Raw genomic sequence first — 48,526 nt, forward strand, 5'->3', positions numbered from 1 at the left:
CGAGACCCAGCAGGAATCGGCCAACGCGGCTTAAGAACAGAACACGCGTTCTTCTCCAGAGAACCGCGTCCCGGAGCCCGTCGATCCCACCGGATCGGCGGGCTCTTTCTTTTGGCGCAAGCCCTCTTGCGTTCCCCCGGGGCATCCGCGCCTAGCTTGCCTCCAGGCGCGAAAAGACGCCCGGAGGATGTGATGGCCTACGAGAAGATCCGGCTGGAAACCGAAGGCGGCGTGGCCGTCGTCACCCTTTCCGATCCCGCCACGCTCAACGCCGCCAGCCCCGAGGTCGCCCGCGAACTGGCCCACGCCTTCGGCGCGATCGCCGCCGGCCAACTCGAGGCGCGCGCGGTCGTCCTCACAGGCGAAGGCCGCGGCTTCTGCTCGGGCGCCAACCTTTCGGCGGGCGCCACCGCCGGCCGGCCGATGGACGCCGACGGCAAGCCCGACGCCGGCGCGGCGCTGGAAAGCGTCTACAATCCGCTGGTGACGCTGCTGCGCGACTTCCCGCTGCCGATCGTCACCGCCGTCAACGGCCCGGCCGCCGGCATCGGCTGCTCCCTGGCCCTGCTCGGCGACATCGTGGTGGCCGCCGAAAGCGCCTATTTCCTGCAAGCCTTCCGCCGCATCGGCCTGGTGCCCGACGGCGGCTCGACCTGGCTGCTGCCGCGCCTGGTGGGCAAGGCCCGGGCGATGGAGATGATGCTGCTGGGCGACAAGATCCCCGCCGCCAAGGCCCTGGACTGGGGCCTGGTCAACCGCTGCGTCCCCGACGCCGAGCTGATGCCGACCGCCCTGGAGCTGGCCCGCGCCCTGGCCGAAGGCCCGGCCTCGCTGGGCGCGATCCGGCGGCTGGTCTGGGACAGCCTGGAGAGCGACTGGATCGGCCAGCTGCACGCCGAACGCCAGGCCCAGCGCGCCGCCGGCAAGACCGAGGACTTCATCGAAGGCGTCTCGGCCTTCCTGCAAAAGCGCCCGGCGACCTTCAAGGGGCGGTGAGGCCGAAATGGAGGGCGCGGATGGTCGAAACCGCCCGCGCCCCAGTCGCCTAGCAATCAGTACTTCAGCCTGAACCCCACCGACATGCTGCGCCCGGTCGAGCCGTAGTTGGTGACCAGGTGGTTGGCGTCGTAGGCCCAGCGCTCGGTCTTCTGGTTGGTCAGGTTCAGCGCCTCGATGTTCAGGGTGATGAACTTGTTGACCGTGTAGGTGGCCGAGCCGTCGAGGTTGAAGGTGGCGTTGGAGCCGCCGAAGTCGTTGACGTAGGGCGAGGAGCAATCGCCCGGCGCGCAGGTGCCCGAGGCCAGCGGATAGGTCGTGTAGTAGGCCGCGCGATAGGCGCTCGACAGGCGGGCCGACCACTTGTCGGCGTCGTAATAGACCGTGAAGTTCACCGCGTCGGGCGAGGCGCCTAGCCAGGGTCCTTCGACGATGCCGTCGGCCTTGTCGGGGTTGAGGATGTAGCCCAGCTTGGATTCCAGGTGGGTGTAGTTGGCCTGGACGCCCAGCTTGTCGAACGGCGCGGGCAGGAAGGTCAGGTTCTGCTGGTAGCTGAACTCGACGCCCGAGATCCGCCCGCCGGGCGCATCGACGTACTGGCGGATGGTCCAGTCGCCGTCGGCGGCGATATAGGCCAGCAGCGCCGTATTGGTCAGGGCGTCCTTCACCGAGGCCAGACTGTCGCTGTCGAGCAGTTGGCTCAGCGGCCCCGAACGCGTCACGTTCTGCGGGAAGCTGCTGATCTCCTTGGTGAAGATCGCCGCCGAGAACAGCGCCCCCGGCGCGAAGTACCATTCGAACGACAGGTCGTAGTTGGTGGCCCGGAACGGCTTGAGTTCAGGATTGCCCAGGGTGATCGACGGCAGCGAGCTCGACGGCAGCGAGGTGCTGAGCGACGAGATGCCCGGCGACAGGTTGGCCAGTTGCGGCCGCGCCATCACCTTGGCCGCCCCGAAGCGCAGCAGCATGTTGTCCTTCAGCTCGTAGGCCAGGTTCAGCGACGGCAAGAGGTCGTGGTACTTGTTGGTCGCCGTCAGAGCTCTGGCCGAGGTCGAGTAGCCGTTCGATTCCAGCTCGGTCAGGGCGTAGCGCACCCCGACATTGCCGCGCAGGGTGCGGTCGAAGAGGCCGCTGCGGAAGTCGAACTGGTTGTAGAAGCTGGTGTCGGTCTCGGTCACCGAATAGGCGTTGCCGGGGTTGGACTTCGACGACAGTCGCCAGTCGCCCCACTTGTTCACGCAGTTGCAGTCGAAGCCGAACAGGCTGCGGAACTTGTCGATGTCGGGCACGATGAAGCTGGTCGGCGTGCCGGAAGAGACGTCCAGGCCCGCGCCCCAGTTCACCAGCTTGCTCATCGCCGCCGTCGTCGTGCCGGCTTCCAGCAGCGTCGGGTTCAGGGTCTCGGTCGACAGGCGTTGGTACTGAGCCGTCGTGAACTGATAGACGCGCCGGGCGACGCCGCCGCTCCAGGTCAGGTCGTCGTCGATGTCGTACTTGAGATCGACCTTGGCGGTCTCGTAGCGGTTGTCGACATAGCGCTCGTAGTGGCGCAGGGCCGAGAAGCCCTTGACCGTGTCCCACTGGGTCGGGTCGGCCACGTTGAAGCCGAAGTTGAGGATCGGCATCGAGCCGCCGCCCCGCTCGTCATAGACCACCCCGTCGGCGTCCATGTGGTTGAACTCGACCAGCAGGCCGGTGTTCTGGGTGCGCGAGCGCGACAGGCCGTATGTGGCGTTCAGGGTGAAGCGGTCGCTGAACTCGTGGGCGACGTTGAACGAGGCCTGCTGGAAGGTGGTGGTGTAGTAGCTCTCGTCGGCGGCCGAGCGGACGTCGACATTGTCCATCACCAGATAGTCGGCCTGGTTGGCGTCGTTGACGTGGGCTTCCAGCACCTGGGTGGCCGGCCGGCCGACCAGGGCCTGGATCGCGCCCAGCACGCCCGCCGTCCCCGTCTGCCCGTTGTAGCCGTACTTGTAATAGTAGTCGTAGGGCTCGAGGTTGTTGGGATTGTAGCTGTAGCTCGTGCCCGACACGAGCGAGGAGCCGTAGAGGTCCGTGCCGCAGTCGATGGCGTCGCGATAGGCCGTGCCCGTCTGGCTGGTGCAGTACGGCAGGATCTGGCGCTGCACGCTCGCCGGCGCGGTCGAGGCGTTGTAGGTCGAATAGGTCTTGCCGCCCGAGGTCACCGTCTTGGTGTTGTTGCGGTTCAGGCCCACGGTCTGCAACTGGTAGTTCGTCTGGTCCTGCCACAGGCGCGAATAGACCAGATCGGTGGTCACCGTGGTCTTCGGCGTCGGCCGCCACTGGAAGGCCGCCGTCGCCCCGATCCGCTCCTGTTGCAGTTCGGCGTGGTTCAGGGTCGCAAGCGCCGGGATCACCGTCAGGTCGTTCATCTGCGCCAGGGCGTTGGCGCTGGAGCCTTCGGCCACCGTCGCGAAGCCCGTGGCCGTCGTCGTCGCGCCAGTGTGGGTGGCGTTGCGGTACAGCAGGTCGCTCTGGCCGGCCTGGCGCTGGTAGCTGTCGATGGTCTGCTTGCGCGAATTGTAGGCCAGCGAGAACAGCGCCCCGAGGTCGCCGATCTTGGTGTCGTTCCAGCGGTCGGAGACGAGGCCCGCGATGCGCGGCACGTGATTGCCGCCGTTCTCGTAGTAGGAATCCTGGATCGACAGGGCCAGGCGCCGGCCCTTGAAGTCGAACGGCCGGCCGGTCTGCAGGTCGACCGTCGCCCCCAGCGAGCCCTCGTCGGTCTCGGCCGAGGCGGTCTTCTGAACCTTCAGCGAGTTGAACAGCTCCGAGGCGAAGGTGTTGAAGTCGAAGCCGCGCGAGCGGTTGGGGCTGGTGCCGGAATCGGTGGCCGCCGCCGTCGACAGGGCCTCCAGGCCGTTCAAGCGCACCCGGGTAAAGTCGCTGCCCAGGCCGCGGACGGTGATGGTGCGCCCTTCCCCGTTCTCGCGATCGATCGACACGCCCGGCAGGCGCTGGAGGGATTCCGCCAGGTTGGCGTCCGGGAAATCGGCGATGTCCTCGGCGTTGATGGCGTCGACCATCACGTTGGCGTTGCGCTTGACGCTGATCGCGCTCTGCAGGGCCGCGCGGTAGCCGGTGACCACCACCTCCTCGACGGCGGTGTTCTCGACGGACTGGCCCGAGGCCTGAGCCGCCTCTTGAGCGTGAGCCGCCCCGGCGCTCAGAGCCAGCACGGACGCGGCCGCGCACAGACGCGCCGCGGCGCGACGTTGGAATGTCGTTTGAAGCATGATGCCTCCCCCTCCCTGTCGTTTCCTTCGGAGGAGGCCCGTGTGATCCGCGCCGCCCTCCGGTCGCCGCCCAGAAGCGGTAACCGGTGTCATTATCGGCGAGGCCTCTTTGGCCGCGGATTTCGTCAAATTGCCAAAGAGCGTCGTTAGGTGTCGACGACGCATCGAGACGCTAGGCGGCGGAACAACGAAGGGCGGCCCGCTCGCGCGGACCGCCCTCGAAAGACGCCCGAAAATTCAGGCGCAAGAATTTGATTTCAAAGCGCTATCAATACTGCTTGTAGCTCTTTTCCTCGAAGATCTCCGAACCGCTGAGGCTGTTGATCTGGCGCTTCACGGCGGCGCGCTTGTCGTTGTCGAGATAGACCCGACGGGCCAGCTGGATGAACTCGGGACCGAAATCCTGGGTCCGTTCGCAGGCCCGCTTGCCCTCTTCGATGTCCCAAAGCGCCGCGTTGATTTCGGTCAGTTCCGCCGTCAGGCGGTCGAGCTCGGCGCTGGGCGTCAGCTTTTCGGCGGCGATTCCCTCCAGCAGGGCCAGTTCCTTGCGGACATTGGCCTCCTTGGCCGGATCACCGATGCGCACGGCCTTCACGCGCAGGATGGTGATCTTGTCGACGAGCTCGCCGGCGGAAATGGGGGCGAGGATGGACATCAGGAAACTCCGGCGATCAGGGTGTCGAGGGCGGCCTTCACGACATCGGTCGGAAGTGCGGCCATGCCCTCTCCGTAGTCCTCGGCGCATAGCACCTCAAGACGGCGCGCGGCAGGCCGGAACTTGACCGCCTTGCGGCGATTCAGTTGCAGCGACAGCAAGGAAGCCCCGCCGGCCGCCAGCATATGTCCGGGGCCGGCGTCATTGGCGACCGCCGCCGCCAGCCGCCCAGCCAGGGCGATGGCCAGCAGCGGCCCCTTCACCGAGGTGAAGCCGTCGCCGCGATCGGCCTCGGGAAACAGGGCCCCGGGAACCTCGGCGCGGGCGATCGCCGCGTCGGCCGCCTCGTCGGGCCCGAAGAAGAACACCGGCGTGCGCCCAGCCGCCTGCTGGTCGCGTGCGAGATCGAGATAGCGTTCCAGCGGCCAGCGCTTTTCCTGGCCGCCGGCGCCGGGCGCGAGACCCACATAGACGGGGCCTTCCGGCAGCAGGGCCTTGGCGGCCGAAAGGGCGTCGGTCTCGGTCAGGGTAAGCGGCCGCAAGGCGCCCTGCCCGTCGCTCGCCAGGGCCAACAGCCGCGCCAGCCGGTCGACCACGGCCGCCGGCCAGTCGCTCTTGCGGGCTTCCATCGCGGCGGAAACGAACCGCCCCTTGGCTGCCCGACGCGCGACGAGGCTGCGCCGCAGGTTCTCCTGGGTGTCGATGACCAGGTCGAAGGTCCGGCCGCCGAACGGCCTGACCCACGGCAGCACGTCCAGCGCGCCCGCGCCGGTGACGCCGTCCTTGAGGATCTCGTCGACATAGCCGGCAACGACGCGCTTCAGCGGGCCGTCATAGACCGTCTCGCCCTTGGCCGCGCACCAGGTGACGCGCGCATCGGGAAAGGCCGCGCGCAGGCCGGCCACGAAGGGCAGCTTGATCAGGCCGTCGCCGATCACCTCGCCCATGGAATAGATCAGAACCGTCTGGACCATGGCCGTGCATGACCGCGCCCGCCCCGATCGTCAATCTTCAGGGCGTATGTGAGCGTTTACTTGCAATCCGCTCGATCTGATGTAACGTCGGTCTCATGAGCGCCAAGCCCCGCATCGAACGCGCCGCCCTCGAGGTCTTCGCCGCCCAGGGCGTCGACGCGGCCACCACCAAGCTGATCGCCGCCCGCGCCGAGGTGTCGGAGGGCGCGATCTACCGTCACTGGAAGAGCAAGGACGAGCTGGCCATCGGCCTGTTCATGGCCGCCCACCGGCGGCTGTCCGAACTGATCGAGGCCGAGGCGAGCGCCGTCCACGGCGTCGAGGCCAAGGCCGGCGCCATCGTCCGCGCCTACTGCACGGCGGCCGACGAGGACTGGACCCTGTTCTCGTTCCACCTGCTGCAGCTGCACCACTTCCTGCCCTACTATCAGGAAGACGGCCGCGACCCGGTCACCCTGGTCGAGACGATCATCAAGCACGCCATGCTGAAGATGGAGCTGCCGCCGGGCGACCCGCGCGTCATCGCCGCCATGGCCATCGGCGTCATCACCCAGACCGCCCAGAACCGCGCCTACGGCCGCCTGGGCGAAGACCTGCTCTCGGCCCACGCTCCTTTGATGACCGCGGCGGTCCTCGCCGTGCTGAAAGCCCGATAACCCTTAGGACACCCGAACCATGCGCAGCGCGCTGTTCAACGCCTACTACTGGGTGCTGTCGATCTTCTACGGCCTGTCGGCGGCGCTCTCAGCGCTGCTGCCGGGCCGCCGGCCGGTGACCTTCGCCCTGCGGCTCTACAGCAAGCGCATGCTTTGGGCCCTGCGGGTCTTCGCCGGGGTCGAGGTCGAGCTGAAGGGCCAGGAAAACCTGCCGAAGGGCGCCTTCATCATCGCCGCCAAACACCACAGCTGGGGCGACGGCTTCGTGATGTTCGCCAATCTCGACAATCTCAGCTTCGTCACCGGCGACCACCTGGAGAAGTTCCCGCTGCTGGGCGGGATCCTCAAGAAGTTCGGGGCCATCGTCGTCGACAGCTGCGGCGGACCGGAAGCCCGCGCCGCCCTCTCCAAGAGCGCCGCCCAGGTGGCCGCCGAGGGCCGCCGCATCCTGATCTATCCTGAGGGCCACCTGGCCGCGCCGGGCGAGCGCTTCCGCTATCGCACCGGCGTCTATCACATGAGCCAGGACTTCGGCCTGCCGGTGGTGCCCGTCGCCACCAATCTCGGCTGCTTCTGGAAGCAGCAGGAAAAGAAGAAGACCCCCGGCCGCGCCACGGTGGAGTTCCTGCCCGCCCTGCCCCAGGACCTGCAGAAGGTCGAGTTCATGAAGCTGCTGGAAAACACCGTCGAAGGCCGCACCAACGAACTGATCGCTGAGGCCACCGGCCAGCCCGTGAGGGCCTCGGTGCTGGTCGATCCGCCGCGCAAGAAGCCGGCGGCCGACGCCGAACCGCTGTCGGCCTGACGCCATGCTGGGGCTGGCGACCATCCTGCTGCTCCAGGGCGTGGCGACCTTCGCGGCCATCGCCATCGCACGGGCGACGGGGGCGGAGAAGCGGCGATCCCTGCTCCTGCTGATCCTTCCCGCTCCGATGCTGCTCGGCCTGGCCTGGGGCCTCCTGTTCAAGGCGACACCGGACTCGACCTTTCCGCGCCCGACCTGGCTCATCGACATCGCCTGCGCGATCCCGCTGTCGATCCTGCCGGCGACGGTGGTCGTGGTTGTCTACGCCCGCAAGTTCCGCCTGCTGGCGGCCACGTTCGGCCTGCTGCAGACGCCCTTCACCCTCGTCGTCGGCTTCTTCTCGGCCATCCTGGTCAGCGGAGTCGCTCCATGACCCTCAATCCAGCCAGGACCCCTATGGCCGCCAGCTTCCGCGCCGCCCGCTTCGCCGCCTTGCTGCCTCTGCTCGCCCCGATTCCCGCCGCCGCCCAGATCACCAAGGCCGTGATCCCCACGGAAACGGGCTTCGAGCCGCATTGGTGGCCCGAGATCACCGCCCCGGCGGGGTGGAGCGCGCTTGACGACCTCAGGCACGAGAACAACTGCAAGGCTCTCACGCCGGCGGGCCAGACCTTCAGGGACGCTCCGGCGGTCATCTATGCCTGCGCCACTCGGCGGAACGGCGACGCCGACGACCTGGCGGGGTTCCTCGAGCAGGACCAGGCCAAGTTCCTGGCCGACGATCCGGGCCTGAAACTCGAGCGCCTGCCGGACATGGCGACCGCCGTCGGCGACCCGCTGACGCTCTACCGCCAGACGCCTGGCAAGGGCGCCAACTGGGAACTCGTCGCCTATGGCCAGGAGACCGACGCCGACGGCCAGACCTTTTTCCTGACCTTCGTGCTCAGCGCCCGCTCGCCGGAAGCGCTGGCCAAGAGCCAAGCCGCCTACCGGACGATGGTCGCCGCCTATCGCTAGAAGGAGGCCGACATGCTGGCCAACCTGCTGACCGCGCTTCGCCTGCTCGCCCTGCCCTTCCTGGCCTGGGCCGTTCTCGCCGACGCCGGCTGGATCGCCGTGGCCCTGTTCCTCGGGGCGGGCCTGACCGACGTGCTCGACGGCTGGGTCGCCCGGCGCTTCGGCCAGACCTCGACGTTCGGAGCGATGTTCGACCTGCTGGCCGACCGGCTGCTGACCCTGGTCAGCCTCGCCGCCCTGATGGCGGCCGGCGCCTTTCCGGGCGCCTGGATCTCGGTTCCGCTGCTGCTGATCGCCCGCAACTTCTTCGTCGCGGGCCTGCAGCAGGCCCAGCCTGGACGCGACTTCAACTTCCCGCCGCTGGAGCACCCGAAGATCGCGCTGAACTTCCTGGGCGTCGGCCTGCTGCTGGCCCCGCTCGGCGCCCAGACGGCCGGCCTCTGGACCCTGGCCGCCAGCGCGGCGCTGTCAGTCGTGACGTTGGCGATCTATGCGCGCCGAGCCGCGCCCGGCTTCGTCGGCGCCGAAAACCCGGCCAGCGCGACCAGCAGCCCGTCCCAATGACGATCAGCGAAGGGCGAAGGTTGCGATCAAGAGCATGATGGGGACCAGAGGCGCGCAATATCCCCCCGTCGCCAGTTTTCGACGGCTCCGCGCAACGCCGAGAAAACAACAGATGGCGCCGCCCATCGCCACGGTTGGCGTCAAGATCAGAGCCAAGGCGAAGGCCGGGCCCCGGCTCGCACTCAGATCGACGCCCGGAACCAGCAGCATGGCGATGATCAGCGCTGGCAAGCTGAACAGAAGCCAGATAACGCCGAAAACGGCCGCCATCCCGCGCCAGAACTGACTGCTTGCCGCTATGGTCTTGGCCAACGGCCTGTTCGCTTTCTCGCTATGGCCGTCGGCCTCGCTTGATCCAGCGATCAAGCCCTTCGATCGTCTACAGCGTCACGCCTCGGAGGGCTCAGGCGCCGGCTGAATGGTCACGCTCTCGCCGCAGCCGCAGGCGTCGGTCTCGTTCGGGTTATGGAACACGAACTTCGACGACAGCTTGGTGACCTCGTAGTCGATTTCAGTGCCGATCAGGAACAGCACCGCCTTCGGTTCGATCAGGATGGTGACGCCCTTGTCCTCGACGACCTCGTCGATCGGCCCCTTCTCCTTGGCGTATTCGAAGACGTATTCCTGGCCCGCGCAGCCGCCGTTCTTCACGCCAACGCGCAAACCCGCATAGGGCTGGTCGGCCCTGTCCATGATCTCCTTCACGCGCGCGGCCGCGGCCTCGGTCAGGGTGACGACCTTGGGGCGCGGGCGGCGCGGACGGGTGGTGACGGCGGCTTCCATGGCGGGTCCTGCCTCTAGAACATGTTCAGCTGCAACTTGGCCTCGTCGCTCATCCGCGACGGGTCCCACGGCGGGTCGAAGGTCAGGTCGACATTGCACGAGCGGATGCCGTCGATCTCCATGACCGCATCCTTGACCCAGCCCGGCATGTCGCCGGCCACCGGGCAGCCCGGCGCGGTCAGGGTCATGTCGATGGCCACGTCCTTGTCGTCGCTGACGTCGACCTTGTAGATCAGGCCCAGCTCATAGATGTCGACCGGGATTTCCGGGTCGAACACCGTCTTCAGCTTCTCGATCAGCTGGTCGGTCAGGCGGTTCAGCTCTTCCGAGGAAAGAGCCGTCGCGGCTTGCGGGACTTCGGCTTGGTCGGTCATAGGCTCAACTGAAGAAGCTGCGGGCCTTGTCCAGCGCGTCCACGAACGCGTCGGCTTCGGCAGGCGTATTATATAGGGCGAAGGAAGCCCGGGCGCTCGACGTCAGCCCGAACCTTTTCATCAGCGGCTCGGCGCAGTGCGTTCCGGCCCGCACGGCCACGCCGTAGCGGTCCAGCACCTGGGCCACGTCATGGGCGTGGGCGCCCTCGACGACGAAGCTCATCACCGCGCCCTTGCCGGGCGCCGTGCCGAGGATCCGCACGCCGTTGACGCCTTCGAGGCGCTGGGCGACCCTCTCATAGAGCGCGTGCTCATGGGCCAGGGCCGCGTCGCGGTCGACGCCGTTCAGCCACTCGATGGCCGCGCCCAGGCCGACGGCCTCGAGGATCGCCGGCGTGCCGGCCTCGAAGCGGTGCGGCGGGTCGGCATAGGTGATCTTGTCGAGGCTGACCGAACCGATCATCTCGCCGCCGCCCTGGTAAGGCGGCAGGGCGGCCAGGCGCTCGGCCTTGCCGTAGAGCACGCCGATGCCAGTGGGGCCGTAGAGCTTGTGGCCGCTGAAGACGTAGAAATCGACGTCGAGCGCCTTCACATCCACCTTGGTGTGGACGATCCCCTGGCAACCGTCGAGCAGCACCGGCGCGCCGGCCGCATGGGCCAGGCGGACGATCTCGGCCACGTCGTTGACCGTGCCCAGCACGTTCGACATGTGGGTGACGGCGACCATCCTGGTCTTTTCCGACAGCAGGCCCTTGTAGGCCTCCATGTCGAGCCGGCCGTCGTCGAGCACCGGAATGAACTTCAGGACGACGCCGTAGCGCTCGCGCAGGAAGTGCCAGGGCACGATGTTGGCGTGGTGCTCCATCTCCGAGGCGATGATCTCGTCGCCGGCCTTCAGGCTGCGCCCGAAGGTGTCGGCCACCAGGTTCACCGCTTCGGTGGCGCTCTTGGTGTAGACGATCTCGCCCACGTCGGCGTTGATGAAGCGCGCGATGGTTTCCCGCGCCTTTTCATAGAGTTCCGTCGTTTCATTGGCCAGCGTGTGCAGGCCGCGATGGACGTTGGCGTAGGAGGTGCGGGCCAGGCCCATCATGGCGTCCAGCACCGCGTCGGGCTTCTGGGCGCTGGCGGCGCTGTCCAGGTAAACGAGCGGCTTGCCGTGCACCGTGCGCGACAGGATCGGGAACTGGGCGCGGATCGCCTCGACGTCGAAGGCGGCGGTCATTCTTCACGCCCCAGCTGCTTGGCCACCCAGGCGGCGGCGATCTCGCGCGCGCCGGCGTGCTCGATGCGCTCGACCACCTCGCCGACGAAGGCCTGGGTCAGCATCGCCCGGGCTTCCAGCTCGGGAATGCCGCGCTGGCGAGCGTAGAACACCGCTTCCTCGTCCAGGGCGCCGATGGTGTTGCCGTGGGCGCAGGCGACGTCGTCGGCGAAGATCAGCAGTTCGGGCTTGGCGTCGATCTCGGCCTTGTCCGACAGGATCAGGGCGTGGTGGCCCATCCGCGCGTCGGTCTGGTCGGCGCCGGGCTGGACGATGATCCGGCCCTGGAACACGCCGCGCGCCTGGTCGGCGACCATGCCCTTGGTCAGCTGGCTGGTCACGCCGTCGACGCCGTCGTGGGTGACCACGGTGGTCTGGTCGGCATGGCGCTGGCCGCTGAGCAGATAGATCCCATCCAGGCGAGCCTGGGCATGGGAGCCGGGATGAGCAACGTGGGTCTCGATCCGCTGACGGCGCGCGCCGCTGGTCAGGACGGTCTGGGCGAAGCTCGCGCCGGCGCCGAGCTCGACCTTCGCCGTGATCACATGGACGGCTTCGGCGTCGTCATCGACCAGCAGTACGCGCTCGAGCGAAGCGCCCTCTTCCAGCACGATCTCCAGGCCGAAATCGGCGATATAGCCGCCCTCGCCCACGTGGCTTTCGAGAAGCACGCCCGTAAGGCCGGCTGGCACGACCACCTTCAAGGCGGTGACAAGGCCGATCTTCTCGCCGCTAGCGCGCACGTTCAGCGCCACGACAGGATCTTGGCCGTCGAACTTCAGCACGAACGGCGCGGGGCCCAAGCCGTCGACATAGCCGTTGGTCACCGACACGGTCCGGCTGGCCGAAAACTCCACAGCCTCGCGGAACGGGCCTTCGGCGCCTGTTCCTGCGTGCTGGTAGATCGGCGGCAGCACGCGGATCAGGCCGCGCAGGTCGGTCCAGCGCCAGTCCTCGTCGCGGCGCGACGGCAACGCGGTGACGTCGCCGGTCTTGAGAGCGGTCGAAAGGCTCACGCGGCGGCCCCGACGTACTTGTCGTAGCCCTCGGCTTCCAGCTGCAGGGCCAGCTCCGGGCCGCCCGAGGCGACGATGCGGCCGGCGGCCAGCACGTGCACGCGGTCGGGTTTGATGTAGTCGAGCAGGCGCTGGTAGTGGGTGATCACCAGCATGCCGCGCTCAGGAGAGCGCAGGGCGTTGACGCCTTCGGAGACGATCTTCAGGGCGTCGATGTCGAGGCCCGAGTCCGTCTCGTCGAGGATCAGGAACTTCGGCGACAGCATCGCCATCTGGAAGATTTCCATCCGCTTCTTCTCGCCGCCCGAGAAGCCGACGTTCAGGCCGCGCTTGAGCATCTCGAAGTCGATCTTCAGCGAGGCGGCCTTTTCCTTGGCCAGCTTCAGGAAGGCCGGGGCGGCGATCTCGTCCTCGCCGCGCGCGCGGCGCTGGGCGTTGACGGCGGTGCGGATGAAGGTCAGGGCCGGCACGCCGGGGATCTCCAGCGGATACTGGAACGACAGGAACACGCCCTTGGCCGCCCGCTCGTTGGGCTCCAGGCTCAGCAGGTCCTCGCCGTTGAGCGTGGCCGTTCCTTCGGTGACCTCATAGCCGCCGCGGCCGCTCAGCACGTAGGACAGCGTCGACTTGCCGGCGCCGTTCGGACCCATGATGGCGTGCACCTCGCCGGCCGGCACCTCGAGCGTGACGCCCTTCAGGATCGGCTTGTCTTCGACGCGGGCGTGGAGGTTCTGGATAGAGAGCATCAGCGCGGGTACTTTTCTTCGTTCGTCATGTGCAGGCGGAGGTAGCGTTGGTCCTCGTAGCCGAGAACGACCGCTTCCGGCCTCCAGTAGAGTTCGAGTTGCGCGACGCCGTCGGGACGTTCGCTGAAAAAGAGAACCGTTCCGGTCGTGCCGACCGGAACATCGTAGGCGGCCTGGGGATCGTTCTCCGGCGCAATGGCGCGCAGCAGCACGACGTCGTCGTAGGCGCGCACGGCCTTGCCGTCAGCGTCCTGGAACGCGCCATCCTGCGTCCAGCTGGCCGCCTCGACGTCGAGATCGAAGACGCCTTGCTTGATCACCCCACGCTCCCTTCGAGCGAGATCGCCACCAGCTTCTGAGCCTCCACCGCGAATTCCATCGGCAGCTGCTGCAGCACGTCGCGGACGAAGCCGTTGACCAGCAGGGCCACGGCTTCTTCCTGCGAAAGGCCGCGCTGCTGGCAGTAGAACAGCTGGTCGTCCGACAGGCGGGTGGTCGTGGCCTCGTGCTCGAACACCGACTGGCCGTTGCGGGCCTCGATATAGGGCACGGTGTGGGCCGCGCAGGTCTTGCCGATCAGCAAGCTGTCGCACTGGGTGAAGTTGCGCGCGCCCTTGGCCTTGGGGTGGGCCGAGACCAGGCCGCGATAGGTGCTGGTCGACTTGCCCGCGCTGATGCCCTTGGCGACGATCCGCGACTTCGTATTGGCGCCCAGGTGGATCATCTTGGTGCCGGTGTCGGCCTGCTGATGGCCGTTGGTGACGGCGATCGAGTAGAACTCGCCCGACGAACCCTCGCCGCGCAGCACGCAGGACGGATACTTCCAGGTGATGGCCGAGCCGGTCTCGACCTGGGTCCACGACACCTTGGAGCGGTCGCCGCGGCAGTCGGCGCGCTTGGTCACGAAGTTGTAGATGCCGCCCTTGCCGGTCTCCGGATCGCCCGGATACCAGTTCTGGACGGTGGAATACTTGATCTCGGCGTCGTCCAGCAGGACGAGCTCGACCACGGCTGCGTGCAGCTGGTTCTCGTCGCGCATCGGGGCCGTGCAGCCCTCCAGGTACGAGACGTAGGCGCCCTTGTCGGCGATGATCAGGGTGCGCTCGAACTGGCCGGAATCCTTGGCGTTGATCCGGAAATAGGTCGACAGCTCCATCGGGCAGCGCACGCCCGGCGGCACGTAGACGAACGAGCCGTCCGAGAACACCGCGCTGTTGAGGCAGGCGAAATAGTTGTCCGAGGTCGGCACGACGCTGCCCAGATACTGCTTGACCAGTTCCGGGTGCTCGCGGATCGCCTCGCTCATCGAGCAGAAGATGACGCCGGCCTGGGCCAGCTCCTTCTTGAAGGTCGTGACGACCGACACGCTATCGAACACCGCGTCCACGGCGTAGCGCGGCGCGCCTTCGACGCCGGCCAGCACGGCCTGCTCCTTCAGCGGGATGCCCAGCTTTTCGTAGACGGCCAGCAGCTCGGGATCGACCTCGTCCAGGCTTTTCGGCCCTTCCTTGGTCTTCGGCGCGGCGTAGTAGTAGGTGTCCTGGTAGTCGATCTTCGGATAGTTGACGTTGGCCCAGTCCGGCTCCTCGAGCTCGAGCCAGCGGCGATAGGCCTCCAGACGCCATTCCAGCATCCACGCCGGCTCGTCCTTCTTGGCCGAGATGAAGCGCACGATGTCCTCGGAGAGCCCCTTGGGGGCGAACTCCTGGTCGATATCGGTCGTAAAGCCGTGCTCGTATTTCTCGAGCGCGGCGACGGTGTCGATCGTTTCCTTGACCGCGGCCATCAAGCCACCTCCCGGCGCCGGGCGCCGATACGCTTCCAGGCGGCGAGCCAGGCGTCGCCGCACACAATCCAATCCGCTTCCGTGCTCGCCCAACCGCCGCTGACACGCAGCGCATAGGGGGCGAGATCGGAGCGGCCCATGGCCTCGACCACGCGACTGGCCTTGACCTTGCCCGACGAGCAGGCGCTGCCGGCGCTGACCATCACCCCGGCGAGATCCAGGTTCATGACCTGGACCTGCGAGGCGAAGCCCTCGGCGGCCAAACAAAGAGTCTGGGGCAGGCGAGCAGCGCCCTCCCCGAGCACCACGCCGCCGGCGTCCTTGACCCGCTGGGCCAAGGCGTCGCGCCAAATGCCCTGATCGGCCGCCCGGGGCAAGTCCCGCAGGGCCGCCGAAGCCGCCGCGCCGAAGCCCGAAATCCCGGCGACGTTCTCGGTGCCCGCCCGGCGGCCACGCTCCTGGCCGCCGCCGTGCTGGCGACGCACCACATTGGCCCGCGTGCCGGCCACCAGCGCGCCGACGCCTTGCGGGCCGCCGATCTTGTGGGCCGACAGCGCCAGGGTGTCGGCGCCCAGGGCGGAGAAATCGATGGCGATCTTGCCGGCCGCCTGCACGGCGTCGACATGCAGCAGGCCGTCGGCCGCGCGCACGATCACCGAGGCCCCGGCGACGGGCTGGATCACGCCCGTCTCGTTGTTGGCCAGCATCAGGCAGACCAGGGTGCGGCCCTCGCCGGCCAGCAGGTCCGAAAGCTTGGAAAGGTCGGCCACGCCGTCGGCGTCGACCGGCAGCACCGCGACCGAAACGCCGCTGGCCGCGGCCGTCTCGACCACGGCGTCGTGCTCGATGGCGCTGACCACGATGCGTTTGACGCCCGAGGCGACCGCGCTGTCGATGGCCAGGGCGTTGGCTTCGGTGCCGCCGCTGACGAAGGTGACCGAGCCGGCGACCACGCCGACCAGTTCGCCAACCTGCTTGCGGGCGGTCTCCACGACGTCGCGAGCGGCGCGGCCGGCCGCGTGCACCGAGCTGGGATTGCCGGCCAGCTCAAAGGCGCGCAGCACCGCGTCCCGCGCCTCGGGGCGGATCGGGGCGGTGGCGTTGTAGTCCAGATAGATGGCGGGCTTGCTGGTCACGCCGCGGCCTTCGCCTCCGGCCGCAGGCGGCCTTCCAGAACGTCGGCGATGGTCACCGAGGCCAGGTAGGAATGGATCTGGCGGCCCATCTCCTCCCACAGGTCGTGAGTCAGGCACTTGGCGCCGCCGGCCATGCAGCCCTTGTGGCCGGTCTTGCCGACGCCGCAGCGGGTGGCGCGCAGGGGCTCGTCCACGGCCATGACGATGTCGGAGATTCGGGTCGAACGGGCGTCGGTCGCCAGGCGATAGCCGCCGCCGGGACCTCGGGCGCTGACCACCAGCCCCTTGCGGCGCAGGCGGGCGAAAAGCTGTTCGAGATAGGAAAGAGAAATCTGCTGGCGGGCGGCGATCTCGGCCAGGGCCACCGCGCGGCCCTCCGCCTCGTCCTGCTTGCGGGCGAGGTCGGTCATGGCCATCACGGCGTAACGTCCCTTCGTGCTCAGGCGCATCAGGCGCTCTCCCTTGCAGATTCCCCGCGCAACCGCATTTGCGTATGCTACAAGCCGCGACTTCGCGCCGCGCCCTGCTGGGCGGTGCGCGCGATGCGGATTTAGGAAGACCAAGCGCGGCGGTCAAGTATTCCATGCGCCTTTCACGGCGAATGGTACAGGCCCCGACGCCCCAACTCGTGACGGGGACCTGTATGCCTGACGTGATTTTGACCGGCGCCGCGGGCCGTATCGAAGGCCGCTATTCGCCGGGCAAGACGGACAATGCGCCCATCGCGCTGATCCTGCACCCGCACCCCAAGGCCGGCGGTCACATGAACCACCCGGTGTCGGTGCAGCTGTACCACCTGTTCATGAAGCGCGGTTTCGCGACCCTGCGCTTCAACTTCCGCGGCGTCGGCCGCAGCCAGGGCGAATTCGACAGCGGCATCGGCGAGCTGGCCGACGCGGCCACGGCGCTCGACTGGCTGCAAGCCAACAACCCCGCCGCCGCCCAGACCTGGGTCGCCGGCTACAGCTTCGGCGCCTATATCGGCATGCAGCTGCTGATGCGCCGCCCGGAGACGGACGGCTTCATCTCGGTGTCGCCGCCGACCAACATGTACGACTTCAGCTTCCTGGCCCCCTGCCCGGCCTCGGGCCTGATCCTGACCGGCGGCGCCGACACCGTCGTGCCGCCTGTCGAGGTCGAGCGCGTGGTCTCCAAGCTGCGCACCCAGAAGGGCATCGTCATCGACTATGAAGTCGTCGACAAGGCCACCCACTTCTGGGCCGAACACCTGCCCAGCGTCGAGCAGGCCGTCGGCGGCTATCTCGACAAGCGCCTGGAAGCCAACCCGATCCCGTAGGGGTTGGAGGCTTCAAGGTTCTGGAATTCGAAGCCCGCCCTCGGTCGCCGAGGGCGGGTTTTTCGTTTGCCCCGTTTTTTCCTCCGAGCATCCCCGCGAAGGCGGGGATCCAAGCCGAGTCGGCAGATAGGTCAGGGTCGTGCCGTAACCTGGAAGTCAGTTTGGATCCCCGCCTTCGCGGGGATGCTCGGAGATGTGGAGCAAGAGTAAGCGGCAAGGTCGGAGGAAATCCGGCGCTCGACCACGCCATCTCTCGCAACCGCGAGACAGACTCGCCGCCGCCCTCTAAAACCGTCGTTATCGCTCCCATCGCAGAACGGTCGGCCCATGCATTATGACATCGTGATCGTCGGCGGCGGGGCGGGCGGGCTGGAACTGGCCGCGCAGCTGGGCCGTAAGTTGGGCCGCCGGGCCGGCAAGGAGCGGATCCTGCTGATCGACCGCTCCAGCTTCCACATCTGGAAGCCGACCCTGCACGAAGTGGCGGCCGGCACGCTCGATGTGCACCAGGAAGGGCTCTCCTATTCGATCCTGGGCCGCGCCAACCATTTCAGCTTCCTGCTGGGCGACCTGGCCGCGCTCGACCCGACCGCCAAGCGCCTGACCCTGAAGCCGATCGCCGCGCCCGACGGCGGGGTGCTGGTGCCCGAGCGCTCGATCACCTTCACCTGGGGCGTGCTGGCCATCGGCAGCGGCTCCAACCTGTTCGGCACGCCGGGCGCGGAGACCGCCCACCTGTTGGAGCGGACGGAAGACGCCGAGGCCTTCCACACCCGCCTCCTGGCCACCTTCATGAAGGCCTCGTTCGCGCCCGAGCGAACCATGGGCGTGGCCATCGTCGGCGGCGGCGCCACGGGGGTCGAACTGTCGGCCGAACTGCTGGAAGCCCATCGCGCCCTTCTGGACGCCCTCGGCGCCGAGCAGCGCTTCCGCCTCGACATCACCATCGTCGAGGCCGCGCCGCGCATCCTCGGCGGCCTGCCCGACAAGACCTCGGCCCAGGCCACCGTCGCCCTGGAGCGCAAGGGCGTGCGGGTGCGCACCGGCGCCAAGGTGCTGGCCGTCCACCCCGACCGCCTGGAAACCAGCCACGGCGACATTCCCGCCGACCTGATCGTCTGGGCCGCCGGCGTGAAGGCCGCCGAGAGCAATCTCGCGCTCGGGCTGGAGACCAACCGCCTCAACCAGTTCGTGGTCAACGACCGGCTGGAAAGCTCCGCCCCCGACATCTGGGCCCTGGGCGACTGCGCCGCCTGCCCGTGGAAGGACGGCAAGCTCGTCCCCGCCCGCGCCCAGGCCGCGCACCAACAGGCCAGCTACCTGGCCAAGGTCCTGCTCGCCCGTCTGCGCCAGGCGCGGGTGGAAGAACCCTATGTCTACAAGGACTTCGGCTCGCTGGTGTCGCTGGGCGAGAACAAAGGCGTCGGCGCCCTGATGGGCGGCCTCGGCGGCCCCAACTTCTTCATCGAGGGCCTGGTCGCCAAGTGGTTCTACGTCTCGCTCCACCTGGCCCACCACAAGGCCATCCTCGGCGTGACCAAGACCGCGCTGCTGGCCCTGGCGCGGCTGCTGCAGCAGCGCGTGGCGGGGCGGCTCAAGCTGCACTGACCGCCTGCGGCGGCCCCCTCAGTCGCTCCGCGACAGCTCCCCCAAAGGGGGAGCATCTATCGCCGCAAAGATCCTCCCCCTCTGGGGGAGGTGGCCCGGAGGGCCGGAGGGGGCCCGCGCAGCGGGCTACGGCCGCACGATCCGCCCCCCCGTCATCGCCCGCGCCACCCCCGTCGTCCCCGGGAAGCTGATCGGCAGCCCCCGCGCCGTCCGGGCCGCGAGATACGCAAACGCCTCCGCCTCGATCGCATCGCCGCGCCAGCCGTAGTCCTCGGCCGTCTTCACCGGCACCGGGCAACGCTCGGTCAGCACCTTCATGATCTGCGGATTATGTCGCCCGCCGCCGCAGACGATCAGGGCGCTGGGTCGGGCGCCGTGTTCGAAGGCCTTGACCACGGCCTCGGCGGTAAAGGCCACCAGGGTGGCCGCCGCGTCCTCGGCCGACAGCGGCTCCACCAGGTCGAGCGGGAAGTCGTAGCGGTCCAGCGACTTGGGCGCGGGGCCGGCGAAATAGGCGCTGGCCAGGAACCGCTCCAGGATCGCCTCGTCCACCCTGCCCGCCGCGGCCAGGCGGCCGTTCTCGTCGAACCGGCCCAGGCCCCGCTCCTGCAGCATCAGGTCGATCATGCCGTTGCCGGGGCCGGTGTCGAAGGCCAGCAGCGTGCCGTCCTCGTCGACCAGGGTGATGTTGGCCACCCCGCCGATGTTCAGGGCCGCCACCGGCGCGGCCAGGCCCGAGGCGCGGGCGCGGGCGTCGTGATAGATCGGGGCCAGCGGCGCCCCCTGCCCGCCCGCCGCCACGTCGGCGGTGCGGAAGTCGAAGGCCACCGGCCGCCCGGTCAGGCGCGCCAGCCGCTCGGCGTCGAGCAGTTGCACCGTCCGGCCGATCCGCTCGGGCGTCGGCCGCTCGTGCAGCACCGTCTGGCCATGCACGCCCAAGAGATCGAAGTCGCTCCAGGAAAGGCCGTGCTCGGCCAGGAAGCTTTCGGCGGCGTGGAAATGCTCGTCGGCCACGACCTGGGCGGCCTCGGCGAAGATCTCGGGCTCGGGCCGCTCGCGCGGCCAGCCGCGGGCGATCTCGGTCGCCACCAGCAAAAGATCGCGCGTCGCCTCGCGCAGCTTGCGTTCGCCCGAAGGCCCGAAGGCCTGGATCGTCTCGCCGTCGGTCTCGAGCACCGCCATGTCGACCGCGTCGAGCGAGGTGCCGGTCATGAATCCCAGAATGCGCATGGGTTCGTTGACTGCCACGGCCCGCGTCGGGTAGCTAGGCCCCATGACCGCCAAGGCCCTCCGTACCCGCGCCTATTATCGCCCGCTGATCTAGCGGGCGAACGACCGGTCATGTCGACGCACCGCCACCTGGCCGGCGATGCGTCCCTCCCCTTACCGACGACGTCTCCGGCGCACAGCCTTCAAGGAGACTATCGATGAAACCCTCGCCACAGACCGCCCCGCCCGTGCTAGACGCGCGGACCAGCGATACAGAGAGTCGAGCCATGTCCGCGCCGCAGAGCTTCAAGTCCGATTTCCTCAAGACCCTGCAGGCGCGCGGCTACATCCACCAGATCACCCATCCGGAAGAGCTGGATACGGCGGCCGCCTCGGGCGTGGTCACCGCCTACATCGGCTTCGACGCGACGGCCCCCAGCCTGCACGTCGGCAGCTTGATCCAAATCATGATGCTGCGCCGCCTGCAGCAGGCCGGCCACAAGCCGATCGTCCTGATGGGCGGCGGCACGACCAAGGTCGGCGATCCGACGGGCAAGGACGAAAGCCGCAAGCTGCTGAGCGACGCCGACATCCAGGCCAACATCGCCGGCATCAAGCAGGTCTTCGCCAAGTTCCTGACCTTCGGCGACGGCCCGACCGACGCCATCATGGTGGACAACGACGAGTGGCTGTCCAAGTTCGGCTACGTGCAGTTCCTGCGCGACTACGGCGTGCACTTCACGGTCAACCGCATGCTGGCCTTCGACTCGGTGAAGCTGCGGCTCGAGCGCGAGCAGCCGATGACCTTCCTCGAGTTCAACTACATGCTGATGCAGGCCACCGACTTCCTGGAGCTGAACCGCAAGTACGGCTGCGTGCTGCAGATGGGCGGCTCGGACCAGTGGGGCAACATCCTCAACGGCGTCGAGCTGACCCGTCGCGTCGACCAGAAGGCCGCCTTCGGCCTGACGACGCCGCTGCTGGCCACGGCCTCGGGCGCCAAGATGGGCAAGACCATGTCGGGCGCCGTCTGGCTCAACGCCGAGCAGCTGAGCCCGTACGACTACTGGCAGTTCTGGCGCAACACCGAGGACGCCGACGTGGGCCGCTTCCTGAAGCTGTTCACCGACCTGCCGCTGGAGACGATCGCCGAGCTGGAGGCCCTGCCGGGCGCCCAGATCAACGACGCCAAGAAGGTGCTGGCCGACCAGGCCACCCGCATGGCCCACGGCGAGGAGGCCGCCAAGGCCGCTCGCGACGCCGCCGAGAAGGCCTTCGAGCAGGGCCAGCTGTCGGCCGACCTGCCGACGGTCGAGATCGCCGCTGCGATCCTGGCCGAAGGCGTGCCGCTGGCGGTGCTGGCCACCGACATCGGCCTCACCGCCTCGCGCGGCGAGGCCCGTCGCCTGGCCCAGGGCGGCGGCCTGCGCCTGAACGACGCCCAGGAGAAGGACGGCGACCGCCTGGTGACCAACGCCGACCTCGTGGACGGCGTGGTCAAGCTCGGTCAGGGCAAGAAGAAGATCGTGCTGGTCAAGCCGGTCTGAGATGCTGAGTTCCCGGGGTCGGCCTCGCCGGCTCCGGGATCACTATGATGTTGGCCTCCGTGATCTTGGAGAGAGTGCGATGCTGAGCCCCGGCGACAAGGCCCCCGACTTCGACCTGCCCACCGACACCGGCCGCGTCAGCCTGGCCGGCCTGAAGGGCAAGGCCGTCGTGCTCTACTTCTATCCGAAGGACGACACGACCGGCTGCACGTCGGAAGCCCTGCAGTTCTCGGCCGAGGTCGAGGAGTTCGCCAAGGCCGGCGCGGTGATCATCGGCGTGTCGAAGGACAGCGCCGCCAGCCACGGCAAATTCCGCAAGAAGCACGACCTGACCGTCGAGCTGGCCGCTGACACCCTGGGCGAGACCGTCGAGGCCTACGGCTCGTGGGTCGAGAAGAACATGTACGGCCGCAAGTACATGGGTATCGACCGCTCGACCTTCCTGATCGACCGCGAAGGCGTGGTCCGCGAGGTCTGGCGCAAGGTGAAGGTGCCCAACCACGTCAAGGCGGTGCTCAAGGCCGCCCAGGCGCTGAAGGCCTCCTAAGCGCGGCAGCCAAGAGTGTCAGCGGTTTTGGCGCCCGCCGCGCGACCCCTAAAGTGTGGCGCCTAGGCCGCAAGGCCTCGCATTTCGGCAACGACTCCCGTGTCGCGTGTAGCCAAGTCGTTCATGCGGCGTTAATCGACGCAGACGCATGGTCGAAACTTGGCCTTCCGCGCCTTCGCAGGTGCGAAGAGTCTTGCGCCTTTCCGCTTTCTCGTTGCATATCGCCAGGACCTTGAGAACTGGGGGGTTTCCTGGGCAATGGCGATCGCGCGCTTTCAACGCCTATTCAAGACCCTCGAAAGTCTGTTTCCCGAACGACATCTGTATGTTCGCTCGGGCGGAGAGATGCGCGGCTACGTGCTGTCGACGGGTAAGCAACTGGCCTGCGCCGCCGGCGTCGGCGCCGCGGCCCTGTGGATGGGCGTGTGCACCGCAGCGATGATGGTCAACGCCCTGGCCGTAAGCCAGACCGATCAGGTCGTCCTCAAGCAGAAAGCCTATTACGAGCGGCTCAACGCCGACCGCCAGGCGCGCCTCAACAGCGCTGTCGCCCAGCTGTCGGCCACCAGCGGTTCGCTCGACGAACTGGCCGCCTCGGTCGAGAAGCGCCACGCCGCGCTCGCCCTGCTGGTCAGCGACTTCAAGGGCGCGCCCGGCGCCGCCCAGGCCCTGGCCGTGGGCAAGCCCACCCTCGCCGACGCCTCGCCGGTCGAGCGCATCCAGGCCACCCGCATCGACCAGGAACGCCTGATCGACGCCGCCGAAGGCTTCGCCAAGAGCCGGGCCGAGCGCCTGCGCCTGGCCATGCGCATGGCAGGCCTCGACGCCGGCAGCTTCACCGGTCGCGGCTCGGGCCTCGGCGGTCCGCTGATCGAGGCCAAGGATCCCCGCGCGCTGGCCGCCGTCCTCGACGTCGACGAAGAATTCGCCAGCCGCATCCATCGCGCCGCCAGCGACATGTCGGACATGCGCTCGCTGTCCAGCGCCGCCCAGCGCCTGCCCTTCTACCGCCCGACCTCGAACCCGGCCCTGTCGAGCAGCTACGGCGTCCGCTTCGACCCGTTCACCCACCGCCCGGCCTTCCATTCGGGCCTCGACTTCCCCGGCGCCTTCTACACGCCGATCATGGCCACGGCCCCGGGCGTCATCTCGTTCACCGGCGTGCGCTCGGGCTACGGCAACACCGTCGAGATCGACCACGGCGGCGGCTTCAAGACCCGCTACGCCCACCTGCAGGCCATCGCGGTCCGGGTCGGCCAGCGCGTCTCGATCGGCCAGCGCGTCGGGGCCATGGGCTCCACCGGACGCTCCACCGGCCCGCACCTCCATTACGAGGTCTGGGTCAACGGCCGCGCCCAGAACCCCAACCGTTTCCTGAAGGCAGGCGAGTATGTTCAGCAAGCCAGCTAAGGGGTCCAAGACCCAGCCCCAGATCGAACCGCTGCCGCTCACCCCGGCCGCGCCCGCCGCCGAGCCGGCCCGCAAGGCCCCGCCGCGCGTGGCCTCGCTGATCTCGTCGGACATCACCATCGAGGGCGGCGTCAACGGCGACGGCGAGCTGCAGATCGACGGCGTGGTGCGCGGCGACGTCCGCGTCGGCCGCCTGACCGTCGGCGAGACCGGCCATGTCGAGGGCGGCGTCTACGCCGAGGTCGTGGAAGTGCGCGGCCGGGTGGTCGGCGCGGTCACCGCCAAGCAGGTCCGCCTCTACGGCACGGCCTATGTCGACGGCGACATCACCCACGAGCAGTTGGCCATGGAAACCGGCGCCTTCTTCCAGGGCCGCAGCCTGAAGTTCCAGCGCCAGGCCCCGCCGCAGGTAGCCCCGGTCTCGGCGGCGCCCGCGCCCGTCGCGGACCTGACGCTGACGGCCCGACCGGTCGGCTGAATATCCTGCAGTTCAATCGCTACGGTATGCAGCCACTACAGACCTACTTAAGCTATGATTACGCCCCAGCAGGCCTTCGCGGCGATGCAGAATTTCCTTGAGGCCTACTGGGAAAGAGGCGGCAGATCCGAAACGCAGATCGCTGTCCTGCTCTCATCCATCCAAGGAGAGCCTGGGGCGACCGCAGATCCAGCGCAATGGCAGGATTGGCTTGAAGCCGTCCGCAAAACCCAGGAATAACGGCGGCATCTTGAACGCCAGTTGGCCCGCCCAAGGCCATCCGCTTCGGCCAACGAAAAACGCCCCGGATCGCTCCGGGGCGTTGTCGTTTCAGGCCATGCCAAAAGGCCTCAGCCCTCGGCGTCCCGCGTCGCGCCGACCCGCTGGGCCAGCGAGGCGCCCATGAAGGCGTCCAGGTCGCCGTCGAGCACGCCGGCGGTGTCGGAGGTCTCGACGTTGGTCCGCAGGTCCTTGACCATCTGGTACGGCTGCAGGACGTACGATCGGATCTGGTGACCCCAGCCGATGTCGGTCTTCTGGTCGTGCAGCGCCTGCTGGGCGGCTTCACGCTTCTGAAGCTCGGCCTCGTACATCCGGGCGCGCAGCATCTTCCAGGCCTCGTCGCGGTTCTGGTGCTGCGAGCGGCCGGCCTGGCAGGCCACCACGATGCCGGTCGGGATGTGCGTCAGACGCACGGCCGAGTCGGTCTTGTTGATGTGCTGCCCGCCGGCCCCGGAGGCCCGGTAAGTGTCGGTGCGCACGTCCGACGGGTTGATGTCGATCTCGATCGTGTCGTCGATGACCGGATAGACCCAGGCCGAGGCGAACGAGGTGTGACGCCGGGCGCTGCTGTCATAGGGGCTGATGCGCACCAGGCGGTGCACGCCGGCCTCGGTCTTCAGCCAGCCGTAAGCGTTGGCGCCCTTGACCAGCAGCGTGGCCGACTTGATGCCGGCCTGATCGCCGTCGGTCTCTTCGACCAGTTCGGTGGTCATGCCGTGGGCGTTGGCCCAGCGGGTGTACATCCGCAGCAGGATGCCCGCCCAGTCGCACGACTCGGTGCCGCCGGCCCCGGAGTTGATTTCGATATAGGCGTCGTTGCCGTCGGCCTCGCCCGACAGCAGGGCCTCGAGTTCGGCGCGGGCGGCGCGTTCCTTGATGGCCTTCAGCTGGGCGCGGGCGTCGTTGAGGGTGTCCTCGTCGGACTCCATCTCGGCCAGCTCGGCGTATTCGAGCGCGTCCTTGACGTCGCGTTCGATGCTCTGGACGGCCTCGACCTTGGCGGCCAGGTTGGCGCGCTCGCGCGACACGGCCTGGGCTTCGGACGGACGGTCCCACAGCGTCGGGTCTTCGACCCGCGCGTTCAGTTCATCGAGTTTTCTAAGGGCGACATCCCAGTCAAAGACGCCTCCTGAGCAGTCCAACGGACTGCTCGATGTCGGCCGCGGCGGCCTCGACATCCGGTCTCATCACGTAGCTCCGTGACACAAAGTAAGGGCGCGGGACATAGCCCGCGCCCGGAGTCGGCGCAATGGGGCGGCGCAACCGCCCCGGCTCCTCAAGACCTAATAAAGCCCGCTGATGTCCGGCTGCTTGGGCTGCTGCCTGGGCTGCGGTTCCGACGGCGAAGGCTGGCCGGTCGGCACGCCGTTGGGCCAGGCGTCGCCGTAGGAGATCGGGCCGCCGGTCGGGGTCGGCGCGACCACCTTGGGCTCGGTGCCCGGGCGGAAGGCCTCGCGCACGCCGCGCACCACGGCGAACTTGGCGGTCTTGGGCGGCTTGAAGTCGGTCTTGGGCTGGTCCTTCAAGGCCACCTTCATGAAGTCGATGAACACCGGCACGGCGTCCTGCGAGCCCGTCTCGCCCTCGCCCAGCGAGCGGTTGTCGTCGAAGCCCACGAACACGCCGACGATCAGGTTGGGCGAATAGCCGATGAACCAGGCGCTGCGGTACTCGTTGGTCGTGCCGGTCTTGCCGGCCAGCGGATAGCCCAGCTGGCTGACCGAGGCGGCCGTGCCGCGCTGGACCACGCCCTGCAGCATCGAGGTGATCTGGTAGGCCGTGACCGGGTCCATCACCTGCTCGCCCGGCGCGGTGACGCGCGGGCTCTCGTCGCCGTTGAAGCCGGCGGTGCAACGCGGACAGTCGCGCTTGTCGGCGCGGAAGATCACCTTGCCCTCGCGATCCTGCACCAGCTCGATCAGGTGCGGTTCGATGCGGCGGCCGCCGTTGGCGAACGGCGCATAGGCCGAGGTGATCTTGAACGGCGTGGTCTCGCCCGCGCCCAGGGCCATGGCCAGCACCGGCGACATGTCGCGCGTGACGCCGGTCTTCTTGGCCATCTCGATGATCTTCTTCATGCCCACGCCCTGGGCCAGGCGCACGGTCATGGCGTTGATCGAGCGCTCCAGGCCCTTGCGCAGCGGCAGGGCGCCGTAGAACTTCTTCTCGTAGTTCTCCGGGCTCCAGTCCTGGCCGTTGGCGCCCTTGAAGGTGATGGCGCTGTCCAGGATCACGCTGGCCGGCGTGTAGCCGTTCTCCAGGGCCGTGGCGTAGACGAACGGCTTGAACGACGAGCCGGGCTGGCGCATCGCCTGGGTGGCGCGGTTGAAGTTCGACAGCGAGAACGAATAGCCGCCCACCAGGGCCACCACGCGGCCGGTATAGGGCTCGATGGCCACCAGGGCGCCGTTGACGGCCGGAACCTGCCTCAGGCGATAGGTGGACGTGCCCTCGACCTGCTCGACGAACACCAGGTCGCCGGTCTTCAGGCCCTTGCCGGCCTTGGCCCAGACGATGTCCTCGCCGGCCAGGGTCCCCTGCCCTTCGCCCTTGATCAGGCGCACGCCGCCGCCGGCCGAGGTGACCACGGCCGCGCGCCAGCCCCGGCGCTCGGCCGGCGGACGCTTGGCCTGAGCCGCCTTCTCCCAGCCCTCGTCCAGGCTCTCGACATGGCCCCAGGCCCCGCGCCAGCCATGGCGGCGGTCATAGTGCTCCAGCCCGTCCATCAGCGAGGCCCGCGCCGCGGTCTGCAGCTTCGGGTCCAGCGTGGTGCGCATGTAGTAGCCGCCCTCGTTCAGGCGGTCGCCCAGGGTGGCCATGCCGCGCTGGCGCACCTCCTCGACGAAGTAGTCGGCGTCGCGATAGGCCGCGCGCTTGGGGGCCGGCTGCACGACCAGGTCCTCGGCCATCGCCTTTTCGGCGTCGGCGCGACTGACCCAGCCCAGTTCGGCCATCTGCCCCAGGATCCAGTCGCGACGGGCCTTCGCCTTGGCCTTGTTGCGGATCGGGTGGTAGTTGTCCGGCCCCTTGGGCAAAGCCGCCAGATAGGCGCTTTCGGCCAGGGACAGCTCGGGCAGCGACTTGCCGAAATAGTTGTAGGCGGCCGCGCCAACGCCGAACGAGCGATAGCCCAGCCAGATTTCGTTCAGGTACAGCTCGAGGATCTGCTGCTTGTCGAGCGATTGCTCCAGGCGCCGGGCCAGGATCGCTTCTTTGAACTTGCGCCCGACCGTGGCGTCGCTGGTCAGCAGGACGTTCTTGGCGACCTGCTGGGTGATGGTCGAGCCGCCTTCCAGGCGCCGGCCGCGCATGGCGTTGCCGACGTTCTTGAGCATGGCGCGCGAAAAGCCGCCGACGTCGACGCCGCCGTGCTTGAAGAAGTTGCGGTCCTCGGCGGCCATGAAGGCCTGGGCCAGCTGCGGAGGGATCTGGTCGTAGGGAACGAAGATCCGGCGTTCCTTGGAGTATTCGCCGATCAGGGTGCCGTCCCAGGCATAGACGCGCGTCGCCGTCGGCGGACGGTAGTCCTGCAGTTCGCCCGCGTCGGGCATGTCGTGGAACAGCCACGCGGCGTAGATGGCGATGGCGAACCCCGCCACCGCGATCGTCGACAGAACCGCGACGCCGGCTATGGCGATCCATCTTTCGGCGGGCTTCAAGTCCACGCGGCCTCCGTCGAGCGGCGCGGGGGTCGCGCGCTCAAATCATCTCAAGCGATGGCTGTAACCCGCATCGGGCGAGGCGCCAACTTCCCTGCCCCGTCCCGGACTCGCCGCGAAGGCCGCGCGACATCACAGCCCCCTTATCCGAGCATCCCCGCGAAGGCGGGGACCCAAGCTGATTTTCCGGACGAAGCCCCGCACGCGAGAGCATCCGCAGACTCGGCTTGGGTCCCCGCCTTCGCGGGGATTGAACGGTTGAAAAGTCGAAATTCGGCGGCCAACCAGGGGCGCACCGGCAGCCTCAGCGCGCCGCCATCCGGGTCTGGGCGGCGAAATAGGTCTCGATCGAGGTGGCGACCGCGCCCATCAGGCGTTCGCGTCCCGAAGCGCTCTTCAGCAGCTTCTCGTCCTCGAGATTGGTCATGAAGCCCATTTCCAGCAGAACGGCCGGAACGTCGGGGGCCAGCAGCACGATGAAGCCGGCGTCGCGGTGGCTGCGGCGAAGCAGCACGGTCTCGTCGCCCACCTTCTCCAGCAGGGTCTCGGCGAAGGCGGCCGAGCGGTTCTTGGTGGCGCGCTGCGACAGGTCCAGCAGGATCTGGCCAACCGCGCGGTCGCGGCCCGGCAGGCTGGCCTTCATCAGCCAGTCGTCCTTCTCCAGCACCCGGGCGGCGCGCTCGGCGCCCTTTTCCGACAGGGTGTAGACGCTGGCGCCGCGAGTGCCGACGTCGGGTCCCGAGTCGGCGTGCAGCGAGATGAACAGGTCCGCGTCGGCGCGACGGGCGATCTGCACGCGCGATTCCAGCGGGATGAAGGTGTCGGTGTCGCGGGTCAGCACGACGTTGAAGCGGCCGGACTTCTCCAGCTTGGCCTTCAGCGCCTTGGCCGCGGCCAGGGTGACGTCCTTCTCGTTGGTGTTGGCGCCGGCCGAGCCGGGGTCCTTGCCGCCGTGACCGGCGTCGATGACGATCGTCTTCTTCAGCTTCAGGCCCGAGGGCTTGATCGGCGTCGAGACGGTGGTCGGGCGCATCACCGCGGCGTTGGCCGTGGCCGGATCGCTGGCGGCCAGGTCGATGACATAGCGATAGGCGGTCGCGCCGTCGGCCGGCGGCAGCAGGAAGCGCCGCTTGACCACGGCCTTGGCCGAAAGATCCAGGGAAAGGCGCGCGCCGCCGGCGGCCTCGTCGATGACCCAGCGGTCGACCAGACCGTGGCCCGCGCCCTGAAGATCACCCGAAACGGTCACGTTGGGCAGGCCGACCACGACTCGGCTGGCGGCCGCGCCGTCGCCGATCAGCTTGCCGACGGCCGCGCGGTCCAGGTCGATGACGACTCGGGTCTCGGCGCGGTCGCCGCCGAAGCGGACCTTCTGCACGCCGGCGGCCGGCGCCGGACCCTGCACGGTCGCCACGGCCACGCCGGCGAGCGCCAGCGCGCCGACGATCAGCGCCGCCTTCGCCCAACCCGTTCTCGCAGCTCCGATGACGACCTTACGCATTACCGCCCAGCCTGCTGGCGCTTACTTGAAAACCAATGAGGGATATCCGCACGGACGGGTAGCAAAACCGTTAAGGAAACCGATCTCTTCATCAATTTCGATGCTTGCTCCACGGCGCTTTTCATTTGCGTCGCGTTCTTGCTAGAGTAGCGCCGTACGCAGAGCGACGTCGTCAGACGCAGCGCCTTGCGTGAGCGGTTCCCAAATGTCGGACGCGCCCCATGCGTCCCCCACGCCGGAGCCGCCGGACTTTTTGAGCTTGCGGGCGACGGCCGGCCTGGGACGCGATGTCTCGGAGCCCGAACCCAACAAAGGCCCCGCGTCGGGCCTTTCGCCGCTCCCGGCGACGACGCGTCATCCGAACCGCGCCACCCCGGCGCGTCAAAGGAAACAAACGAAACCCCATGGGCTGCGCCGCACCCGATCGCCTCTGGCAACCGCCCTTCGAACTTCGCTCCGGCGAAGTCGCGGTCTGCGATGCGCGCGCCCCTCATTCATATCGGCGCCCGGGCCTCGCGCCCGCCGCGCGCCGTGGAGATTCCCTGTATGTCGAAGAAGATGTTGATCGACGCCGCCCACGCCGAAGAGACGCGTGTGGTGGTCGTGGACGGTTCGCGGGTTGAAGAGTTCGATTTCGAGAGCCAGACCCGCAAACAACTTCGTGGAAATATCTATCTCGCCAAGGTGACCCGCGTTGAACCCAGCCTCCAGGCTGCGTTCATCGAATACGGCGGCAACCGCCACGGTTTCCTCGCCTTCAACGAGATCCATCCGGACTACTACCAGATCCCGGTCGCCGACCGTGAAGCGCTGATGCGCGACGACTCGCACGACGACGAGGACGACGCGCCCGTCTCGCGCCGCGCTTCGGGCGGCGACGACGAGGACGACCACGATCACGCCATCGACGACGAAGACGACGACGTCGAAGAAGAACTGGCGCGCCGCAAGCGCCGCCTGATGCGCAAGTACAAGATCCAGGAAGTGATCCGCCGCCGGCAGATCATGCTGGTTCAGGTCGTCAAGGAAGAGCGCGGCAACAAGGGCGCGGCCCTGACCACCTACCTGTCGCTCGCCGGCCGCTACGGCGTCCTGATGCCCAACACCGCCCGCGGCGGCGGCATCAGCCGCAAGATCACGGCCGTGACCGACCGCAAGCGCCTCAAGAGCGTGGTGCAGAGCCTCGACGTGCCGCAGGGCATGGGCCTGATCGTCCGCACGGCCGGCGCCAAGCGCACCAAGGCCGAGGTCAAGCGCGACTACGAGTACCTGCTGCGTCTGTGGGAGAACATCCGCGACAACACGCTGCACTCGGTCGCCCCGGCGCTGATCTACGAGGAAGAAGACCTCGTAAAGCGCGCCATCCGCGACATGTACGACAAGGACCTCGACGGCATCTGGGTCGAGGGCGAGGCCGGCTATCGCGAAGCCCGCGACTTCATGCGCATGCTGATGCCCAGCCAGGCCAAGAAGGTGTTCCCGTACCGGGAAGCCGCCCCGCTGTTCGTCAAGCACAAGATCGAAGACCATCTGGCGCAGATCTACTCGCCGGTCGTGCCGCTGCGTTCGGGCGGCTATCTGGTGATCAACCAGACCGAGGCCCTGGTCGCCATCGACGTCAACTCGGGCAAGGCCACGCGCGAGCGCAACATCGAGGCCACGGCCCTCAAGACCAACATCGAAGCGGCTGAAGAAGCCGCCCGCCAGCTGCGCCTGCGCGACCTGGCCGGCCTGATCGTCATCGACTTCATCGACATGGATGAAGGCAAGAACAACCGCACGGTCGAGAAGGTCCTCAAGGACGCTCTCAAGGACGACCGCGCCCGCATCCAGATGGGCAAGATCTCGGGCTTCGGCCTGATGGAGATCAGCCGCCAGCGCCGCCGCACCGGCGTGCTGGAAGGCACCACCCACGTCTGCGAGCACTGCGAAGGCACCGGCCGCGTCCGCTCGGTCGAATCGAGCGCCCTGGCCGCCCTGCGCGCCGTCGAGATCGAGGCCCTGAAGGGCAGCGGCTCGGTGGTGCTGAAGGTCAGCCGCGCCGTCGGCATCTACATCCTCAACGAAAAGCGCGCCTACCTGCTGCGCCTGCAGCAGAACCACGGCCTGTTCGTCACCGTGCTGGTCGATGACGGCCTGCGTCAGGCCGAGCACGAGATCGAGCGCACCGAGCTGGGCGAGCGCATCGTGCCGCCGCCGGTCGCCTACGAGCCCGATCCGGTGTTCGACGAGGTGTTCGACGACGAGGACGAAGACGAAGACGAAATCATCGTCGACGAGTCCGAAGAGGACGAAGACGAGGACGAGGCGCCCCGCAAGGCCCGCTCGTCGGACGACGATCGCGGCGGTCGCCGTGGCAGCAAGCGCCGTCGTCGCGGCCGTCGTGACGAGGAAGAAACCGCCGAGGACGCGCCGGTCGAGGACGCCGAAGCCGAGTTCGACGCTGAAGGCGACGCCGACGGCGACGACGAGGAATCGCGCCGTCGCCGCCGTCGTCGGGGTCGCCGCGGCGGCCGTCGCGGCGGTCGCGAGGACGGCGATCGCGCCGCCGACGCCTATGTCTGGACCCGTCCGCGCGTCCCGTTCGGCGACAACCCGTACGTCTGGCACGATCCGGAAGCCCTGGAGGCCCGTGGCGGCGAAGGCCGTCGCGACCGTCCGGAACGCGGCGAGCGTCCTGAACGGGCTGAACGTCCCGAGCGCGCCGAGCGTCCTGAACGCACCGAAGCCGCCGAGCGTCCCGAACGCGCTGAACGCCCCGAGCGTTCGGAGCGCCGTGACCGCCGTCGCGGCCGCGACCGCCAGCCGGCCGCCGAGACCCCGATCGCTCCGGTCGCGGTCGAGGACGTCGCTCCGCTGGTGCTCGAGCCGCCGGTGATCCTGGGTCCGCCCGCCGACGTCTGGGTCGAACTGCCCGAGGCCGCCGAAGCCGCTCCGGCCAAGAAGCCGCGCCGTTCGCGCAGCCGTGGCCGCAAGGGCGCCGCCGAGACTGAAGCGACCGAAGCCGAGGCCGTGATCGCCGAAGCGGCCGCCGAGCCTCAAGCCGAGGCCCTGGCCGAAGTCGTCGCCGAGACCGCGCCGCTCGTCGCCGCCGATGTCGAGATCGCCCCGGAGCCGGCTCCCAAGCCCGTCGCGCCGGAACCGGTGGTCGAAGCCGTCGCCGAACCGGTGATCGAGGCGGCGCCCGTCGCCCCCGCCCCCGTCGCGGCCGAACCCGAACCCGCGCCGGTCTCGGCCGAGCCGGATCCGAACGAGATCACCGCTCCTCCCGCCGCGCCCAAGCGCGGCTGGTGGCGCCGCGGCTGATCCAGCAACAAAGGACCGCGGCGGCGCCATGGCGTCGCCGCGGTTCGCGCCTATATCCCCTCCTAGACAAGCCTCGCTCTGAACAAGCCTAGCCTTTGCGATTCCCACTTGAAGCGCGCTAGTCTGCCCGACGGCGCGGGGGCGCGACCAGGAGACCATCGATGACGTCCCGCAAGAGGGCGGTCGGCAAGACCTTCGGGGCCGGCCTCTCGGCCCTGGCGCTTCTGACCGCCGTCATGGCCCCGATCAGCGCGGCCCACGCCCAGGACGGCGGCATCTCACTGATCCGCGACACCGAGATCGAAGAGATCCTGCATCGCGACGCCGACCCGATCTATGCGGCGGCGGGCCTTGATCCCAAGACCGTGCGCATCCTGCTGGTCGGCGACAAGGAGCTGAACGCCTTCGCCACCCAGGGCCTGATGATGGGCCTCAACACCGGCCTGATCCTGCAGACCGAGACCCCCAACCAGCTGAAGGGCGTCATCGCCCACGAAAGCGGCCACCTCGCCGGCGCCCACCCGCTGCGCTCCGACGAGATGATGAAGGCCGGCCTCAAGCCAATGATCCTGACGATGGGCCTCGGCGTCCTGGCCGCGCTCGCCGGCGCGCCCGACGCCGGCGCGGTGCTGTTCGGCAACGCCAGCTACTTCGGCACGCTGGGCGCCTTAGGCTACAGCCGCGAGCAGGAATCCCGCGCCGACCAGGCCGGCGCCAACTTCCTGGAAGCCACCGGCCAGTCGGGCCGCGGCCTCGTCGAGTTCTTCGACAACTTCCGCTACCAGGAGGTCTTCGACCAGTCGCGGCGCTTTGCCTATTTCCGCAGCCACCCGCTGTCGTCCGACCGCATCGAGGCCCTGCGGGCCAAGGTCGAGCGTCTGCCGCACTACGACGCCGTCGACAGCCCCGACGAGCTGGCCGAGCACGAGATCATGAAGGCCAAGCTGGAGGGTTTCATCAACCCGCAGACGGCCCTCATCAAGTACCGCGAAAGCGACCGCGGCTTCCCCGCCCGCTACGCCCGCGCCATCGCCTACTACCAGATGAAGGAGCCCGACCGGGCCCTGCGCATCCTCGACGACCTGATCGGCGAGAACGAGAAGAACCCCTATCTCTGGGAGCTCAAGGGCCAGATCCTGTTCGAGTTCAACCGCGTGGCCCTGGCCGAGGAGCCGCAGCGCCGCTCGGTGGCGCTGAAGCCCGACGCGGCCCTGCTGCGCATCAATCTGGGCCAGACCCTGATCGGCCTCGACGATCCCAAGAAGGTCGAGGAAGGCGTCGGCGAGCTCAAGCGCGCCCTGGTCAACGAGAGCGACAACGCCGTGGCCTGGCGCCTGCTGGCCCAGGCCTACGACAAGCAGGGCAAGGACGGCGACGCCCGCCTGGCCACCGCCGAGCAGTACTTCAACCTGGGCGCCGTCCGCGAGGCCCGGGTGTTCGCCATGCGCGCCCGCGAACTGCTCAAGAAAGACACCCCCGAGTGGCGGCGCGCCACCGACATCGTGCTGGCCTCCAAGCCCAGCGACCAGGACCTCAAGGCGCTCGCCAAGGAGGGCCTGTTCGGCCACTGACCTCCCGATACTTCCGCATCAAGACTTCCGCATAGAGACCTGAATGCCCCTTCGCCGTCCCCTCGCCTTCGCCGCCGCCGGCCTCGTCCTGTCGATCGGCATGGCCGCCTGCAGCCAGCCCCAGACCGCCGGCAAGGCCGACACGCCCAAGGTCGACGAGGCCTTCGGCAAGAAGGTCCGCGCCTATCTGCTGGAGCATCCGGAGATCCTGCTGGAAGTCAGCGCCCGGCTGCAGGAGAAGCAGCTGGCCGAGGCCTCGGCCAAGTCGCAGGGCGCCATCGCCAAGCACCGCCAGGCCATCGAGCGCGACCCGCGCGACTTCGTGGCCAACCCGAACGGGACGATCACCGTCACCGAGTTCTTCGACTACAAGTGCGGCTACTGCAAGCTGGCCGCCCCGCAGATCCTCGAGATCATCGAGAAGAACCCCGACGTCCGCTTCGTCTTCAAGGAGTTCGTGATCTTCGGCCACACCTCCGAGGTCGCCGCCCGCATGGCGATCGGCGCCCAGGACCAGGGCAAGACCCTGGCGGTCTACAAGGCGATGATGGAGGAGAAGAGCCTCGACGACGCCGCCGTCGATCGCCTGGCCAAGGCCGCCGGCGTCGATGTCGCCAAGGCCCGCGCCGCCGGCCAGAGCGCGGCCGTCACCCAGCAGCTGCAGGACATCCAGGGCCTGGCCCAGACCCTGGCCATCGAAGGCACCCCGGCCTTCATCGTCGGCGACAAGATGATCCCGGGCGCCGACATGAACGCCCTGAAGCTGGCCATCGAGGAAGCCCGCCTGGCGGCCAAGAAGAAGGGCTGACGCCAGGCGCGTACCAGGCGGCAGGAGTCGCCCGGCGGTCGAAACGGCGCGGCAAGCTTTGCCGCTCCGGCCGGGCCTTGCCGCGACACGTCGCCGCAACCTTTTGAAATCTTTGGTAACCGCCGTGCGAGCCCCGCTTGCACGGCGTTTGCTTTGCATCTCCCGCCAGATCCTCGGCGGGAGTTCCCATGCTTGTTTCAGGTTCCAGTTCCTGGTCGATCCTGTCGACCGCGGCCGCCGATCGCGTCAACGGCGCGACCGCCCAGTTCGCCTCCGCCACGTCGGACCTGAGCGGCGGCTCGGCCAAGCAGGAGCTCTACGACTACGCGTCCAAGTCGCCGGCCGAGAAGATGCGCGCGGCCATCCTCGGCAAGCTCGGCCTCACCGAGGAGCAGGTGGCCGCGATGGACCCCAAGGAGCGCCAGAAGGTCGAGGACCAGATCAAGCAGATGATCAAGGACGAGGTCACCCAGCAGGCCGAGGAGAAGAAGGGCGTGCTGGTCGACTTCAAGGCCTAAAGCCCAAGATCCTCCCCCTCTGGGGGAGGTGGCCGCGAAGCGGACGGAGGGGGGCGTTTTCAGCTAGTGCTGAACCGGCCAATTTCCCGGTCACTCCCCTCTCCGTCGCCTTCGGCGACACCTCTCCCACAGGGAGAAGGCCTTTGTTCCCTAGATCAGCCCCGCCAGCGGCGAGCTCGGATCGGCGTAGAGCCGCTTCTGCATGCGCCCGGCCAGATAGGCCTCCCGACCGGCGATCACCGCGTGCTTCATGGCCTTGGCCATGCGGATCGGGTCCTTGGCCTCGGCGATGGCGGTGTTCATCAGGATGGCGTCGCAGCCCAGCTCCATGCCGATCGCGGCGTCCGAAGCCGTGCCGACGCCGGCGTCGACCAGCACCGGCACCTTGGCGTTCTCGATGATGATCCGCAGGTTGACGCGGTTCTGGATGCCCAGGCCCGAGCCGATCGGCGCGCCCAGCGGCATGATCGCCACCGCGCCGGCCTCTTCCAGCTTCCGGGCGTAAACGGGATCATCCGAGCAGTAGACCATGACCTGGAAGCCGTCGGCGACCAGCAGCTTCAGCGAGCGCAGGGTCTCTTCCATGTCCGGGAACAGGGTCTTGGGGTCGGAAAGGACCTCCAGCTTCACGAGATCCCAGCCGCCGGCCTCGCGGGCCAGGCGCAGGGTGCGCACGGCGTCCTCGCCGGTGAAGCAGCCCGCCGTGTTCGGAAGATAGGTGAACTCGGTCGGCTTGACGTAGTCGACCAGCAGCGGCTGGCTCGGATCGGTCAGGTTCACGCGGCGCACCGCCACGGTGACGATCTCGGCCCCGGCCGCGCGGGCGGCGGCGGCGTTAGTCGCATAGTCCTTGTACTTGCCGGTGCCCACGATCAGGCGCGAGCGGAAGGTGCGGCCGGCGACGGTCCAGGTCTCGTCGGCGTCGACGGTCTGGACGGCGGATTCGGGGGAGACGTGCGCGTTCATCCGGCCGGTTTACGCCTGGGCAGCCTGGGATTCAAATCCGTAGAGACGCGGGGGTGATCAGCTGCGGGAATTGCCTGGCTTCCACCGGCCTTGACCACCCCTCCTCCGTAAAATCCCCGCGAAAGCGGGGACCCAGGCTTTTTCCGTTCCCTCTCCCCTTGCGGGAGAGGGTGGCCCGCGTAGCGGGTCGGGTGAGGGGTCTCTCAAAACCATCCGCCACTCAAAGCCCTTCCCGTCGGCGGATGGGGGAAGGGTTGGGATGGGGGTGACGGCGTATCCGCCTGCACGGCCTCATCGAACCTGACCGCCGCAACACCCCCAACCCCGGCCCTTCCCCCATCAAGGGGGAAGGGAGAAGAAGGGTTGAGGGGGATAGAGCGCTGCCAATCCCCGTCGAGCTCAGACCAAACCCCAACCAATCCACCCCCTTACAACTTTCCCATCGCTCTGGATCAGACGCGCTCAAACCCGCCGCATAATAACCCCGTCTCGCCGCACCGAAGGGGCGCGCGGCCAGCGACCATGCGGCGGCGGGATGCGATCGAGCGGGACTGGGGCGGATTGGGAAGATCCGTCGCGTCCGGGGACCTGGCGCTGGCCAGGCCCGCCCGCCGTCGGCTTGGGCGAGGATTACAGAGCACCCCTCTCCTCGCCGCCGCTTGAAAGGGAAACCTCGAAGGCGGTCCTGGTAAGGCGTTAAGAGCGCCGCCGCCCGGGAAGCCGGCAGCCAAACGACCGCGCGGAGCGTCTAGGCTTCGTCGAAACGGTAACAACACAAAGCACCTCCGGGCGTCGCCCGGGCGCTCCGCTCCCCTTCATCAGCTCAGCGGTTCACCGCGTGAGGCGCTTACCCGTTCCCTCTCCCCTTGCGGGAGAGGGTGGCCTCCGAAGGAGGTCGGGTGAGGGGTCTCTCAGAACTCGAAGCCGCGTGCGGCGGTCAGGCCGGGCGAGGCGTCCAACGTTTGAGAGACCCCTCATCCGACGGCTTCGCCGCCACCTTCTCCCGCAAGGGGAGAAGGACGCTCCCAATCACCCCCCGCCAATAAAGGTCACGATCTCGATCCGATCCCCGTCGGCCAGCGCCGTGTCGGCATAGAGCGAGCGCGGGGCGATCTCGAGGTTGCGTTCGACCGCCACCTTGCGTGCGTCCAGGCCGAGGGCGGCCACCAGGTCCGCGATGCTGGCGACGCCGTCGAATTGGCGGTCTTCGCCGTTCAGTAGAAGTCTCATCTCACCTCCGAAGCGAGGCATGCTTGTGACGCGAGGGAACCGGCTATACAAGACCTCCGGAATCGACGGCGGAGCCGAATGGTCAAACCGATCCATGTGCTGAGCGGGCCCAATCTCAACCTGTTGGGAACGCGGGAGCCCGAGATATACGGCAAGGACACCCTGGATGACGTGCGCAAGCGCTGCGAAGCGCGGGCCGCGGCCAAGGGGCTTTCCGTCGTTTTCCGGCAGAGCAATCACGAAGGCGTGCTGATCGACTGGGTGCAGGAAGCTCGCACCGAGGCCAGCGCCCTCGTGATCAATCCGGCGGGTTATGGACACACCTCCATCGCCCTCCTCGACGCCCTGAAGACCTTGAATATCCCGGTCATCGAGTGTCACCTGTCGAACCCTGCGGCGCGGGAAGAGTTCCGTCGCCACACCTTCGTTTCGCTTGCCGCGACGGGCCTGGTCTCGGGCTTCGGCGCGGCAAGCTATGAACTGGCCATCGAGGCCGCCGCCGGACTGATCAGCGCCGACTGACGTCCGCGCTCCCGGCCCAGAACCATAAGGTACGATTTCAATGTCCACTCCGAAGGCTCCCGAGACGGTCGAAACCCCGTCGATCGACGCCCGCCTCGTCCGCAAACTCGCCGACATCCTGAAGGACACCGGCCTGAGCGAGATCGAAGTCGAGCATGCCGGCCTGAAGATCCGCGTCGCCCGTGAACTGACCGTCGCCCCGACCGCCTACGTGCAGGCCGCTCCGGCCGCCGTGGCCGCGCCGCTGGCCGCCCCGGCCCCGGTCGCCGCGCCCGCCGCCGAAGCCGCCGCCGCTCCGGCCGCCGCTCGTGGCGACGCCGTGAAGTCGCCGATGGTCGGCACCGCCTATCTCTCGCCCCAGCCGGGCGCCGACGCCTTCATTAAGGTCGGCGACACCGTCAACGCCGGTCAGACCCTGCTGATCGTCGAAGCCATGAAGACCATGAACCCGATCGCCGCGCCCAAGGGCGGCAAGGTCGTCGAGATCCTGATCAGCGACGCCCAGCCGGTTGAGTTCGGCGAGCCGCTGGTCATCATCGAGTAAGCGCGATGTTCGACAAGATCCTCATCGCGAACCGGGGCGAGATCGCGCTCCGGGTTCACCGCGCCTGCAAGGAAATGGGCATCGCCACCGTGGCGGTCCACTCCGAGGCCGACTCCAACTCGATGTGGGTGCGCCTGGCCGACGAAAGCGTCTGCATCGGCCCCGCCCCCGCCGCCAAGAGCTACCTCAACATCCCGTCGATCATCGCCGCGGCCGAGATCACCGGCGCGCAGGGGATCCACCCGGGCTACGGCTTCCTGTCGGAGAACGCCCGCTTCGCCGAGATCGTCGGCGCGCACGGCTTCACCTTCATCGGTCCCAAGCCCGAGCACATCCGGATGATGGGCGACAAGATCACCGCCAAGCAGGCCGTGAAGGACGCCGGCATCCCGGTCGTTCCCGGCTCTGACGGCGGCGTCTCGACCGAGGAAGAGGCCTTCGAGGCCGCCGACAAGATCGGCTTCCCCGTGCTGATCAAGGCCGCCGCCGGCGGCGGCGGTCGCGGCATGAAGGTCGCCCAGACCCGTGAGGACCTCGCCGAAGCCGTCTCGACGGCCCGCGCCGAAGCCCGCGCCGCCTTCGGCGACGACACGGTCTACATGGAGCGCTACCTCCAGAAGCCGCGTCACATCGAGCTGCAGGTCATCGCCGACAGCCACGGCAACGTGGTGCACCTGGGCGAGCGCGACTGCTCGCTGCAGCGTCGCCACCAGAAGGTCCTGGAAGAAGCCCCCTCGCCGGCCCTGTCGGCTGAAGGTCGCGCCAAGATCGGCAAGGTCGTGGTCGATGCGGTCAAGGCCATCGGGTATCTCGGCGTCGGCACCATCGAGTTCCTGTGGGAGAACGACGAGTTCTTCTTCATCGAGATGAACACCCGCCTGCAGGTGGAGCACCCGGTCACCGAGGCTATCACCGGCATCGACCTGGTGCGCGAGCAGATCCGCATCGCCGCGGGCCTGCCGCTGTCGTTCACCCAGGACGACGTCGTGTTCGAAGGCCACGCCATCGAGTGCCGCATCAACGCCGAGAACGCCCGCACCTTCACGCCCTCGCCGGGCACGGTGACGGACTTCCACGCGCCGGGCGGCCTGGGTGTTCGCCTCGATTCGGCGATCTACACCGGCTATTCGATCCCGCCCTACTACGACAGCCTGATCGGCAAGCTGATCGTCCACGGCCGCGACCGCGAGGAGTGCATCGCGCGCCTGAAGCGCTGCCTGGGCGAAATGGTCGTCGGCGGCATCGAGACCACGATCCCGCTGTTCCAGGACCTCCTGGTTCAGCCCGACATCCTGGCCGGCGACTACGACATCCACTGGCTGGAACGCTGGATCAAGTCGCAGGGCTGAGGCCTTAATGTCTTCGCCGGCTCCCGCGCACCGGGAGCCGGCGGATGACGCTCAGAGCGTGATAGCCGAAAGTGGATGCCGGTTTCGGCGGCGATCACGCTCTAAAGGCTCAAGGATCGACTGACCGCCCATGGACGACGCCTTCGGCCTCGACGACCTCGTCGCCTGCTACGAGCGCGGCGTCTTCCCCATGGCCGACGCGCGCCATGACGAGCGCCTCTTCCTCATCGACCCGCAATGGCGCGGCGTGCTGCCCCTCGAGGCCATGCACGTGCCGCGTCGTCTCGCCCGCACGGTCCGCGGCGAGCCGTTCGAGGTCCGCGTCGACACCGCCTTCGACGCCGTGGTCGAGGCCTGCGCCTCCTCACGTCCGGGCCGGCTGGAGACCTGGATCAACGCCCCGATCCAGAAGATGTACGGCATGCTCTACGCCGCCGGCCGCGCCCACAGCGTCGAGTGCTGGCAGGACGGTCAACTCGTCGGCGGGCTCTACGGCGTCTCGCTGGGCGCGGCCTTCTTCGGCGAGAGCATGTTCTCGACCGCCCGCGACGCCAGCAAGGTGGCGCTGGTGCATCTGGTCGGCCGGCTGCTGGTCGGCGGCTACAAGCTGCTCGACACCCAGTTCATCACCGATCACCTGGCGCAGTTCGGCACGCAGGAGATCTCGCGCGCCGACTACAAGCGCCGGCTGTCCAAGGCGCTCTCGGCGCAGGCGGATTTCTACTTGCTGGGGCCTTCGGCGACCGGCGTCGACGTCTTGCAGGCGATCAGCCAGGCGTCATAGACCGGATGCTCCAACGGGTTCAGGCCCGGGGAGCTGGCGTACATCCAGCCCTTGAACACCTGCCGTCCGGCCGGCGCGGCGCGTCCCGGCAGGGCCTTGGGCTGGGTGTCGATGGTCAGGTAGGCGATCTGGTCCGGCGCGACCTCGTCTGAAGCCGTGGCCTCGCAGGCCCGCACGGTGAAGACCAGGGTCTTGTAGCGGATCGGCTGCCCCACCGGGACCTCGAAGCGCATGGTCTCGGTCGTGACCTTGTCCAGCGCCTGGATGATCGCCACGCCGTAGCGACCGCGCTTGGCGGGTTCGGCGGGCTTGGCCGGGGTCTGGGCGACCGGCTTGGCCGGAACCGGCTCGGCGGCCGGCGGCGGCGAAGGCTCGGGCGGCGGCGCGGCGTTGGTCGGCGTCGCCTGCTGGACCGGCTTGGGCGCCGGCGCGACCGGGGCGGGCTGAGCCACCGGCGCGGTCGTGGCCGCGGGCGGCTGCTGCACGGGCCGCGCCTGCTGCGGAGCGGCCTGCAGCGCCCAGGCGGCGCCGACGGCGAACGGAAGCGCGGCGACCAGGATCGCCGCGCCCTGCAGGCTGCGCCGCTTGAGGCTCATCTTATTCCGGCGACCAGGACTGGTAGTCGCTGGTGGCGACGGCGCGCTCGCCGCCACGGCCGATGGCGCCCTTCGGGCGCCAGGCGTGGACGGTGCCGGTGAGATTCGGCAGGTGGTCCTTCTCCCATGCGCGACGCGGCAGCGGGGCCTGAGTCGGCAGCTCGTCGAAGGTGTAGTGCAGCCAGCCGCTCCAGTCGGGCGGAACCTTGGAGGCCTCGGCGTAGCCGTTGTAGATCACCCAGCGACGCTTGCGCTCGTCGTAGCTGTCCTTGTTGTCGCGGGCTTCGAAGTAGCGGTTGCCGAACTCGTCCTGGCCAACAAACACGCCCCGACGGGAGATGTGGAAGCGCTGACCCAGGGTCGCTCCGTTCCACCACGTGAAGATCGCTTTCAGCACTGCGCGGCACCCAATCTGGCAAAGGCCTTCGCGACCGAAAAAGCGCGGCGCGAAGCGGGCGGACTATAGGTCGCCGCGCCGTCAGCGTCCAGCCGAGGCGATACGAAGCCGCACTTCAAGATGTTGTGGACAGCGCTGTGCACAGCCCCAACATCTATTGATGGTTACCGACCCACGGTTTAGGGTTGACACCATGACGAAGCACCCGCCGCGGAATCGGCCCATGCGCTTTGAACGACTCTTCACCGGACGAGCGCCGGAAATCGACCTGCGCGAGATCGAACGGCCCGACCGTCTCGTCGAAACCCTGGCGCCCCTGGGCTGGCCCGACGCCCGCGTCGAGGCCTGGCTGGACTGGGCCGATATCGCCGCGCCGGGCGAAGCCGACTCCGAATCCGTCCTCGACGGCGCCCCCGAACGCTACGCCGCTCGCCTGACACAGGCGGGCCGCGCCGCCGGCCTGTTCGCCTCGGAAGACGACGCCCGGTCGTTCGCCGCCGACCTCGTCGACAGCCTGCTCGCGGGCCTCGCCGCCCCGGCCGGTCCGGGCGCCGCCCTGCCCGCCCCGCTGCACGTCGCCGCCATCGAATTCCGCGCCGCCGCCGCCGAGCACATCGGCCAGGCCCGCGCCGGCCGCCTCGCACAGGAAGCCGCCGCCCAGCTGGAAGCGGCCCTGATCGCCGTCGCCGACGCCGTCCTGCGCTGCGAGGGCGACGCCCGAGCCTGTTCCGACCCCGGCCGCAACGTCGCCCTGGCCCGCGCCGCCCAACGGGCCCGCGCCGCCGGCGCCAGCGACGCCAGCATCGCCGACGCCATCGCTTCGGCGGGCGCAGCGGGCTTCTCGAACCCGCTGCCCGAACCCACCAAGCCGTCGCCGCTGCTGGCCCTGGCCGAGCCGGCCGACGTCGCCGCCGGCGACGAAGCCGCCGCCCTCGCCGCTCGCGCCAGCTGGGAGACCGGCCAGATCGTCCTGGCCCTGTCGCCCGCCGACGCCGATCACCTGTCCGCCGGCCACGCCGCACGCGCCGCCGTCAACGCCGCCGCCTTCCTCGGCGACGAAGGCTTCGACATCGCCGGCTTCCGCCACGTCGTGCGCCTGTGGGCGATCGCGCTGGAGCTGGAACGCCCCATCAACGGCGCCGCGGCCTTGAGCCTGGCCGGCGTCGGCGACTGGCTGCTGGCCCAAGGCCTTTCGCCCGCGACGTCCGCCGGTCGCGACGCCGCCGCAGCGCTGTGGGCCCTGGCCGCCGGCGAGGCGCTCACGGCCTCCGCCGAAGTCGCGGGTACGCTGGGAGCCGCCGAGACCTTCACGGCCGACCAGCAGCGCGTCATGGACGCGCTGGCCGAACGTGCGGCGCACGCCGCCAAGCTCGACGCGCTGCTGGCGGCTGAGGCCGGTGCCGCGATGGATCGCGCTCTGACCGCCGTGCGCGCCCACGGCCTGCGCGGAACGGGCGTCGTCGCCGCGTTCGAAGACGCCGAGACAGCTCTGCGCCTGGGCGCCCGTCCAGGTCTCGATACGGCCTGGAGCCTGATCCAGGCCGCCGAGACCCTCGATGGCGTCGCCGTGCGCCAATTCTCCGGCGCCGCCCAGGCGGCCCTGCGTTCCGTCAGCGCCGACCTCGACGCCGCGCGCCTACACGCGCTTGGCGCAGGATCGCTGGAGGAGGCCCAGGGCCTCGACCATCGCGCCCTGGCGGCCGTCGGCTTCACGGGCCACGAGATCACGCTTGCAGAGAGCGCCCTGCGGTCCACCGGCGACCTGCGCGCAGCGTTCGCGCCGGCCGTGGTCGGCGCCGACTTCCTCAGCGACGTGCTCGGCGCGCCCGCCGAGGCGCTCGCGGATTCCGCCTTCGACACCCTGGCCTTCGCCGGCTTCGCGCCAGAGACGATCGCCGCCGCCCAGGCCCACGCGGTTGGAACCGGCCGCATTCACGACGCGACGGCCCTGGCGCCGGAAGCCCAGGCCCTGTTTCGCGCTTTCGAGGCGCCGGGCCAGGCTGACCGCATAGCCTTCACCGCCGCCGTCGAGGCCTTCGCCTGCGCGCCGTGGCCGCTGGCCCTGATCGCGCCGTTCGACGCCCGCCCGGCCGACCTGCTGCGGCTGCAGGCCTCGGCCGCCCGCGCCGGCGTTCGCGCCCTGAAGCTGTCGCGCGCCGCCGCCCCGGCCGACTTCACGCTCGACCTGCCCGAAGCGCCCGCCGAAGCTCCGCGCGCCAGGCCTCCCGAGCCAGTCGTCACCGAGCGGGTGGTCGAGAAGGTGGTCGAGCGCCGGCGCGAGCGCCGCAAGCTGCCCGACCGCCGCAAGGGCTACATCCAGAAGGCGGCCGTCGGCGGCCACAAGGTCTATCTGCACACCGGCGAGTACGAGGACGGCGAGGTCGGCGAGATCTTCATCGACATGCACAAGGAAGGCGCCGCCTTCCGCTCGTTGATGAACAACTTCGCCATCGCCGTGTCGCTGGGCCTGCAGCACGGCGTGCCGTTGGACGAGTTCGTCGACGCCTACGTCTTCACCAAGTTCGAGCCGGCCGGGCCGGTGACGGGCAACGACTCGATCAAGTCGGCGACCTCGATCCTCGACTACATCTTCCGCGAGCTCGGGGTTTCGTACCTGGGCCGAGACGATCTAGCCAACGGCGACCCGCAGGAGTTCAACGCCGACGGCCTGGGCCGGGGCAAGAACGCCGAGACCGAGGACGAAGCCGACGAGCCCGCGCCGCTGCCGGCCTCGAAGTTCATCTCCAAGGGCTTCTCGCGCGGCGCGACGCCGGACAACCTGGTCTTCGCCGCCTTCGGCCGCCGCAAGGACGGAGAAGCCAAGGCCAGCGCGCCGGCCGACCAGGCCGACATCTGCCCGGCCTGCGGCGACGTCGCCCTGAGCCGCAAGGGCGGCCTGGTGGTCTGTGAAAGCTGCAACGGCCAGGCCGAACGGCCCTCCCCGCGCGGCTAACGCCCAGTTTCTGGCGCGAGGCTTGCTGCGATGACGGCAAGCCTCGTATGTGGCTCCTCTCATCGCCTAGGACGCGTGCCGAAATGAAACCGCTGGCCCTCCTCGCCGCCGCCGCGCTGTCGACCCTGGCCCTGGCCGGTCCCGCCCTGGCGCAGAACGCCGGACAGATCGAGCGCGTGCGCCGCGGGGCCGACTGCCCCAAGTGCAATCTCTTCCAGGCCGACCTGTCGGGCCTGACGTTGAAAGCCAAGAACCTGGCCGGCGCCCGCCTGCGGCAGGCCGACCTGTCGCTGGCGGTGATGGGCCGCACGCGGTTCACCGGCGGCGACCTGCGCGACGTCAACGCCTATGGCGGCGTCTTCGGCGGCGCCAGCTTCGCCCGCGCGAACCTGACCAACGCGACCTTCGTCGGCGCCTATCTGGAAGGAGCCAGCTTCGCGGGCGCCGACCTGTCGGGCGTCAACTTCTCGGGCGCCGAGCTCGACCGGGCCACGGGCCTGACGCAGGCGCAGTTGAACCGCGCCTGCGGCGACCCGTCGACGACCCTGCCGCGCGGCCTGTCGATTCCGCGCTGCCGCTAGGCCTCAGCGCACCGGCAGCATCAGGTGCGCGTAGGGCGTATCGGGGAACATGACGTAGGGCTTCGACGTATCCGGACGCGCGCCGCCAGGATAGCCGGCCAGCATGCCCGGCGCGCCGACGACCATGACGTGCGGACCGGTCTTGACCCAGGGATCCCCGGCCATCGGCTTGGTCGCGTAGGGGTCGAGGTTGCTGGGATCCGAGCCGCCCTTGAGCATGTAGATGAAGCCCGGCTTGCCTTCCGGCGGCGGCTTGCGGCCGAACATGGCGCCCGCCCATTCCATGGCGTTGGCGTCGGCGCACATGGGATCGACGCCCGGCGTCGTCGGGATGTCGGGCATGCAGGTGTAGCCGTTGGTCCCGTCGCGCAGGTGACGCATCGAGCCGTCGGCGGCGAAGGTCATGATCGCCGCGTCCTTGCCGATGGCCGGCGGGGCGGCCGACATGGCGCTGGCGATGATCTTCTGGTCGGCGGCGGATGGCGGCGCGGCTTGGGCGACCGTCACGGCGGACAGGCAAAGAGATAGCGCTAAAGCGGTCCTGAACATCGGGAACCCTCCCTGGGCGCACCCCCGATAGCGGCACCATAGCACGAAAAAGCCCTCCGAGCCGAACGGCCGGAGGGCTTTGTCTTTCAGGCGCTTGCCCCGAGGTCCTTAGACCTTGATGGGGGGAGCCGTGCGGATGTGCAGCTCCTTGAGCTGCTTGTCGAGCACGTTGGCCGGGGCGTTCATCAGCAGGTCCTGGCCCTGCTGGTTCAGCGGGAAGGCGATGACTTCGCGGATGGCGACCTGCTCGGCCAGCAGCATGACGATGCGGTCGATGCCGGGGGCCAGACCGCCGTGCGGCGGCGCGCCGTAGCGGAAGGCGTTCAGCATGCCGCCGAACTGCTCCTCGACCACTTCCGGGCCGTAGCCGGCGGTCTCGAAGGCCTTGAGCATGATCTCGGGCTTGTGGTTCCGGATCGCGCCCGAGCACAGCTCGTAGCCGTTGCAGACGATGTCGTACTGGTAGGCGCGGATGGTCAGCGGGTCCTGGGTCTCCAGGGCCTCCAGACCGCCCTGCGGCATCGAGAACGGGTTGTGCGAGAAGTCGACCTTCTTCTCATCCTCGTTCCATTCGAACATCGGGAAGTCGACGATCCAGCAGAACTTGAACTGCTCCTCGGCGACCAGCTTCAGCTCGGTGCCGACGCGGGTGCGGGCCAGGCCGGCGAACTTGGCGAACACGGCCGGATCACCGGCCACGAAGAAGGCGGCGTCGCCTTGGCCAAGGCCCAGGCTCTCCATCAGGGCCTGGGTGGGTTCACCCAGGTTCTTGGCGATCGGGCCGCCCCACGCGCCCTGGTCTTCCGACCAGAAGACGTAGCCGAGGCCCGGCTGGCCTTCGCCCTGGGCCCAGCTGTTCATGCGGTCGCAGAAGGCGCGCGAACCGCCGGTCGGGGCCGGGATGGCCCAGATGGCGTTCTTGGCGTCGGCGCCGAGGATCTTGGCGAACAGGCCAAAACCGCCGTCACGGAAGTGCTCGGAGACGTCGGCCATCTTGATCGGGTTGCGCAGGTCCGGCTTGTCGCTGCCGTACCAGGCCATCGACTGGGCGTAGGTCAGGCGCTCGAAGCCTTTGTGCTCGAGCGTCGCGCCGAAATCGTTGGTGAAGGTGTGGGTCTCGCTGATCGGCGAGACCGGCTTGCCCGAACCGAACTCCTCGAAGATGCCGTGCATCACCGGCTCGATGGCCGCGAACACGTCTTCTTGCGTGACGAAGCTCATCTCGACGTCGAGCTGGTAGAATTCCAGCGAGCGGTCGGCGCGCAGGTCCTCGTCGCGGAAGCAAGGGGCGATCTGGAAGTAGCGGTCGAAGCCCGAGACCATCAGCAGTTGCTTGAACTGCTGGGGCGCCTGCGGCAGGGCGTAGAACTTTTCCGGGTGCAGACGCGAGGGCACCAGGAAGTCGCGCGCACCTTCCGGCGAGGACGCCGTCAGGATCGGCGTCTGGAACTCGTTGAAGCCCTGGGCGAACATGCGGTTGCGGATCGACTGGATCACGCGCGAACGCAGCACGATGTTCTTGTGCAGGGTCTCGCGGCGCAGGTCGAGATAGCGGTGCTTGAGGCGAATTTCTTCCGGATAGTCCGGCTCGCCAAAGACCGGCAGCGGCAGTTCGTCGGCGGTCGACAGCACTTCGACGTCAGTGACGCGGATCTCGATCTCGCCGGTCGGCAGGTTGGGGTTCACGACGCTGGCGTCGCGGGCCACGACCTGGCCGTCGACGCGGATCACGCTCTCGGCGCGCAGGCGCTCGACGATGGCGAAGCCCGGGGTCTCCGGGTGCAGCACCAGCTGGGTCAGGCCGTAGTGATCGCGCAGGTCGATGAAGACCAGGCCGCCGTGGTCGCGCTTGCGGTGGATCCAGCCCGACAGACGCACATTGGCGTTGGTGTCGCTGGCCCGAAGAGCGCCGCAGTTATGGGTGCGATAGGCGTGCATCGTGGTCATGAAAGGCTTTGAAACGCGTTGATTTGCAAGGCGCGGAAAGGCGCATGCGGGGGCGTTTATGTCAAGGATTCTGGCAATCTTGTTCCTTCTCCCCTTGCGGGAGAAGGTGGCGGGCGCCCCCCTAGAAACCTCCCCCTCTGGGGGAGGCGGCCAAAGGCCGGTGGGGGGCCGGTTTCAGCTTCCGGGGCGGCGGCTGGTTTCGCAGTTACTCCCCCCCACCGATCGCTGCGCGATCGCCTCCCCCAGAGGGGGAGGTTCCTTGAGGCACGGCTTCTCGTTCTCCCGCGCGAAGGCGCGTTAGGTCGGGGAGGCGCGGAGCGGCCGGGCGGAGCCCGGAGACCGTATGGTTTGTTTGCGTTTCGGCTTCGTCAGACCGCTCCGCCGCACCGTAGGCTCGA

The 48,526-nt window shown here is 68.5% G+C and carries 46 protein-coding genes (1 of these 46 running past the window's edge); 23 read left to right on the top strand and 23 right to left on the bottom strand.

Annotated features, from left to right (window positions below; translation table 11 throughout):
- Both AC07NG_RS20640 and AC07NG_RS20645 read left to right on the top strand, forming a co-directional pair.
- Positions 1–34 carry the final stretch of a GGDEF domain-containing protein gene (locus AC07NG_RS20640; RefSeq protein ID WP_487289383.1) on the top strand. The gene continues 1,028 nt to the left of window position 1, outside the view, so 34 of the gene's 1,062 nt are visible here — the last part of the coding sequence; its start codon lies beyond the left edge, outside the window; it ends in the stop codon at positions 32–34.
- Between the two features lie 158 nt (positions 35–192).
- On the top strand, positions 193–996 hold the full coding sequence (locus AC07NG_RS20645) for an enoyl-CoA hydratase/isomerase (RefSeq protein ID WP_494596063.1): 804 nt from the start codon (positions 193–195) through the stop codon (positions 994–996).
- 56 nt (positions 997–1,052) lie between these two features.
- On the opposite strand, the gene AC07NG_RS20650 is transcribed toward AC07NG_RS20645, so the two are convergent.
- From AC07NG_RS20650 to AC07NG_RS20660, 3 genes are all read right to left on the bottom strand, one after another.
- Positions 1,053–4,253, bottom strand: coding sequence for a TonB-dependent receptor (locus AC07NG_RS20650; RefSeq protein ID WP_494596064.1), 3,201 nt, complete (start codon positions 4,251–4,253; stop codon positions 1,053–1,055).
- A 268-nt stretch (positions 4,254–4,521) separates the two neighbouring features.
- A complete protein-coding gene (locus AC07NG_RS20655; protein ID WP_492855428.1) occupies positions 4,522–4,908 on the bottom strand; it encodes a DUF6165 family protein in 387 nt (128 codons plus the stop codon).
- The gene (locus AC07NG_RS20660) at positions 4,908–5,882 is read right to left on the bottom strand and encodes a glycosyltransferase family 9 protein (protein ID WP_494596066.1); all 975 of its coding nucleotides are present in this window, start codon (positions 5,880–5,882) and stop codon (positions 4,908–4,910) included. Before AC07NG_RS20660 ends, AC07NG_RS20655 begins: the two co-directional genes overlap by 1 nt.
- A gap of 95 nt (positions 5,883–5,977) precedes the next feature.
- Between AC07NG_RS20660 and AC07NG_RS20665 the strand changes: the two genes are divergently transcribed.
- From AC07NG_RS20665 to AC07NG_RS20685, 5 genes are read left to right on the top strand one after another with little or no spacing between them, the layout of a single operon-like run.
- Positions 5,978–6,538 (top strand): TetR/AcrR family transcriptional regulator, encoded by a 561-nt coding sequence (locus AC07NG_RS20665; protein ID WP_110119797.1) that lies wholly within the window; start codon positions 5,978–5,980, stop codon positions 6,536–6,538.
- A 19-nt stretch (positions 6,539–6,557) separates the two neighbouring features.
- Positions 6,558–7,343, top strand: a complete 786-nt coding sequence (locus AC07NG_RS20670) for a lysophospholipid acyltransferase family protein (protein WP_492855431.1) — start codon at positions 6,558–6,560, stop codon at positions 7,341–7,343.
- 4 nt (positions 7,344–7,347) lie between these two features.
- Positions 7,348–7,716, top strand: coding sequence for a hypothetical protein (locus AC07NG_RS20675; protein ID WP_494596068.1), 369 nt, complete (start codon positions 7,348–7,350; stop codon positions 7,714–7,716).
- The gene (locus tag AC07NG_RS20680; protein ID WP_494596069.1) at positions 7,713–8,300 is read left to right on the top strand and encodes a hypothetical protein; all 588 of its coding nucleotides are present in this window, start codon (positions 7,713–7,715) and stop codon (positions 8,298–8,300) included. Before AC07NG_RS20675 ends, AC07NG_RS20680 begins: the two co-directional genes overlap by 4 nt.
- Before the next feature lie 12 nt (positions 8,301–8,312).
- Complete coding sequence (locus AC07NG_RS20685) at positions 8,313–8,864, top strand: CDP-alcohol phosphatidyltransferase family protein (RefSeq protein WP_494596071.1); 552 nt, start codon at positions 8,313–8,315, stop codon at positions 8,862–8,864.
- A gap of 3 nt (positions 8,865–8,867) precedes the next feature.
- Here the strand turns inward: AC07NG_RS20685 and AC07NG_RS20690 are convergent, their stop codons facing one another.
- From AC07NG_RS20690 to AC07NG_RS20735, 10 genes are all read right to left on the bottom strand, one after another.
- Positions 8,868–9,176, bottom strand: coding sequence for a hypothetical protein (locus AC07NG_RS20690; RefSeq protein WP_494596072.1), 309 nt, complete (start codon positions 9,174–9,176; stop codon positions 8,868–8,870).
- A gap of 75 nt (positions 9,177–9,251) precedes the next feature.
- Positions 9,252–9,647: a HesB/IscA family protein gene (locus tag AC07NG_RS20695; RefSeq protein ID WP_492855436.1), complete on the bottom strand. Its 396-nt coding sequence runs from the start codon at positions 9,645–9,647 to the stop codon at positions 9,252–9,254.
- 14 nt (positions 9,648–9,661) lie between these two features.
- Positions 9,662–10,021 carry an SUF system Fe-S cluster assembly protein gene (locus AC07NG_RS20700; protein ID WP_110119803.1) on the bottom strand — a complete coding sequence of 120 codons (360 nt, stop codon included), beginning with the start codon at positions 10,019–10,021 and terminating at the stop codon, positions 9,662–9,664.
- Between the two features lie 4 nt (positions 10,022–10,025).
- Complete coding sequence (locus tag AC07NG_RS20705) at positions 10,026–11,246, bottom strand: aminotransferase class V-fold PLP-dependent enzyme (RefSeq protein WP_494596073.1); 1,221 nt, start codon at positions 11,244–11,246, stop codon at positions 10,026–10,028.
- Positions 11,243–12,301 carry a Fe-S cluster assembly protein SufD gene (gene sufD / locus AC07NG_RS20710; protein ID WP_494596075.1) on the bottom strand — a complete coding sequence of 353 codons (1,059 nt, stop codon included), beginning with the start codon at positions 12,299–12,301 and terminating at the stop codon, positions 11,243–11,245. The genes AC07NG_RS20705 and sufD overlap by 4 nt, the downstream gene beginning before the upstream one ends.
- A complete protein-coding gene (sufC, locus tag AC07NG_RS20715) occupies positions 12,298–13,047 on the bottom strand; it encodes a Fe-S cluster assembly ATPase SufC (RefSeq protein ID WP_494596077.1) in 750 nt (249 codons plus the stop codon). Before sufC ends, sufD begins: the two co-directional genes overlap by 4 nt.
- Positions 13,047–13,367, bottom strand: coding sequence for a hypothetical protein (locus tag AC07NG_RS20720; RefSeq protein ID WP_487289399.1), 321 nt, complete (start codon positions 13,365–13,367; stop codon positions 13,047–13,049). Before AC07NG_RS20720 ends, sufC begins: the two co-directional genes overlap by 1 nt.
- The gene (gene sufB / locus AC07NG_RS20725) at positions 13,364–14,833 is read right to left on the bottom strand and encodes a Fe-S cluster assembly protein SufB (protein ID WP_492855442.1); all 1,470 of its coding nucleotides are present in this window, start codon (positions 14,831–14,833) and stop codon (positions 13,364–13,366) included. The genes AC07NG_RS20720 and sufB overlap by 4 nt, the downstream gene beginning before the upstream one ends.
- On the bottom strand, positions 14,833–15,969 hold the full coding sequence (locus AC07NG_RS20730) for a cysteine desulfurase family protein (RefSeq protein ID WP_492855443.1): 1,137 nt from the start codon (positions 15,967–15,969) through the stop codon (positions 14,833–14,835). The genes sufB and AC07NG_RS20730 overlap by 1 nt, the downstream gene beginning before the upstream one ends.
- The gene (locus AC07NG_RS20735) at positions 15,966–16,418 is read right to left on the bottom strand and encodes an Rrf2 family transcriptional regulator (protein ID WP_492855444.1); all 453 of its coding nucleotides are present in this window, start codon (positions 16,416–16,418) and stop codon (positions 15,966–15,968) included. The genes AC07NG_RS20730 and AC07NG_RS20735 overlap by 4 nt, the downstream gene beginning before the upstream one ends.
- Before the next feature lie 194 nt (positions 16,419–16,612).
- Here AC07NG_RS20735 and AC07NG_RS20740 point away from each other — a divergent pair, with 194 nt between their 5' ends.
- Together AC07NG_RS20740 and AC07NG_RS20745 are read left to right on the top strand one after the other, a co-directional pair.
- On the top strand, positions 16,613–17,266 hold the full coding sequence (locus AC07NG_RS20740) for an alpha/beta hydrolase (protein WP_110119812.1): 654 nt from the start codon (positions 16,613–16,615) through the stop codon (positions 17,264–17,266).
- A gap of 327 nt (positions 17,267–17,593) precedes the next feature.
- Entirely contained in the window at positions 17,594–18,874 is a 1,281-nt protein-coding gene (locus AC07NG_RS20745) for an NAD(P)/FAD-dependent oxidoreductase (protein ID WP_492855446.1), read from the top strand.
- Between the two features lie 126 nt (positions 18,875–19,000).
- On the opposite strand, the gene AC07NG_RS20750 is transcribed toward AC07NG_RS20745, so the two are convergent.
- Positions 19,001–20,104, bottom strand: coding sequence for an anhydro-N-acetylmuramic acid kinase (locus AC07NG_RS20750; RefSeq protein ID WP_494596079.1), 1,104 nt, complete (start codon positions 20,102–20,104; stop codon positions 19,001–19,003).
- 197 nt (positions 20,105–20,301) lie between these two features.
- Between AC07NG_RS20750 and tyrS the strand changes: the two genes are divergently transcribed.
- The 4 genes from tyrS (at position 20,302) to AC07NG_RS20770 (ending at position 24,065) form a co-directional block, all read left to right on the top strand.
- Positions 20,302–21,630: a tyrosine--tRNA ligase gene (tyrS, locus tag AC07NG_RS20755; RefSeq protein WP_492855448.1), complete on the top strand. Its 1,329-nt coding sequence runs from the start codon at positions 20,302–20,304 to the stop codon at positions 21,628–21,630.
- Positions 21,631–21,709: 79 nt separating this feature from the next.
- Positions 21,710–22,177, top strand: a complete 468-nt coding sequence (locus AC07NG_RS20760; protein WP_110119815.1) for a peroxiredoxin — start codon at positions 21,710–21,712, stop codon at positions 22,175–22,177.
- A gap of 258 nt (positions 22,178–22,435) precedes the next feature.
- The gene (locus AC07NG_RS20765; RefSeq protein ID WP_110119816.1) at positions 22,436–23,587 is read left to right on the top strand and encodes a M23 family metallopeptidase; all 1,152 of its coding nucleotides are present in this window, start codon (positions 22,436–22,438) and stop codon (positions 23,585–23,587) included.
- On the top strand, positions 23,568–24,065 hold the full coding sequence (locus AC07NG_RS20770; RefSeq protein WP_494596082.1) for a bactofilin family protein: 498 nt from the start codon (positions 23,568–23,570) through the stop codon (positions 24,063–24,065). Before AC07NG_RS20765 ends, AC07NG_RS20770 begins: the two co-directional genes overlap by 20 nt.
- 350 nt (positions 24,066–24,415) lie before the next feature.
- Here the strand turns inward: AC07NG_RS20770 and prfB are convergent.
- The 3 genes from prfB to AC07NG_RS20785 all read right to left on the bottom strand — a co-directional run bounded on the left by prfB (position 24,416) and on the right by AC07NG_RS20785 (position 29,507).
- Positions 24,416–25,535 (bottom strand): peptide chain release factor 2 gene (gene prfB, locus AC07NG_RS20775; RefSeq protein WP_110119818.1). Its coding sequence is split into 2 segments (ribosomal slippage): positions 24,416–25,465 and positions 25,467–25,535, totalling 1,119 coding nucleotides; the frame shifts between segments, so codons are not numbered across the junction.
- 95 nt (positions 25,536–25,630) lie between these two features.
- Positions 25,631–28,012: a penicillin-binding protein 1A gene (locus AC07NG_RS20780; protein ID WP_487289407.1), complete on the bottom strand. Its 2,382-nt coding sequence runs from the start codon at positions 28,010–28,012 to the stop codon at positions 25,631–25,633.
- A gap of 298 nt (positions 28,013–28,310) precedes the next feature.
- A complete protein-coding gene (locus AC07NG_RS20785; protein WP_492855451.1) occupies positions 28,311–29,507 on the bottom strand; it encodes an N-acetylmuramoyl-L-alanine amidase family protein in 1,197 nt (398 codons plus the stop codon).
- A 546-nt stretch (positions 29,508–30,053) separates the two neighbouring features.
- Between AC07NG_RS20785 and AC07NG_RS20790 the strand changes: the two genes are divergently transcribed.
- From AC07NG_RS20790 to AC07NG_RS20805, 4 genes are all read left to right on the top strand, one after another.
- The gene (locus AC07NG_RS20790) at positions 30,054–32,813 is read left to right on the top strand and encodes an Rne/Rng family ribonuclease (RefSeq protein WP_494596083.1); all 2,760 of its coding nucleotides are present in this window, start codon (positions 30,054–30,056) and stop codon (positions 32,811–32,813) included.
- Between the two features lie 161 nt (positions 32,814–32,974).
- Positions 32,975–34,384 (top strand): M48 family metalloprotease, encoded by a 1,410-nt coding sequence (locus AC07NG_RS20795; RefSeq protein WP_494596084.1) that lies wholly within the window; start codon positions 32,975–32,977, stop codon positions 34,382–34,384.
- A 43-nt stretch (positions 34,385–34,427) separates the two neighbouring features.
- Complete coding sequence (locus AC07NG_RS20800) at positions 34,428–35,192, top strand: DsbA family protein (RefSeq protein ID WP_487289411.1); 765 nt, start codon at positions 34,428–34,430, stop codon at positions 35,190–35,192.
- Positions 35,193–35,380: 188 nt separating this feature from the next.
- The gene (locus AC07NG_RS20805; protein ID WP_494596086.1) at positions 35,381–35,710 is read left to right on the top strand and encodes a hypothetical protein; all 330 of its coding nucleotides are present in this window, start codon (positions 35,381–35,383) and stop codon (positions 35,708–35,710) included.
- Positions 35,711–35,860: 150 nt separating this feature from the next.
- Here the strand turns inward: AC07NG_RS20805 and AC07NG_RS20810 are convergent, their stop codons facing one another.
- The gene (locus tag AC07NG_RS20810) at positions 35,861–36,676 is read right to left on the bottom strand and encodes a thiazole synthase (RefSeq protein ID WP_110119826.1); all 816 of its coding nucleotides are present in this window, start codon (positions 36,674–36,676) and stop codon (positions 35,861–35,863) included.
- A gap of 1,029 nt (positions 36,677–37,705) precedes the next feature.
- Entirely contained in the window at positions 37,706–37,906 is a 201-nt protein-coding gene (gene thiS / locus AC07NG_RS20815) for a sulfur carrier protein ThiS (RefSeq protein WP_058346516.1), read from the bottom strand.
- 78 nt (positions 37,907–37,984) lie between these two features.
- On the opposite strand from thiS, the gene AC07NG_RS20820 reads away from it, so the two are divergent.
- The 4 genes from AC07NG_RS20820 (at position 37,985) to aat (ending at position 41,105) form a co-directional block, all read left to right on the top strand.
- On the top strand, positions 37,985–38,428 hold the full coding sequence (locus AC07NG_RS20820; RefSeq protein ID WP_110133346.1) for a type II 3-dehydroquinate dehydratase: 444 nt from the start codon (positions 37,985–37,987) through the stop codon (positions 38,426–38,428).
- Between the two features lie 40 nt (positions 38,429–38,468).
- Complete coding sequence (gene accB / locus AC07NG_RS20825) at positions 38,469–38,972, top strand: acetyl-CoA carboxylase biotin carboxyl carrier protein (protein ID WP_492855455.1); 504 nt, start codon at positions 38,469–38,471, stop codon at positions 38,970–38,972.
- 5 nt (positions 38,973–38,977) lie between these two features.
- Positions 38,978–40,321: an acetyl-CoA carboxylase biotin carboxylase subunit gene (gene accC / locus AC07NG_RS20830; RefSeq protein ID WP_492855456.1), complete on the top strand. Its 1,344-nt coding sequence runs from the start codon at positions 38,978–38,980 to the stop codon at positions 40,319–40,321.
- A gap of 130 nt (positions 40,322–40,451) precedes the next feature.
- Entirely contained in the window at positions 40,452–41,105 is a 654-nt protein-coding gene (gene aat / locus AC07NG_RS20835) for a leucyl/phenylalanyl-tRNA--protein transferase (protein ID WP_492855457.1), read from the top strand.
- Here the strand turns inward: aat and AC07NG_RS20840 are convergent.
- Positions 41,042–41,701, bottom strand: coding sequence for a DUF2155 domain-containing protein (locus tag AC07NG_RS20840; protein WP_494596088.1), 660 nt, complete (start codon positions 41,699–41,701; stop codon positions 41,042–41,044). The two genes, aat and AC07NG_RS20840, sit on opposite strands and share 64 nt — an antisense overlap.
- A 1-nt stretch (position 41,702) precedes the next feature.
- A complete protein-coding gene (locus AC07NG_RS20845) occupies positions 41,703–42,098 on the bottom strand; it encodes an NADH:ubiquinone oxidoreductase subunit NDUFA12 (RefSeq protein ID WP_492855459.1) in 396 nt (131 codons plus the stop codon).
- Between the two features lie 223 nt (positions 42,099–42,321).
- On the opposite strand from AC07NG_RS20845, the gene AC07NG_RS20850 reads away from it, so the two are divergent.
- The gene (locus AC07NG_RS20850) at positions 42,322–45,051 is read left to right on the top strand and encodes a TSCPD domain-containing protein (RefSeq protein ID WP_494596090.1); all 2,730 of its coding nucleotides are present in this window, start codon (positions 42,322–42,324) and stop codon (positions 45,049–45,051) included.
- Between the two features lie 83 nt (positions 45,052–45,134).
- Complete coding sequence (locus AC07NG_RS20855; protein WP_487288650.1) at positions 45,135–45,632, top strand: pentapeptide repeat-containing protein; 498 nt, start codon at positions 45,135–45,137, stop codon at positions 45,630–45,632.
- A gap of 3 nt (positions 45,633–45,635) precedes the next feature.
- On the opposite strand, the gene AC07NG_RS20860 is transcribed toward AC07NG_RS20855, so the two are convergent.
- Complete coding sequence (locus AC07NG_RS20860; protein ID WP_492855461.1) at positions 45,636–46,181, bottom strand: hypothetical protein; 546 nt, start codon at positions 46,179–46,181, stop codon at positions 45,636–45,638.
- A 108-nt stretch (positions 46,182–46,289) separates the two neighbouring features.
- Entirely contained in the window at positions 46,290–48,128 is a 1,839-nt protein-coding gene (aspS, locus tag AC07NG_RS20865) for an aspartate--tRNA ligase (protein WP_492855462.1), read from the bottom strand.
- Positions 48,129–48,526: the final 398 nt, after the last annotated feature.

It is taken from the genome of Caulobacter sp. GW821-FHT10C03 (assembly GCF_059415485.1).

Bases quoted from the DNA above. Each gene is read 5' to 3' on its own strand.
- AC07NG_RS20805 (WP_494596086.1), top strand. From the start codon at position 35,381: ATGCTTGTTTCAGGTTCCAGTTCCTGGTCGATCCTGTCGACCGCGGCC.
- sufC (WP_494596077.1), bottom strand. From the start codon at position 13,047: ATGCTCTCTATCCAGAACCTCCACGCCCGCGTCGAAGACAAGCCGATC.
- AC07NG_RS20760 (WP_110119815.1), top strand. From the start codon at position 21,710: ATGCTGAGCCCCGGCGACAAGGCCCCCGACTTCGACCTGCCCACCGAC.
- AC07NG_RS20650 (WP_494596064.1), bottom strand. From the start codon at position 4,253: ATGCTTCAAACGACATTCCAACGTCGCGCCGCGGCGCGTCTGTGCGCG.
- AC07NG_RS20695 (WP_492855436.1), bottom strand. From the start codon at position 9,647: ATGGAAGCCGCCGTCACCACCCGTCCGCGCCGCCCGCGCCCCAAGGTC.
- AC07NG_RS20750 (WP_494596079.1), bottom strand. From the start codon at position 20,104: ATGCGCATTCTGGGATTCATGACCGGCACCTCGCTCGACGCGGTCGAC.
- accC (WP_492855456.1), top strand. From the start codon at position 38,978: ATGTTCGACAAGATCCTCATCGCGAACCGGGGCGAGATCGCGCTCCGG.
- AC07NG_RS20675 (WP_494596068.1), top strand. From the start codon at position 7,348: ATGCTGGGGCTGGCGACCATCCTGCTGCTCCAGGGCGTGGCGACCTTC.
- AC07NG_RS20660 (WP_494596066.1), bottom strand. From the start codon at position 5,882: ATGGTCCAGACGGTTCTGATCTATTCCATGGGCGAGGTGATCGGCGAC.
- AC07NG_RS20840 (WP_494596088.1), bottom strand. From the start codon at position 41,701: ATGAGCCTCAAGCGGCGCAGCCTGCAGGGCGCGGCGATCCTGGTCGCC.
- AC07NG_RS20820 (WP_110133346.1), top strand. From the start codon at position 37,985: ATGGTCAAACCGATCCATGTGCTGAGCGGGCCCAATCTCAACCTGTTG.
- accB (WP_492855455.1), top strand. From the start codon at position 38,469: ATGTCCACTCCGAAGGCTCCCGAGACGGTCGAAACCCCGTCGATCGAC.
- AC07NG_RS20790 (WP_494596083.1), top strand. From the start codon at position 30,054: ATGTCGAAGAAGATGTTGATCGACGCCGCCCACGCCGAAGAGACGCGT.
- thiS (WP_058346516.1), bottom strand. From the start codon at position 37,906: ATGAGACTTCTACTGAACGGCGAAGACCGCCAATTCGACGGCGTCGCC.
- AC07NG_RS20670 (WP_492855431.1), top strand. From the start codon at position 6,558: ATGCGCAGCGCGCTGTTCAACGCCTACTACTGGGTGCTGTCGATCTTC.
- AC07NG_RS20770 (WP_494596082.1), top strand. From the start codon at position 23,568: ATGTTCAGCAAGCCAGCTAAGGGGTCCAAGACCCAGCCCCAGATCGAA.
- AC07NG_RS20860 (WP_492855461.1), bottom strand. From the start codon at position 46,181: ATGTTCAGGACCGCTTTAGCGCTATCTCTTTGCCTGTCCGCCGTGACG.
- AC07NG_RS20785 (WP_492855451.1), bottom strand. From the start codon at position 29,507: ATGCGTAAGGTCGTCATCGGAGCTGCGAGAACGGGTTGGGCGAAGGCG.
- aspS (WP_492855462.1), bottom strand. From the start codon at position 48,128: ATGACCACGATGCACGCCTATCGCACCCATAACTGCGGCGCTCTTCGG.
- AC07NG_RS20810 (WP_110119826.1), bottom strand. From the start codon at position 36,676: ATGAACGCGCACGTCTCCCCCGAATCCGCCGTCCAGACCGTCGACGCC.
- AC07NG_RS20765 (WP_110119816.1), top strand. From the start codon at position 22,436: ATGGCGATCGCGCGCTTTCAACGCCTATTCAAGACCCTCGAAAGTCTG.
- AC07NG_RS20680 (WP_494596069.1), top strand. From the start codon at position 7,713: ATGACCCTCAATCCAGCCAGGACCCCTATGGCCGCCAGCTTCCGCGCC.
- AC07NG_RS20645 (WP_494596063.1), top strand. From the start codon at position 193: ATGGCCTACGAGAAGATCCGGCTGGAAACCGAAGGCGGCGTGGCCGTC.
- AC07NG_RS20700 (WP_110119803.1), bottom strand. From the start codon at position 10,021: ATGACCGACCAAGCCGAAGTCCCGCAAGCCGCGACGGCTCTTTCCTCG.
- tyrS (WP_492855448.1), top strand. From the start codon at position 20,302: ATGAAACCCTCGCCACAGACCGCCCCGCCCGTGCTAGACGCGCGGACC.
- AC07NG_RS20855 (WP_487288650.1), top strand. From the start codon at position 45,135: ATGAAACCGCTGGCCCTCCTCGCCGCCGCCGCGCTGTCGACCCTGGCC.
- AC07NG_RS20850 (WP_494596090.1), top strand. From the start codon at position 42,322: ATGCGCTTTGAACGACTCTTCACCGGACGAGCGCCGGAAATCGACCTG.
- AC07NG_RS20655 (WP_492855428.1), bottom strand. From the start codon at position 4,908: ATGTCCATCCTCGCCCCCATTTCCGCCGGCGAGCTCGTCGACAAGATC.
- AC07NG_RS20740 (WP_110119812.1), top strand. From the start codon at position 16,613: ATGCCTGACGTGATTTTGACCGGCGCCGCGGGCCGTATCGAAGGCCGC.
- AC07NG_RS20705 (WP_494596073.1), bottom strand. From the start codon at position 11,246: ATGACCGCCGCCTTCGACGTCGAGGCGATCCGCGCCCAGTTCCCGATC.
- AC07NG_RS20665 (WP_110119797.1), top strand. From the start codon at position 5,978: ATGAGCGCCAAGCCCCGCATCGAACGCGCCGCCCTCGAGGTCTTCGCC.
- sufB (WP_492855442.1), bottom strand. From the start codon at position 14,833: ATGGCCGCGGTCAAGGAAACGATCGACACCGTCGCCGCGCTCGAGAAA.
- AC07NG_RS20795 (WP_494596084.1), top strand. From the start codon at position 32,975: ATGACGTCCCGCAAGAGGGCGGTCGGCAAGACCTTCGGGGCCGGCCTC.
- AC07NG_RS20685 (WP_494596071.1), top strand. From the start codon at position 8,313: ATGCTGGCCAACCTGCTGACCGCGCTTCGCCTGCTCGCCCTGCCCTTC.
- AC07NG_RS20745 (WP_492855446.1), top strand. From the start codon at position 17,594: ATGCATTATGACATCGTGATCGTCGGCGGCGGGGCGGGCGGGCTGGAA.
- aat (WP_492855457.1), top strand. From the start codon at position 40,452: ATGGACGACGCCTTCGGCCTCGACGACCTCGTCGCCTGCTACGAGCGC.
- AC07NG_RS20735 (WP_492855444.1), bottom strand. From the start codon at position 16,418: ATGCGCCTGAGCACGAAGGGACGTTACGCCGTGATGGCCATGACCGAC.
- AC07NG_RS20800 (WP_487289411.1), top strand. From the start codon at position 34,428: ATGCCCCTTCGCCGTCCCCTCGCCTTCGCCGCCGCCGGCCTCGTCCTG.